40 protein-coding genes, 5 tRNA genes, 1 pseudogene and 3 riboswitches (1 of these 49 cut by a window edge) are annotated in these 57,671 nt (G+C 59.8%); of the genes and pseudogenes, 17 read left to right on the top strand and 29 right to left on the bottom strand.

Annotated elements, in window-relative coordinates:
- Positions 1-921 carry the 3' portion of a sodium/glutamate symporter gene (gene gltS, locus VF684_RS08270; RefSeq protein ID WP_005348115.1) on the top strand. The gene continues 279 nt to the left of window position 1, outside the view, so only the last 921 of its 1,200 coding nucleotides appear in the window; the start codon falls outside the window, past its left edge; it ends in the stop codon at positions 919-921.
- 224 nt (positions 922-1,145) lie between these two features.
- Here gltS and VF684_RS08275 read toward each other — a convergent pair whose 3' ends face one another.
- Positions 1,146-3,017 (bottom strand): methyl-accepting chemotaxis protein, encoded by a 1,872-nt coding sequence (locus tag VF684_RS08275; protein WP_139439966.1) that lies wholly within the window; start codon positions 3,015-3,017, stop codon positions 1,146-1,148.
- 256 nt (positions 3,018-3,273) lie between these two features.
- Between VF684_RS08275 and prfB the strand changes: the two genes are divergently transcribed.
- The 5 genes from prfB to VF684_RS08300 all read left to right on the top strand — a co-directional run bounded on the left by prfB (position 3,274) and on the right by VF684_RS08300 (position 10,434).
- Positions 3,274-4,372 (top strand): peptide chain release factor 2 gene (gene prfB, locus VF684_RS08280; RefSeq protein ID WP_100645262.1). Its coding sequence is split into 2 segments (ribosomal slippage): positions 3,274-3,348 and positions 3,350-4,372, totalling 1,098 coding nucleotides; the frame shifts between segments, so codons are not numbered across the junction.
- A gap of 16 nt (positions 4,373-4,388) precedes the next feature.
- Positions 4,389-5,924, top strand: a complete 1,536-nt coding sequence (gene lysS / locus VF684_RS08285; RefSeq protein ID WP_376899824.1) for a lysine--tRNA ligase — start codon at positions 4,389-4,391, stop codon at positions 5,922-5,924.
- Positions 5,925-6,135: 211 nt separating this feature from the next.
- Positions 6,136-7,926, top strand: coding sequence for an assimilatory sulfite reductase (NADPH) flavoprotein subunit (locus tag VF684_RS08290; RefSeq protein WP_162516094.1), 1,791 nt, complete (start codon positions 6,136-6,138; stop codon positions 7,924-7,926).
- A complete protein-coding gene (gene cysI / locus VF684_RS08295; protein ID WP_139730849.1) occupies positions 7,926-9,650 on the top strand; it encodes an assimilatory sulfite reductase (NADPH) hemoprotein subunit in 1,725 nt (574 codons plus the stop codon). Before VF684_RS08290 ends, cysI begins: the two co-directional genes overlap by 1 nt.
- The gene (locus VF684_RS08300; protein WP_139730848.1) at positions 9,640-10,434 is read left to right on the top strand and encodes a phosphoadenylyl-sulfate reductase; all 795 of its coding nucleotides are present in this window, start codon (positions 9,640-9,642) and stop codon (positions 10,432-10,434) included. The genes cysI and VF684_RS08300 overlap by 11 nt, the downstream gene beginning before the upstream one ends.
- Positions 10,435-10,513: 79 nt before the next feature.
- Here VF684_RS08300 and folA read toward each other — a convergent pair whose 3' ends face one another.
- The 5 genes from folA to VF684_RS08325 form a co-directional block, all read right to left on the bottom strand.
- On the bottom strand, positions 10,514-11,005 hold the full coding sequence (gene folA, locus VF684_RS08305) for a type 3 dihydrofolate reductase (protein ID WP_139730847.1): 492 nt from the start codon (positions 11,003-11,005) through the stop codon (positions 10,514-10,516).
- Positions 11,006-11,023: 18 nt separating this feature from the next.
- The gene (locus tag VF684_RS08310) at positions 11,024-11,491 is read right to left on the bottom strand and encodes a threonine/serine exporter family protein (RefSeq protein ID WP_026035076.1); all 468 of its coding nucleotides are present in this window, start codon (positions 11,489-11,491) and stop codon (positions 11,024-11,026) included.
- Positions 11,488-11,613 (bottom strand): hypothetical protein, encoded by a 126-nt coding sequence (locus VF684_RS08315; RefSeq protein WP_005335209.1) that lies wholly within the window; start codon positions 11,611-11,613, stop codon positions 11,488-11,490. The genes VF684_RS08310 and VF684_RS08315 overlap by 4 nt, the downstream gene beginning before the upstream one ends.
- Complete coding sequence (locus VF684_RS08320) at positions 11,610-12,407, bottom strand: threonine/serine exporter family protein (RefSeq protein ID WP_005348133.1); 798 nt, start codon at positions 12,405-12,407, stop codon at positions 11,610-11,612. Before VF684_RS08320 ends, VF684_RS08315 begins: the two co-directional genes overlap by 4 nt.
- A 235-nt stretch (positions 12,408-12,642) precedes the next feature.
- Positions 12,643-12,978 (bottom strand): DUF3135 domain-containing protein, encoded by a 336-nt coding sequence (locus VF684_RS08325; RefSeq protein ID WP_139730846.1) that lies wholly within the window; start codon positions 12,976-12,978, stop codon positions 12,643-12,645.
- A 393-nt stretch (positions 12,979-13,371) separates the two neighbouring features.
- On the opposite strand from VF684_RS08325, the gene mog reads away from it, so the two are divergent.
- The gene (gene mog, locus VF684_RS08330) at positions 13,372-13,902 is read left to right on the top strand and encodes a molybdopterin adenylyltransferase (protein ID WP_005354170.1); all 531 of its coding nucleotides are present in this window, start codon (positions 13,372-13,374) and stop codon (positions 13,900-13,902) included.
- 83 nt (positions 13,903-13,985) lie between these two features.
- Here mog and VF684_RS08335 read toward each other — a convergent pair whose 3' ends face one another.
- From VF684_RS08335 to trmB, 6 genes are all read right to left on the bottom strand, one after another.
- On the bottom strand, positions 13,986-14,387 hold the full coding sequence (locus VF684_RS08335; RefSeq protein WP_005335217.1) for a DUF2541 family protein: 402 nt from the start codon (positions 14,385-14,387) through the stop codon (positions 13,986-13,988).
- 167 nt (positions 14,388-14,554) lie between these two features.
- Positions 14,555-14,764, bottom strand: coding sequence for a YgdI/YgdR family lipoprotein (locus VF684_RS08340; RefSeq protein WP_005335219.1), 210 nt, complete (start codon positions 14,762-14,764; stop codon positions 14,555-14,557).
- Between the two features lie 203 nt (positions 14,765-14,967).
- Complete coding sequence (locus VF684_RS08345; protein WP_376899820.1) at positions 14,968-16,263, bottom strand: sulfurtransferase; 1,296 nt, start codon at positions 16,261-16,263, stop codon at positions 14,968-14,970.
- A gap of 29 nt (positions 16,264-16,292) precedes the next feature.
- Positions 16,293-17,213 carry a glutaminase B gene (glsB, locus tag VF684_RS08350; RefSeq protein WP_005348151.1) on the bottom strand — a complete coding sequence of 307 codons (921 nt, stop codon included), beginning with the start codon at positions 17,211-17,213 and terminating at the stop codon, positions 16,293-16,295.
- Positions 17,214-17,335: 122 nt separating this feature from the next.
- Positions 17,336-17,668 (bottom strand): YggL family protein, encoded by a 333-nt coding sequence (locus VF684_RS08355; protein WP_139409537.1) that lies wholly within the window; start codon positions 17,666-17,668, stop codon positions 17,336-17,338.
- A gap of 48 nt (positions 17,669-17,716) precedes the next feature.
- On the bottom strand, positions 17,717-18,430 hold the full coding sequence (trmB, locus tag VF684_RS08360; RefSeq protein ID WP_167556970.1) for a tRNA (guanosine(46)-N7)-methyltransferase TrmB: 714 nt from the start codon (positions 18,428-18,430) through the stop codon (positions 17,717-17,719).
- A 350-nt stretch (positions 18,431-18,780) separates the two neighbouring features.
- On the opposite strand from trmB, the gene VF684_RS08365 reads away from it, so the two are divergent.
- A complete protein-coding gene (locus VF684_RS08365; protein WP_376899818.1) occupies positions 18,781-19,962 on the top strand; it encodes an aminotransferase-like domain-containing protein in 1,182 nt (393 codons plus the stop codon).
- Positions 19,963-20,031: 69 nt separating this feature from the next.
- On the opposite strand, the gene VF684_RS08370 is transcribed toward VF684_RS08365, so the two are convergent.
- The gene (locus VF684_RS08370) at positions 20,032-21,561 is read right to left on the bottom strand and encodes an EAL domain-containing protein (RefSeq protein WP_376899816.1); all 1,530 of its coding nucleotides are present in this window, start codon (positions 21,559-21,561) and stop codon (positions 20,032-20,034) included.
- A gap of 253 nt (positions 21,562-21,814) precedes the next feature.
- Between VF684_RS08370 and VF684_RS08375 the strand changes: the two genes are divergently transcribed.
- Positions 21,815-22,720: a TIGR01777 family oxidoreductase gene (locus VF684_RS08375; protein WP_376899814.1), complete on the top strand. Its 906-nt coding sequence runs from the start codon at positions 21,815-21,817 to the stop codon at positions 22,718-22,720.
- Between the two features lie 126 nt (positions 22,721-22,846).
- Here VF684_RS08375 and VF684_RS08380 read toward each other — a convergent pair whose 3' ends face one another.
- Positions 22,847-25,294 (bottom strand): ABC transporter permease, encoded by a 2,448-nt coding sequence (locus VF684_RS08380; RefSeq protein WP_440174132.1) that lies wholly within the window; start codon positions 25,292-25,294, stop codon positions 22,847-22,849.
- 36 nt (positions 25,295-25,330) lie between these two features.
- Complete coding sequence (locus VF684_RS08385; RefSeq protein ID WP_376899810.1) at positions 25,331-26,026, bottom strand: ABC transporter ATP-binding protein; 696 nt, start codon at positions 26,024-26,026, stop codon at positions 25,331-25,333.
- Between the two features lie 56 nt (positions 26,027-26,082).
- Here VF684_RS08385 and VF684_RS08390 point away from each other — a divergent pair, with 56 nt between their 5' ends.
- Positions 26,083-26,694: an arylesterase gene (locus VF684_RS08390; RefSeq protein ID WP_376899808.1), complete on the top strand. Its 612-nt coding sequence runs from the start codon at positions 26,083-26,085 to the stop codon at positions 26,692-26,694.
- Positions 26,695-26,876: 182 nt separating this feature from the next.
- On the opposite strand, the gene VF684_RS08395 is transcribed toward VF684_RS08390, so the two are convergent.
- Together VF684_RS08395 and VF684_RS08400 are read right to left on the bottom strand one after the other, a co-directional pair.
- Complete coding sequence (locus VF684_RS08395; protein WP_005335238.1) at positions 26,877-27,821, bottom strand: chemotaxis protein CheV; 945 nt, start codon at positions 27,819-27,821, stop codon at positions 26,877-26,879.
- Between the two features lie 139 nt (positions 27,822-27,960).
- Positions 27,961-30,962, bottom strand: a pseudogene (locus VF684_RS08400) (glycosyl hydrolase family 18 protein).
- Between the two features lie 148 nt (positions 30,963-31,110).
- Positions 31,111-31,193: riboswitch (cyclic di-GMP riboswitch) on the bottom strand.
- 293 nt (positions 31,194-31,486) lie between these two features.
- Between VF684_RS08400 and VF684_RS08405 the strand changes: the two are divergent.
- Positions 31,487-33,670, top strand: a complete 2,184-nt coding sequence (locus VF684_RS08405) for an ExeM/NucH family extracellular endonuclease (protein WP_376899806.1) — start codon at positions 31,487-31,489, stop codon at positions 33,668-33,670.
- A gap of 171 nt (positions 33,671-33,841) precedes the next feature.
- Here the strand turns inward: VF684_RS08405 and VF684_RS08410 are convergent.
- The 8 genes from VF684_RS08410 to VF684_RS08445 all read right to left on the bottom strand — a co-directional run bounded on the left by VF684_RS08410 (position 33,842) and on the right by VF684_RS08445 (position 42,790).
- Positions 33,842-33,917, bottom strand: a tRNA-Ala gene (locus tag VF684_RS08410).
- Between the two features lie 34 nt (positions 33,918-33,951).
- Positions 33,952-34,027: transfer RNA gene (locus VF684_RS08415), tRNA-Ala, on the bottom strand.
- Positions 34,028-34,075: 48 nt separating this feature from the next.
- Positions 34,076-34,151: transfer RNA gene (locus tag VF684_RS08420), tRNA-Ala, on the bottom strand.
- A 65-nt stretch (positions 34,152-34,216) separates the two neighbouring features.
- Positions 34,217-34,292 (bottom strand) — tRNA-Ala (locus tag VF684_RS08425).
- 28 nt (positions 34,293-34,320) lie between these two features.
- A tRNA-Ala gene (locus VF684_RS08430) sits at positions 34,321-34,396 on the bottom strand.
- A gap of 740 nt (positions 34,397-35,136) precedes the next feature.
- Positions 35,137-37,053: a glycoside hydrolase family 19 protein gene (locus tag VF684_RS08435; protein WP_376899804.1), complete on the bottom strand. Its 1,917-nt coding sequence runs from the start codon at positions 37,051-37,053 to the stop codon at positions 35,137-35,139.
- Positions 37,054-37,132: 79 nt separating this feature from the next.
- Positions 37,133-40,114, bottom strand: a complete 2,982-nt coding sequence (locus VF684_RS08440) for a M66 family metalloprotease (protein ID WP_376899802.1) — start codon at positions 40,112-40,114, stop codon at positions 37,133-37,135.
- A 72-nt stretch (positions 40,115-40,186) separates the two neighbouring features.
- A complete protein-coding gene (locus tag VF684_RS08445; RefSeq protein WP_376899800.1) occupies positions 40,187-42,790 on the bottom strand; it encodes a glycosyl hydrolase family 18 protein in 2,604 nt (867 codons plus the stop codon).
- Between the two features lie 104 nt (positions 42,791-42,894).
- A riboswitch (cyclic di-GMP riboswitch) is annotated at positions 42,895-42,982 on the bottom strand.
- A 315-nt stretch (positions 42,983-43,297) separates the two neighbouring features.
- Between VF684_RS08445 and VF684_RS08450 the strand changes: the two genes are divergently transcribed.
- Entirely contained in the window at positions 43,298-43,465 is a 168-nt protein-coding gene (locus tag VF684_RS08450) for a hypothetical protein (RefSeq protein ID WP_234916379.1), read from the top strand.
- 136 nt (positions 43,466-43,601) lie between these two features.
- Here the strand turns inward: VF684_RS08450 and VF684_RS08455 are convergent, their stop codons facing one another.
- Positions 43,602-46,196: a glycosyl hydrolase family 18 protein gene (locus VF684_RS08455; protein ID WP_139730838.1), complete on the bottom strand. Its 2,595-nt coding sequence runs from the start codon at positions 46,194-46,196 to the stop codon at positions 43,602-43,604.
- A gap of 103 nt (positions 46,197-46,299) precedes the next feature.
- Positions 46,300-46,387: riboswitch (cyclic di-GMP riboswitch) on the bottom strand.
- Positions 46,388-46,621: 234 nt separating this feature from the next.
- The gene (locus VF684_RS08460) at positions 46,622-50,077 is read right to left on the bottom strand and encodes a hybrid sensor histidine kinase/response regulator (RefSeq protein ID WP_376899798.1); all 3,456 of its coding nucleotides are present in this window, start codon (positions 50,075-50,077) and stop codon (positions 46,622-46,624) included.
- A gap of 215 nt (positions 50,078-50,292) precedes the next feature.
- Between VF684_RS08460 and VF684_RS08465 the strand changes: the two genes are divergently transcribed.
- The 3 genes from VF684_RS08465 to VF684_RS08475 are packed head-to-tail and all read left to right on the top strand — an operon-like array spanning position 50,293 to position 52,292.
- The gene (locus VF684_RS08465) at positions 50,293-50,841 is read left to right on the top strand and encodes a DUF2975 domain-containing protein (protein ID WP_342401008.1); all 549 of its coding nucleotides are present in this window, start codon (positions 50,293-50,295) and stop codon (positions 50,839-50,841) included.
- 7 nt (positions 50,842-50,848) lie between these two features.
- Complete coding sequence (locus tag VF684_RS08470; protein ID WP_005348179.1) at positions 50,849-51,058, top strand: helix-turn-helix domain-containing protein; 210 nt, start codon at positions 50,849-50,851, stop codon at positions 51,056-51,058.
- Positions 51,059-51,065: 7 nt separating this feature from the next.
- Positions 51,066-52,292 (top strand): hypothetical protein, encoded by a 1,227-nt coding sequence (locus VF684_RS08475; RefSeq protein ID WP_376899796.1) that lies wholly within the window; start codon positions 51,066-51,068, stop codon positions 52,290-52,292.
- Positions 52,293-52,369: 77 nt separating this feature from the next.
- Here the strand turns inward: VF684_RS08475 and VF684_RS08480 are convergent, their stop codons facing one another.
- Together VF684_RS08480 and VF684_RS08485 are read right to left on the bottom strand one after the other, a co-directional pair.
- Positions 52,370-53,515 carry a 3-phenylpropionate MFS transporter gene (locus VF684_RS08480; protein ID WP_201998410.1) on the bottom strand — a complete coding sequence of 382 codons (1,146 nt, stop codon included), beginning with the start codon at positions 53,513-53,515 and terminating at the stop codon, positions 52,370-52,372.
- Positions 53,516-53,804: 289 nt separating this feature from the next.
- Positions 53,805-55,910 carry a TonB-dependent hemoglobin/transferrin/lactoferrin family receptor gene (locus VF684_RS08485; RefSeq protein WP_139442008.1) on the bottom strand — a complete coding sequence of 702 codons (2,106 nt, stop codon included), beginning with the start codon at positions 55,908-55,910 and terminating at the stop codon, positions 53,805-53,807.
- Between the two features lie 193 nt (positions 55,911-56,103).
- On the opposite strand from VF684_RS08485, the gene VF684_RS08490 reads away from it, so the two are divergent.
- Positions 56,104-57,075 carry a ChaN family lipoprotein gene (locus VF684_RS08490; RefSeq protein WP_139442007.1) on the top strand — a complete coding sequence of 324 codons (972 nt, stop codon included), beginning with the start codon at positions 56,104-56,106 and terminating at the stop codon, positions 57,073-57,075.
- A 25-nt stretch (positions 57,076-57,100) separates the two neighbouring features.
- Positions 57,101-57,655, top strand: a complete 555-nt coding sequence (locus VF684_RS08495) for a cysteine hydrolase family protein (protein ID WP_005335255.1) — start codon at positions 57,101-57,103, stop codon at positions 57,653-57,655.
- The last annotated feature ends 16 nt before the right edge of the window (positions 57,656-57,671 follow it).

The raw sequence follows: 57,671 nt of genomic DNA on the forward strand, positions 1-57,671 counted from the left end.
GTGGTTACCTTCCTGATGGTGGTCACCGGCCTGCTGCTGGTGCAGAACAGTCTGGGTGTCGGTCTGGCGACCCTGCTCGGTCTGGATCCCCACATGGGGCTGCTGGCAGGCTCCATCACTCTCTCCGGCGGCCATGGCACCGGGGCAGCCTGGAGCGCAACCTTCTCCGAGAAGTACGGCGTGCAATCCGCCGCTGAGCTCGCCATCGCCTGTGCCACCTTCGGTCTGGTGCTGGGCGGCCTGATCGGTGGCCCTGTCGCCCGCTATCTGGTGAAGAAAGTGCAGGTGCCCGGTGAGGAGCACAATCAGGATGAGGCCCCCCAGGGCTTCGAAATGCCCGACATGGAGCGCCCCCTCACCACTTTCAGCGTTATCGAAACGCTGGCATTGATCGCCATCAGCCTCAAGGGCGGCGAGCTGCTCTCCGCCTCGCTCAAAGGGGGCGCCTTCGAGCTGCCGATCTTTGTCTGCGTGCTGTTTGTCGGCGTGCTGCTGCGCAACGTCCTGACACTGCTGAACTGGCATGAGGTGAGCGATCGCGAGGTCTCCCTGCTGGGCAACGTCAGCTTGTCGCTGTTCCTCGCCATGGCGCTGATGAGCCTGAAACTGTGGGATCTGGCCAGCCTGGCCCTGCCAATCTTCATTTTGCTGGCCGCCCAGACAGTGGCAATGGCGCTCTACGCCATCTTCGTCACCTTCCGGGTGATGGGCAAAAATTACGATGCGGCCGTGCTGGCGGCAGGTCACTGCGGCTTTGGCCTGGGGGCCACCCCGACAGCCATCGCCAACATGCAGGCCATTACCCAGCGCTTCGGTCCCTCCCACCTGGCGTTTCTGGTGGTGCCCATGGTGGGCGCCTTCTTTATCGACATCATCAACGCCATGGTGATCAAGCTGTTTATGGCGATGCCATTCCTGTAATTCCCTTTCCGTCAGACGTATATGGTCAGAGCCCACCTTTCGGTGGGCTCTTTGCTTGCTCTCTACTCGCCAGCTGACGCAGGCAGAGCCGGGGCACGTATCCGCCACCAGGGTGACCCGCAAGCAACCCGAACTACCCGCACTCCCCCGAACAACAAAAAGCCCCGCACTCGACAGAGGGCGGGGCTTGTTTATCTCAGCCGGAACAGGCCGAGTGTTGCATCTTACAGGATAAAGGTCGACACCTGCTGGTTAAGGTCAGCTGCACGCCCTTTGAGGCTGTGGGCCTGATCCAGATCGCGCATGGCGGCGGCGGTGATCTCGTCACTCACATCCTTGATGGCGGTGGTGTTCTGGGTGATCTCGCCGGTCACCTGGGTCTGCTCCTCGGCGGCGGTGGCGATCTGACCCGCCATGTCGGAGATGAGGGAGATGGCGCTGGTGATCTCTTCCAGAGCGCGCACCGCCTGATCGGCATCCTGCACGCTGTTGTCCGCCAGCCCCTGACTGGTCTGCATCAGGCTCACCGCGCGGGCAGTGGTCTGTTGAAGGGTCTCGATGGTGGACTGGATCTGCTGCGTGGAGTCCTGAGTACGGCGCGACAGCACCCGCACCTCATCAGCCACCACCGCAAAACCACGACCCTGCTCACCAGCACGGGCCGCTTCAATGGCCGCGTTCAACGCCAGCAGGTTGGTCTGCTCGGCAATCCCCTGAATGGTGGAGAGAATGCTGGTGATCGCCTGCGCGTGACGGCTCAGCTCGCCGATCACCTCGGTCGCCTGCCCCACCTCTTCAGCCAGACCATTGATGGACTGGCGGGTCTTGTTGACCAGCATCTTGCCCTGCTCACTGCTCTGGGCAGATTGCTGGGCAGCGGCGGCGGTATTCTCGGCGTTGCCGGCGATCTCCATGGTAGCGCTCGCCATCTCGGTGACCGCCGTGGCGACCATGGTCACCTCCTGCTGCTGACGCTGCAGCTCGTCCACCGCGGCCTGGTTGGTCACCAGACTCCGCTCGGCATCGGCGTTCAGCTCGTTGGCCAGCTGACGGATATTGCCGATCAGCTGATGCTGGCTACCGACGAAACGGTTGAAGCTGTTGGCCAGTTGGCCCACTTCGTCGTTGGCGTCGATCTTGATGCGCTGGGTCAGATCGCCATTACCATCGGCAATACGGGCCAGTGCCTGGGAGACCTTGGTGAGCGGGCCAAGCAGCATGCTGACCAGCCAGGAGATAGCGAGGATGCTACCCACCAGCACCAGTAGCGCCATCCCCAGCTGGGTCATCAGCAGGGAGGAGAGCGGCGCTTCCAGCGCGGCCTTGTCCAGCACCAGCACCAGCTCCCAATCCGTGTCGGGGATATCAGCCGCCCACAGCAGCTTGTCGCGACCTTCGTTGTCGAAGTAGGCAGGAACCAGTTCCTTGCTCGACTTGCTCTGCTCGATCAGCGCGTTGGTCAGATCGTTGTCGATCTCGCTGGCCGGTTTCATCGCCTTGGCAGCATCCTTGTAGGCGATGATGGTGCCATCCTTGTGCATCATGATGGCGAAACCGTCGGCAGGCAGCTGCATCTTGGTCACGTCTTCCACCAGCGAGGCGATGGAGAGGTCACCACCGACAACCCCGCCAGAAACCGGCTGGGCCAGAGTGACCACCATGATGTTGTAAGCCACATCGAGATAGGGTTTGGTGACAATCAGGCCACCTTTGCTCATCGCCTCCTGATACCAGCCGCGGGAGCGCGGGTCGTAGCCATCGCGGTTGATGGAAGGATCGGAGTCATTCATCTTGCCGCTGCTCTCACCGAAATAGGTGAGCTGGAAACGGCCGGAAACTTGTGCCTGTTGCAAGGCATTGAGGGGTTCGGTACCGGCCTTGTTGCCGAGCGCCTGGATCACGTCGCGACGGGCGGCGAGCCAGTCGCTGACACGCTCGGCCTGCTGGGTACCCAACCGTTGCAACTGCTCCTGGCTGCCTTGCAGCAACAGGGATTTCTGGCTGCTATAGCTCTGCCAGGAGAGCAACAAAATCACCAACGAAAGGGCGATCACCACTGACAACAGTATCTTCTGCTTGAGTGACAGGTTTTTCATCATGTGTTCTTCTTATTGAGGTGAGGAGCGGGTTTTTCCCTAAATTGCACAACACTACACGTAGTCATTAGCGACCCGAATGGCCAAAACTGAACCTGAAAATGGGTCGGCGGGCGATATTTTCTACCGAGGTGGAGAAAAGTGCACCAGAAATTGACGACATGAGCCGCACAAGCCAAGGCAACCCTGTTTATTCCTTCCACAATTGGCTAGAATATCCCGTTTTTAAATCACATCGACCCTGAGAGTTTTCACGATGTTCGAAGTTAATCCCGTATTAAATAAACTTAAGGAGCTGTCTGAGCGGACCGAGCTTCTTAGGGGGTACCTTTGACTATGACGCCAAGAAAGAGCGTCTAGAAGAGGTCAACGCCGAGCTGGAACAGCCGGACGTATGGAATGAACCCGAGCGCGCACAGGCGCTGGGCAAAGAGCGCGTAGCGCTGGAAAACGTAGTCGGCACCATCGACACCCTGACCCAGGGCGTGGATGACGTCGAGATGCTGGTGAGCCTGGCCGTGGAAGGGGAAGACGAAGAGACCTTCAACGAAGCCATCGCCGAATCCGAACAGCTGGAAGCCAAGCTGGTGGATCTCGAGTTCCGCCGCATGTTCTCCGGCCAGCACGACGGCTCCGACTGCTATATCGATATTCAATCCGGCTCCGGTGGTACCGAAGCACAGGATTGGGCCAACATGGTACTGCGCATGTACCTGCGCTGGGGCGATGCCCACGGTTACAAGCCCGAGCTGATTGAATGCTCCGAAGGCGACGTGGCCGGTATCAAATCCGCCACCATCAAGTTCACCGGCGAATATGCGTTCGGCTGGCTGCGTACCGAAACCGGCGTACACCGTCTGGTTCGCAAGTCTCCGTTCGATTCCGGTGGCCGCCGTCACACCTCCTTCTGTTCTGTGTTCGTCTACCCCGAGATCGACGACGATATCGATATCGAGATCAACCCGGCGGATCTGCGGATCGACGTCTACCGTGCCTCCGGTGCCGGTGGTCAGCACGTTAACCGAACCGAATCCGCGGTACGTATTACCCACGTTCCGACCGGTGTCGTGGTACAGTGCCAGAACGACCGTTCCCAGCACAAAAACAAAGACCAGTGTATGAAGCAGCTGAAAGCCAAGCTCTACGAGCTGGAAATTCAGAAGCAGAACGCTGAGAAACAAGCCCTGGAAGAGACCAAGTCTGATATCGGTTGGGGCAGCCAGATCCGTTCCTATGTGCTGGATGACTCCCGTATCAAGGATCTGCGCACCGGCGTCGAAACCCGTAATACCCAATCGGTGCTCGACGGTGACTTGGACAAGTTTATCGAAGCCAGCCTGAAATCAGGTCTGTAAACAAGCAGGAATCACCATGTCTGAACAAACCATCACTCCGGAAGTCGACCAAACTCTCGAACTCAACAACGAGATGACCGAGCGTCGTTCCAAGCTGGCCGCCCTGCGCGCCCAGGGTAATCCTTTCCCCAACGACTTCCGTCGCGACAGCCTCTCTGGCGATCTGCACGCAGAGTTCGACGACAAAAGCGCCGAGGAGCTGACGAGCCTGGGTAAACGGGTGAAGATTGCCGGTCGCATCATGACCCGCCGGATCATGGGCAAGGCTTCTTTCGCCACCCTGCAGGACATGGCCGGCAAGATCCAGGTCTACGTCACCCGTGACGACCTGCCGGAAGGTTTCTACAACGAGCAGTTCAAGAAGTGGGATCTGGGCGACATCGTGGGTGTCGAAGGTACCCTGTTCAAGACCCAGACCGGTGAGCTCTCCGTTCACGTTTCCGATATCCGCCTGCTGACCAAGGCGCTGCGTCCGCTGCCCGAGAAGCACAAAGGCCTGACCGACCAGGAAGCTCGCTGCCGCCAGCGCTACCTGGATCTGATCGCCAACGAAGAGTCCCGCAAGACCTTCATGATCCGCACCCAGGTGGTTGCCGGTATCCGTAAATTCTTCAATGAAAAGCGCTTCATGGAAGTGGAAACCCCGATGATGCAAGTCATCCCGGGTGGTGCCTCCGCGCGTCCGTTCGTCACTCACCACAATGCGCTGGACATCGACATGTACCTGCGTATCGCTCCGGAGCTCTATCTGAAGCGTCTGGTGGTCGGTGGTTTCGAGCGTGTCTACGAGATCAACCGCAACTTCCGTAACGAAGGTATCTCGGTGCGTCACAACCCCGAGTTCACCATGATCGAGTTCTACATGGCCTACGCCGACTACATCGATCTGATGGACCTGACCGAAGAGCTGCTGCGCACCCTGGCGCAGGACATCCTGGGCGACACCAAGATCCGTTACGCCAAAGAGGGCGAAGAGGGCCTGACCATCGATTTCGGTCAGCCGTTCCAGCGCCTCACCATGGTCGAGTCCATCCTGAAGTTCAACCCGGATGTGACCCTAGACGATCTGACTACCCTCGAGAGCGCCAAGGCCGTTGCCAAGCGTCTGCACATCGAGCTGATGAAGGGTTGGGAGCTGGGCCACGTGATCACCGCGATCTTCGAAGAGACCGTGGAGCACATGCTGCTGCAACCGACCTTCATCACCGAGTACCCGGCTGCCGTTTCTCCGCTGGCTCGTCGCAACGACGTGAACCCGGACGTAACCGACCGCTTCGAATTCTTCATCGGTGGCCGCGAGCTGGCCAACGGCTTCTCCGAGCTGAACGATGCAGAAGACCAGGCCAAGCGCTTCCAGGATCAGGTTGATCAGAAAGAAGCAGGCGACGACGAAGCCATGTTCTACGACGCCGACTTTGTCACCGCACTGGAACACGGCCTGCCGCCGACTGCCGGTCAGGGCATCGGTATCGACCGTCTGGTAATGCTGTTCACCAACAGCCACACCATCCGTGACGTCATTCTGTTCCCGGCCCTGCGTCCGCAGAAATAAGGCCCACAGAAGTCAGCTAAATCCCTTGGGTCAATCCCGAGCGTGATAGCCAATAAACACGCCCCGCAACTGCGGGGCGTTTTTCTATCTCCTATACCGCAAAATCACTTTCAAAATTCAATAATGGAATAAAGAAGATATTTTTATTCTTTGTTGTTAGCCAACACGCCCTTTAATCTGGCCAAAAATCAGACCATGGAAGACCCGTGTGATGCAATTGAAGGATTCCCCATTCAACCTCTCCCCCCTCTCTGACGAGCAGCAACGTCAGTTGGGTCAGGTACTCTCGACCCTCAATACCCAGCAACTGGCCTGGGTGAGCGGATATCTCTACGGCCTCTCCCAGACCGGTCAGCAGAGCGTTGCAGCCAGCGCCGCCGTGGCTGCGCCCAGCGGCAGCCTGACCATTCTCTACGGCTCCCAGACCGGCAACGCCAAAGGGGTCGCCACTGCCATCAAGGCGCAGGCCGAGGCCCGCGGTCTACCGGTCACCCTAGCGTCGATGGCCGACTACAAACCCAAGCAGCTCAAGAAAGAGAGCCATCTGCTGGTGGTAGTGAGCACTTACGGGGAGGGTGAACCGCCGGAGAGCGCCGTCGATCTGTTCGAGCAGCTTAAAAAAGGCAAGATTGGCAAGCTGGACGGCCTCAAGTTCGCGGTGCTGGGGCTGGGTGACAGCTCCTACGAATTTTTCTGCCAGACCGGCAAAGATTTTGACAACTTCCTCGCCACCGCTGGAGCCGAGCGCATTTATGAACTCGCCAACCTCGATGTGGACTATCAGGATTCAGCCAAGTCGTGGGGCGAACAAGCGCTCAACGCCATTGCCACGACCCTCTCTACCGGAGCGGCCAGCAGCAGCGTGACCAGCGCGGTGCAGCAGGCGGTTGGCCACAGCCAGTACAGCAAGGAGAACCCCTTCCCTGCCCGCCTGTCGGTCAATCAGAAGATCACCGGCCGGGATTCCACCAAGGATATCCGCCATATCGAGATCAATCTGGCCGACTCCGGCCTCACCTATCAGCCGGGGGATGCCCTCGGTGTCTGGTTCGACAATGACGCCGACCTGGTGGGGGAAGTGCTGGCCCTGACCGGCCTCTCTGGTGATGAAGCCACAGCCCACGGCACCTTGCGTACCGCACTGACCGGTCACTTCGAACTGACCCGGCTGCACGGCGGCTTTATCACAGGACTCGCTGACATATCGGAGAACGCAGCGCTGAAAGACTTGGCTGGCGACAAGGCCCAGGTCAATGCACTGGTCGCCTCTGCCCAAGTGGTGGATGTACTGAAACGCTTCCCGACCGAGCTCACGGCCGAGCAGCTGGCCAGCCTGCTGCGACCCCTCACCCCGCGCCTCTACTCCATCGCCTCCGCCCAGAGCGAAGTGGAAGAGGAGGTACACCTGACCGTCGGCGTGGTGCGTTACCCGCAGGAAGATGGCACTGTGCGCTCTGGCGCCGCCTCCTCCTATCTGGCGGATCGGCTCATTGAGGATGGTGAGGTGCGGGTGTTTGTCGAGCACAACGACAACTTCCGCTTGCCGCAAAACCCCGATACCCCCGTCATCATGGTGGGCCCGGGAACCGGCATCGCCCCGTTCCGCGCCTTTATGCAGGAGCGGGAAGCTCAGGGCGCGGAAGGCAAGAACTGGCTCTTCTTCGGCAACCCCCACTTTACCCAGGATTTCCTCTATCAGGTGGAGTGGCAGCGTTATGTGAAATCGGGGCTGCTGTCGAAGATCTCGCTAGCCTTCAGCCGGGATCAGGCCAACAAGATCTATGTGCAGGACCGCCTGCGCGAGGCAGGGCTTGAGCTCTACCAGTGGCTGGAAGCAGGCGCTCACTTCTATGTGTGTGGTGACGCCAACAAGATGGCCAAGGATGTACAGGAGGCCCTGCTGGAAGTGATTGCCGAACACGGTCACAAGAGCCGTGAGGAAGCAGAAGAGTATTTGAGCGAATTGCGTCGTGCCAAACGTTATCAAAGGGATGTCTATTGATGAGCAAACAACCTCTTTCTCACCCAAAAGCGGGACCGGTCGAAGGGCCGCTGGCCGACAACGAGCGCCTCAAGCGCGAGAGTAACTTCCTGCGTGGCACCATTGAGCAAGATCTGCAGGATCCGCTCACCGGCGGCTTCAACGGCGACAACTTCCAGCTGATCCGCTTTCACGGCATGTACCAGCAGGATGACCGCGACATCCGCCCGGAGCGCGCCGCCCAGAAGCTGGAGCCGCTGCACAACGTCATGCTGCGTGCCCGCCTGCCGGGTGGGATCATCACCCCGGCCCAGTGGCAGATCATCGACAAGTTCGCCGAAGAGCACAGCCTCTACGGCAGCATCCGCCTGACCACCCGTCAGACCTTCCAGTTCCACGGGGTATTGAAGCGCGACATCAAGCTGATGCACCAGACCCTCAACAGCACCGGCATCGATTCCATCGCCACCGCCGGCGATGTGAACCGCAACGTGCTCTGCACCAGCAACCCGGTGGAGTCCGAGCTGCATCAGGAGGCCTACGAGTGGGCCAAGAAGATCTCCGAACACCTGCTACCCAAGACCCGCGCCTACGTGGAGATCTGGCTGGACGGCGAGAAGCTGGGAGGTGACGAAGAGCCGATCCTGGGTTCCAACTACCTGCCGCGCAAATTCAAGACCACTGTGGTGATCCCGCCTCACAACGACGTGGACATCCACGCCAACGATCTCAACTTCGTGGCCATTGCCGAAGGTGGCAAACTGGTTGGCTTCAACGTGCTGGTGGGCGGGGGCCTCGCCATGACCCACGGCGATACCAGCACCTATCCGCGCAAGGCGAGCGATTTTGGCTTTATTCCGCTCTCTCACGTGCTGGAGGTGGCGGCCGCCGTGGTCAGCACCCAGCGCGACTGGGGTAACCGGGTAAACCGCAAGAACGCCAAGACCAAGTACACCCTCGAGCGCGTCGGCGTCGAAGCCTTCAAGGCCGAGGTAGAGGGCCGCGCCGGCATCCAGTTCGGGCCGGTTCGTCCCTATGAGTTCACCAGCCGTGGCGATCGCTTCGGTTGGGTCGAGGGGATCGACGGCAAGCACCACCTCACCCTGTTTATCGAGAATGGCCGCCTGCTTGACTTCCCGGGCAAGCCGCTCAAAACCGGCATGCTGGAGATCGCCAAGGTGCATCAGGGGGATTTTCGCCTGACCGCCAACCAGAACCTGATCATCGCAGGGGTGCCTGCCAGCGAGAAAGCCCGCATCGAAGGGCTGGCGCGCCAATACGGCTTGCTGGATGATGGCGTGAGCGAGCAGCGCAAGCAGTCCATGGCTTGTGTGGCCCTGCCCACCTGCCCGCTGGCGATGGCCGAGGCCGAGCGCATGCTGCCAGCGTTTGTCACCGACATCGAGGGCTTGCTCACCAAACATGGGCTGGCGGATGACGCCATCATCTTCCGGGTCACCGGTTGCCCCAACGGCTGCGGCCGCGCCATGCTGGCGGAAGTAGGTCTGGTGGGCAAGGCGCCCGGCCGCTACAACCTCCATCTGGGGGGCAATCTGGAGGGGACCCGCATTCCGCGCCTCTATCAGGAGAACATCACCGAGCCGCAGATCCTGGCCGAACTGGACGCGCTGATCGGCCGCTGGGCCACCGAGCGCAATCAGGGTGAGTGCTTCGGCGACTTCGTGATCCGGGTTGGGGTAATTGCCCCCGTTATCGATTCTGCGAGGGACTTCTATGCCGCTTAATCTGCCGCTTAATGTCACTGAAGATGGCCGCCTTGACCTGCAGGCATTGCTGGCCCTCGGCCGTGAGGAGCAAGTCGAGGCACTGGTGCCCCTCAACCGGGAGCTGGATACCATGAGTGCCCCCGAGCGGGTGCGCTGGGCCCTGGCCAATCTGCCGGGGGAGCATGTGCTCTCATCCAGCTTCGGCATTCAGGCGGCACTGATGCTCCATCTGGTAAGCCGCGAGCGGGCCGACGTGCCGGTAGTGCTGACCGATACCGGTTATCTCTTCCCCGAGACCTACCGTTTCATCGACGAGCTGACCGAGCACCTCGCGCTCAACTTGAAGATCTACCGGGCCGAGCTCAGCCCTGCCTGGCAGGAGGCTCGCTTCGGTCTCCTGTGGGAGCAGGGGGTGGAGGGGATCACCCGCTACAACCAGCTCAACAAGGTGGCGCCGATGGACCGCGCCCTGCGTGAGCTGGGGGCCCAGACCTGGTTCTCCGGCCTGCGCCGGGAGCAGTCCGGCAGCCGTGGCAAGCTGCCGGTGTTGGGCATCCAGCGCGGCCGCTTCAAGTTCCTGCCGGTGATCGACTGGAGCAACAAGGATGTCTTCTACTACTTCAAGGAGTTCGACCTCCCCTACCACCCGCTGTGGGAGCAGGGTTATCTCTCGGTGGGCGATATCCACACCACCGCCAAGTGGGAGCCGGGCATGAGCGAGGAGCAGACCCGCTTCTTCGGCCTCAAGCGCGAGTGCGGTTTGCACGAGGAAAATGGCGAGAACGACGGCTCAGGCATCTAATCCCGTCTTGAAAACCCAACAGAACAACAAGGGCATCCGAAGATGCCCTTGTTGTTATTTGCCCATTAGCATTTGTCCGTCAGCGGCGCTGCCAGGTCTCGAAGCTATAGGGGTGCGGGTTCTTCTCATCGGCAGGGTGGCTCTCGCACTCAATCCGTTGCCACTGGCCATCATCAAAAGCAGGGAAACGGGTATCTCCCTCCGCCGCCAGATCGATTTGCGTCAGATAGAGGCAATCCGCACTCGGCAACATCTCGGCATAGAGATGACCACCACCGATCACCATCAACTCCTCCACCAAGCTGCCTGCCAACAGAGCCAGCGCCGCCTCGACGGAGCCCACCACCTCAATGCCCTCGACCTGATAGTCGGGATTGCGGCTGATCACCAGATTGCGCCGTCCGGGCAGCGGTCGACCAATAGATTCGAAGGTCTTGCGCCCCATCAATACCGGTTTACCGAGGGTGACACGCTTGAAGTGAGCCAGATCGGCAGGCAGATGCCAGGGCATCTGGTTGTCCTTGCCGATCACCCTGTCGTGGGCCATGGCGGCAATCATGGAAATCTTCATGGGGCCTCTCACCGTCTGTCAGATTATGGGGCGGTTACGGTACACGACCAGAGAGGGGATCGCCAAACCGAAACTGAGGGCACCGACGATAAAGAGCGCCTTGAGGCCGTTCTCCACCGCACTCTGGATCAACTCCATGGTCACGCCGTTGATATTGAGCTCTACCACCGCAATCATGGTTTTGAACGCATAACTGCCCGGGATCATCGGAATAATGGAAGCAACGCTGAACACCGGACGCGGTGCCAGCAGACGGCGCGACCAGTAGACGCAGACAAAGCCGACCGTGGTCGCCGCCGCCAGCGTCGCCCACTCGATGGGCATGCCGTAGTGGATCAGCAGGGTACGCAAGCTGTGGGCCAGCGCGCCGCCCATGGCGCAATATTTCAGCATCCGTGGTGGCACGTTGAACAGCATGGCAAACCCCACCGCCGGGATGGAGGACCAGAAGGCATCCTTGGCCAGTAGCCAGAGCAAATCCATCATACTTTCCACCCCCAGATCCCCGTGACCGACATGGCGAGAATGATGCCGGTATTGATCCGTGCACTGATGGTGAGCAGGGCAACCCCATTCCCGCTGGCCGATACAGAGTCGACAGCCTTCATACCTTCCACCCCCAGATCCCGGTGACCGACATGGCCAAAATGATACCTATGGCGGCGCTGATGGTCAGCAGGGTCGCAGTCCCCCAGCGGGCCAGCCCCATGTTGAAGTAGCCCTTCACCATGTCGGAGACCGCATTGATCAGCGGAAAGCCCGGCACCAGCAGCAGCACGCTGGCCGCCATGGCGAGATAGGGCTGGTCACCCCAGTTAAAAAAGGTGGCGCTGGAGGAGAGCAAGGTGGCAATAAAGCCGGTGGCGGCAAAGTTGATGAGCGGGCTATGGTGATGGCGGGCCATCAGTTGGCGCACCCGCATCGCCACGGCAGACGAGAAACAGGTCACCAGGAAGATGGGCCAGTCACCGCCAAACAGCAGGCTAAAGGCACCACAGGAGAGCCCCACCATGGGGACCACCAGCCAGGGGTGATAGTGAAAGGGGACGATGGCTTCGAGGCGCTGGCGCACTTCACGGGCACCGATCAGCTCTTTCTCCGCCATGATGCAGATCCGCTGGATCTCGCACACCACCTGCATGTTGATGCCATGTTCACGCACCCGCCGGGTAGTGGTAACACAGCCCCCCTGATAGAGACTGGTGAGCACGATGGCACTGGAAGAGATGGCCATTTCGACACTCTCCAGCCCCAGCGCCATCCCCAGCCGCACCGTGGTCTGCTCGATGATCCGGCTCTCCGCCCCGAACTGGGCCAACATCTGACCCACCTTGACGATAATGCGGGTGATCTCTGTCTGTTGCTCCCGCGACAACACCCGTCTTGGTGTGATACTTCTCATAATCCCTTCGAGTCGTAGCAATAAAAATTTCGGCCATATTAGCCTAACTTTTACTGTTATTCATCCACCCCTATCACAACCTGACTAATTAGTTATTACAAGAAGGAGAAAATAGATTACATCACAAATACATTACGACTAACATTAAAAACCATAACAATCAGATCGCCAGCAATTCCATTTATCATGGTCTCACCGATTTGGCTGAAATATCAACCAAAGGGGTTATTGCAGATTATTTGCGACGTCGATAGTCCGCCAGATGGATTATTTTACCACTGCCATCGCTTTCAGGCGGAGGGTCCCCCTCTTCTCTAAACTGGCTCATTTCGCTGCGCATCAAATAAAAAGATTCCCGCATCATGTTGGTAATCCGGATACAGCTATCAAGATTGTTTTTCGCCAGCCGGCGCTGACCATCAATCTTGAACTGCAACCCGCGCAGACGGCGCCGCTGATCGGGGCTCGCACGGGCCATCAACTGATCGATCTGCTGCTCCAGAATCGCATCCAGCCGGGAAGGCTCACTCGAAGCCAAATCCTTCAGGGTGTCAAAATCAGGCAACTCCATATGCCCTCCTTGGCGACTATTGCTGGCAACACACTGCGGTACCACACCATCACGTCCCAGCCATATAAACCTGTATATACGACGCAGCTAAAAAGGGTTCAATCCATCCACTGGCGACTAAACCGGACAATGGTCACTACGAGGGTGTCTATCTATTTTAATTGTGTTTGGAAACAAGCGATTGTTTTTAATTCAGGCGAGATAAAACACTTATACATTTTAGGTTGTGATTTTCTGTTTTTTATTGCAAATAAAAATCCGGGTGGCCTTATTTTGCTTCATTCGACACTTTATTCTTCCCTCACCGACCCGCGTCATCTCCTGACGGTTTAACATATCTCACTGATTATGTTATTTTAATTGCCACTTTTATCGGACATTCAAGAGCAGACCATGAGCAAGGCAAAAATCGGTATCGTCACCGTCAGCGATCGCGCCAGCGCGGGCATCTATGAAGACCTCTCCGGCAAGGCCATCATCGACACCCTGAACGCCTATCTGACCTCGGAGTGGGAACCTGTCTATCAGGTGATCCCCGATGAGCAGGATCAGATTGAAGCGACCCTGATCCGGCTGGCGGATGAGGAGCAGTGCTGTCTCATCGTCACCACAGGCGGCACCGGCCCGGCCAAGCGGGATGTCACGCCGGAAGCGACCGAGGCGGTATGTGACCGCATGATGCCGGGCTTTGGCGAGCTGATGCGGGCCGAATCCCTCAAATTTGTGCCGACCGCCATTCTTTCGCGCCAGACTGCCGGGCTGCGCGACGATACCCTGATCGTCAATCTGCCGGGCAAGCCCAAATCAATCCGCGAATGTCTGGATGCAGTCTTCCCCGCCATCCCCTACTGTATCGATTTGATGGAAGGGCCGTATCTTGAGTGCGATGAAACCGTCATCAAGCCATTTCGGCCGAAAAAATAGCGAACCCGACCATAAAAAATAATGGCGAGCCACGGCTCGCCATTATTTTTAACTCATCTGTCTGCGCAGAAAAACCGCATCAATTATTTGCGGCCGAATACTTTTACGCCCGCTTTGCTGCGCTCTGAATTACCGTACACTTCGATTTTTTTCACACAGCGACGCGAGCCCAGTGATTTCCACTCGGTCTCTTTATCACTGCTCATTTCCCGATCGAAACGAATGGTCTTGGTACGATCACCACCATAGGTCACCACCACCCGATCCAGGGTCAAATCACGCTCCGCCTTCACCTTGATATATTTGGTCTGACGGCAAACCACCAAAGGAATTGTCGCACCATGATCACCGGCTCCCAGCAAAATAGTCCGCCCCAGCGTGAACTGATCGTCACCGGCATGGCTGGCTGACGCCACCACCAGCAAGGCACCACCCAGCAAGCTGCGTGCAGAAAAACGGGAATTCCAGATAGACATCAAGGACATAACACCTCCAATAAAAAATGGAGTGTGATGATAAGGGTTAAACCATAACGGAAGCTGTATCAAAGCTGAATTTGCTGCGAATGTGCGGGGATAAACAGAGAAAACAGCGCGACTTTTCGGCGAAAAGAGAAGAGCCGCAGATAGCGGCCCTTGCAGCAAGAGAGCGCTTAGCGCTCCATGATTTGGGTCACGTCATCTTTCTTGATCATGACCTCGCGCCCTTCATGATCGTAATAGCGATACATGCCGGTGCTCTCGTCCAGCTTGGGTTTGCTCTCTGTGGTGATCATCTTGCCATCCTTGGTGCTCATGATGTATTGGGAGCTGCATGCCACCAGCCCCAGGGCGCACACCAGGATCATCATCAGTTTTTTCATTGCGGCCTCTTCTGCGATCATCCTCACCACGAGGATGTTTCTTGAAGCCTAGTTCAATCGCACGGCACGGGATGGTGCGATGAGCAAAGCGGGATCGCCGTCAATAATCAGCGACTTAGCCTCGCTGTCTGGCCGGGTGGCGAGCGCAATGAAAAAGGCCGGACATCTCTGTCCGGCCTCTTCTTTTCAGCGCAAGAGCGCAATCATGACTTGGCAGGCTGACGCTCACCGGTCACTGTCGGGTTCTTGGGATCTGAACTCCACTCGTACCAACCGCCGTCGTAGACGCTGATCCGTTTCCAGTCCATCAGCCAGGCGTAGAAGAAGGCCTCGGAGGCGCGCCAGCCGGTACCGCAGTAAAACGCAGCCTGATGGGTTGGCTCGATATTCCACTGCTCCCACATGGCGAGGATCTCGCGGGCCGGCTTCATGGTGCCGTCCGGGTTGTGGAAGTCGCTCATGCTGTTGGCATCCACCCCACCATGACCCCACTTGGCCCCCGGGATATCGCCCTTCGGCTTGATGTAGCTATAACCTGAGGTGTTGCCGACAAACTCGTCCCAGGTGCGCACGCTGACCAGTGCGCTATCGGGCTGCTTGAGCAGCTCTTTCGCCTGACCTAGCGTGGTGTAGTACTCGGGGTGAGCGGGAATGGTCACGCCAAACTCCTTCACCGGCTCATATTTGTTGGGCAGACCCGTTTCGGTGCGCAGGTGCTGGATAAACCAGGCATCCAGACCACCGTCCAGCAGGCGCACATCTTCCACCCCCGCATACATCATCAGGTGCGCGGCACGGGCAGCAGCCATGGTGTTGCGACCATAGAGGATGACGGTGGTGTCGTGACGGATGCCGTTATCCAGCAGCAGCTTCTTGAGCGCTTCGTCAGAGACCTTGTTCCACAGCGGCTCCTCTTCGAGGCTGTTGGTATCGATATAACCGGCCCCCGGGATGTGGCTGATGAGGTAGGCCTTGGGTGAACCCCAATCCACTTCAAACAGCTTCCAGTCACCCTTGGGCGCCGCGGCAACCGGCTTGCCCTCTTGCAGATCCGCCAACCAGCGCGGATAGACCAGCTGCTGCCAGCGTGCCAGCGACTCGCGCGGTGCGGCTTGCCACCCTTGCAGCTCGAACAGCTGCTTGATCCCCTGCTTGCGCAGCAGACGGGCCACCTCGGCCACTTCGCGGGACGCACCATAGAGGGCAACCGGACGATCGGCCTTCAGTCCCTTGATCTCGAGCGCCTTTGGCCACTCTTCATCGCTGTATTTCCACTCGGCAGAGAGATTCTCGGCGCCCGCCACATGGCCGCCCTGCTTCTCCCCTTCCATCGGCCACCCCTGATAGAAGTAGCTGGCGCGGGTATCCAGGATGACAGCCTGTTTGGCCTTGGCATCGGCCAGCGAGAGCGGTGGCAACTCCCCTGCCACGGCGGGCAGGGCACACCAGAGCAGTAAGGTCGCCAGCGCGGCCTGCAGGAAGCGAAGATGTCGTTTCATGGTGATTTCTCGATTCATAGTGAACAAGGTTAAAAAATGGAGCGACCCAGCCGCTCGGCCAGCAGCTCCAGCGCCGCCGTGCCCGCCAGCGAGTTACCGGCTTTGTTGAGCTCGGGCGACCAGACACAGACGCAGAGCTCGCCCGGGATCAGGGCGATGATACCGCCGCCGACACCCGATTTGCCCGGCATGCCGACCCGATAGGCAAAATCGCCCGCCTCGTCATAGAGGCCGCAGGTGGCGAGCAGGGCGTTGACCTGCTTGGTGGTACGGGCGGGCAGCAGCGGCACGCTCTCACCCAGTGGCACACCACGGTTGGCCAGATAGATGAATGCCCGCGCCAGATCGACGCAGCTCATGCGAATGGCACAGGCATTGAAGTAGCTTTGCAGCACCTTGTCCACTTCGTTTTCGAAGTTGCCATAGGCCTTCATCAGATAGGCGATGGCGGCGTTGCGGGCAGAGTGCTGATATTCGGAGCGGGCGACCACCTGATCCGCCATGATGGCCGGATTGCCGGAAAGACGGCGCACCAGCTCGAGGGTACGCTGACGCGGCGCAGTGAGGCGGGTCTCCAGCAGATCGCTCACTACCAGCGCCCCGGCATTGATAAAGGGGTTGCGGGGGATCCCCTGCTCGAACTCGAGCTGAACCAGCGAGTTGAAGGGCTGGCCAGAGGGCTCCTTGCCAACCCGGGCCCAGATCTCCTCCTCCTGATAGAGAGTGAGTGCCAGGGTCAGGCTCAGGGCCTTGGAGATACTCTGGATGGAGAAGGGTTCAAAAGCGTCACCGGCGGTGAACAGCTCCCCCTCGACGGTACAGACTGCGATACCCAGCCGATCGGCCGGTACCTGAGCCAGTGCCGGAATGTAGTCGGCCACCTTGCCTTGTCCCAGCAACGGGCGCACCTCTTCAAGGATGCTGGCCAGTAATTCGGATGACAACACCATAAGCAATAAGCGATTCCATGACTAAAACAGCGGTGGAGATCCCATCCCCACTGACAAAAATCCCGCCAGCGGCGGGATTTTTCAGTTACCCACAACAAGGCGCCAGATGCGGCAGCCTTGTATCAGGCCGGTTCACCGTACCAGAGGTCGAACAGCTCGGTAACGACCACGGCTTCCATCCCCTTGCCTTCCAGCCAGGATTTGACGGCAGCGCGGTCTTCTTCGGTACACTTGCCCAGTTGCTGGGTGCAGATCATCCCTTCCCAGGCCAGGTGACCGGAGCCGGCAAAAGCCAGTTTGCGGGGCTCGATCACTTCATCGATCATCGCATCGACTACCGCATCGATGGTCTCTTCGGCAGTGCCGACCGGGAAGTTGAAACTGATGTCGAAACCCATTTCCTGGAATTCATCGACGCGCAGTTTCTTGCGCAGGCGGCGGCTACGATTGGCCATGATAGCTCCTCAAGTTAGTTGATACGCTAGGTGTGTTGACGTGCCAGCTCAGCTGACACGCTTGAAAATCAGATCCCAAACCCCGTGCCCCAGACGATGGCCACGTTGCTCGAATTTGGTCAGCGGGCGCCAGTCAGGGCGCGGCACCCAGTTGCCGGTAGCAGAGGTGTTCTCGTAACCCTCGGCTACGCTCATCACTTCCAGCATGTGCTCGGCATAGTTTTCCCAGTCGGTCGCCATGTGGAACACGCCACCGATGGCCAGCTTCTGGCGAATGTCCTGGGCAAACGCCGGCTGGACGATGCGGCGCTTGTGGTGACGGCTCTTGTGCCAGGGGTCCGGGAAGAAGAGCTGCAGGCAGGAGAGTGAACCGTTCGGGATCATGTGCTCCAGCACCTCGACCGCATCGTGGCAGATCACCTTCAGATTGGTGACCCCCGCTTCCTGAGCGGTACCCAGACAGGCGCCCACGCCCGGGGAGTGCACTTCGATGCCGATGAAGTTCTTCTCGGGGGCATTCTTGGCCATCTCGACCAGAGAGGCGCCCATGCCAAAGCCGATCTCCAGCACCACAGGTGCTTCACGGCCAAACAGTGCGACCAGATCGAGTTGCTTTGGCTCAAAATCGATGCCCATGACCGGCCAGAGCTCTTCCAGGGCCTTCTCCTGCCCTTTGGTCAGGCGGCCTTCGCGACGGACAAAGCTGCGGATCTTGCGCATGAACTTGCCGTCTTCGTTAAATACATCTTGGGTCACAGGCATAATGGTCTCGTTATTTCATCAATCCGGGTAATACATCTGGTGTCCAATCCCGCCAGGGGATCGCTTGCGGCCCGCTATTTCATCGCACCGCAAAAACAGGGGAGCGAATTATCCCAAGATGGGCCCAAGGCGCAAGTGTTTCGAGCAACAAATATTCCAGCCAGCCGATCCCCTGCCCCCTTACTGGCATCACTACTCCGACTAACCGTCCAATATAATCCGCAGTAGAGCCAATCCAGCCCTTTTTTAGCGATTTTTGTGACAATCATTGCCTCATTTCTGAAATCTGATACAAACGGATAACCTGGCGGTCGAATGGAGCGACCGCCCACATGCCGAGAGAATTGCCTATGCAGCCGTTTTTTGCCCAGCGCTTCGAGAAGGTCGAGCCTTCCTTTATCCGTGAAATCCTCAAAGTTGCCGCCAATCCAGAGATCATCTCCTTCGCCGGCGGCCTGCCCAATCCTCACCTGTTTCCGGTCAAGGCGATCGATCAGGCTTGTCAGGATGTGCTGCGCGAACAGGGGGCTGCCGCCCTGCAATATGCGGCGACCGAAGGGTATGCGCCGCTGCGCCAGTACATTGCCGACCGCTATCTGGCACGCCACGGCATGCAGGTCAATCCGGACAACATCCTCATCACCAGCGGCTCCCAGCAGGCGCTGGATCTGCTGGGCAAGGTGCTGATCGACGAGGGGCAGGATCTCATCATCGAAGAGCCGGGCTATCTGGGCGCCATTCAGGCCTTCTCTGTCTATCAACCGAATTTCAAGCCAATCACCCTCGGCGAAGCCGGGCTGGATCTGGCAGCGCTGGATGCGCTGCTGGCAAGTGGCTCCAATGCCAAGCTGCTCTACGGCGTCCCCAACTTCCAGAACCCGAGTGGCATCTCCTACAGCCGTGCCAACCGCGAGGCGCTGGCTGAGCGACTGGTGCGCCACGAGCTCCTGATGGTGGAAGATGATCCCTACGGCGAGCTGCGCTTCGAGGGGGAACATCTGCCCCCGATTGCCAAGCTGGCGCCGAACAATACCGTGCTGCTCGGCTCCTTCTCCAAAACCGTGGTGCCCGCCTTCCGTCTGGGCTGGATGCTGGTGCCGGACTGGCTGCGCAAGAAGGTGACCATCGCCAAGCAGGCGACCGACCTGCACAGCAACGCCTTCAGCCAGCAGGTTCTGCACCGCTTCCTGACCGACAACTCCCTCGACGCTCACTTGGAGAAGATCAAGGAGGTCTATGGTCGCCAGCGTGCCGCCATGGAGGCTGCACTGGCCCGTCACTGCCCGCCCGGCGTCAGCTACACCAGACCGGAAGGGGGCATGTTCCTCTGGCTGACTCTGCCAGCCCACATCAGCGCCATGGCGCTGTTTGACGAGGCGATCAAGGAGAAAGTGGCCTTCGTACCCGGCGCCCCCTTCTACGTGCGCCCCGAGATCAAGAACACCCTGCGCCTGAGCTTCTCCTGCGTCGATGAAGCGACCATTGAAGAGGGGGTCAAACGCTTGGCCCGCGCCCTCCAGCGCATGCTCTGATCGCCCAAGCCAAACCGTATCAACAAAAAACCAGCGATCGCTGGTTTTTTATGCTCCCCATTAAACCGTTCAGCCAAATAGGGTCTTGCAAAACTGCTTCATCGGAATGGGACGGCTGTAACGATACCCTTGCAGATAGTCAACGTGGCGAGCCCGCAGGTAGTCCGCCTGCGACTGCTTCTCGACCCCCTCCGCGATCAGGATCAATTCAAGTCGCTTCGCCAGATCAATCACGTTTTCAACGATATGGCTGGAGAGTGCATCCGTGCCGATCATCTCCACAAAGCTCCGGTCAATCTTGAGTGCATCGACCTGAAACTGTTGCAGATAGGTGAGACTGGAGTGACCGGTGCCAAAGTCATCGATAGAGATCAAGACGCCCAGTTTGCGCAGTTCGGCAAACATCTGAGCGGTTGTCTCATCAGCCACCAGCAGTTCACGCTCGGTCAGCTCCAGCCCCAAATCAACGGGATTGTCTTTAAATGCGTCAAGAAACGCCTTGCAGTCAGCCAACAGGTCAAGGTCCTGAAAGTGCTTGGCGCTGATATTGAAGCAAAAATGGAACTTTGCCGGCAACTTGCGGGCATAAGGGGAGAAGTGATCGCGCACCTGCGCCATCAACAGGCTGGTCATGGGCACGATCAACCCGCTATCTTCCGCCAGCGGAATAAAGCGATCCGGCGAGATCATCCCCTGCTTGGGATGCTGCCAGCGCATCAGCACCTCACAGCCACGCCACTGCTCATCCTCACCGGAGACCACCGGCTGCAGATAGGGGATAAACTCCTCCTCGATCAACGCCCGCTTGAGCTCTTCCGCTGGTGAGCTGCTACGCCCCATCAGCCTGAAGGTGCCGAATCCAATCAGCAGCGCCAGCAACGGAGAGAGGAACAAGGTATATCTGGAGTAGCGCCATGCGTGGCTCCAGTAGTCATGCACCGTGACCCGGGTGACGACCTGATAGGGGAAATCGGCCGAAGCGAGGGCAATATAACCTTCTTCTGTCGGAGAGGGCGCCGCCCCGACCTGACCTGAGCCAAACAGTGCCCTCTGCCCCACCACCAGAGCCATCGGGGAGTTCTTGCTGGAGATCTCGAGGGTATTGCGCAGGTAGTAGCCATCTACACCGATCAGCACACTCCCCTTGTCCGTTTCATGACGCAGCACGATCAAGGGGCGATCCGGTGTGACCTCATTGCCTGGCAACAGTTGCAGCCTGCCATCCACATAACTGTCAGGATTGAAGGGGCCATCGTAGTCACCATAGAGCGAGGTGCAGTAGATGTGGCTGCCGACAGCCAGATTGGCGGAACGGACATCGGGCACCGTGGCCACCTGTTCGCGCAGCAGTTGTGCCGCCTCCTTGCACGAGTGACCTAGCATCCCCTCCACATTGATGGCCGCCTGCCGGGCATGGCCGATGGAACGATCAAACATCATACGGGCATGCTGCAACCGTGAATCGGCATCACGCTCTATCTCCGTCACCGTCTGCCAGATAACGGCAATAACCCCCAGCAGCAGGATCCCGCCCCCCATCAGCAGCGCTACCAGAATCCTCGAGTAAAGCTGGCGAAGTTTCAAACGACGAAATGGCATGGCGGCCTCTTTGATGCTCGGATGATGGGTGACAGCCTCGTTGGACAGGCGAAAAGGGTCGCCATAATAGCGATTGATCAACAAATCTCCACCCAACAAAAATCAATCAATTCAAACTATTGTTCAACAATATGTCGTAAGAAGAGGATAGAGTTAAAACCAGTCGAGTGAATAAAACATGCCAAACTCGTCCACTTGTTGCAGGAGGACGACGCCATTAGAGTAGAGCAAACGGCAGCAGGAGCGTGCAGCGATGAAGATTCTTATTACCGGAGGGACCGGCTTTATCGGCCGCAAGCTGGTTGCCCATCTCAAGGTCAATCACGAGGTCGTGGTATTGAGCAGGCAGGGGAGCCGCGCTTACTCCCTGCTCGGCCACGATATCAAGGTATTGGATAACCTCGACCGGCTTGATGACCTCAATGACGTGGATGCGGTGATCAATCTGGCCGGTGAACCCATCGCCGCCGGACGCTGGAGCGAGTCGCGCAAACAGCTGCTCTGCGATAGCCGCTGGCTGTTGACCGAGCAGCTGGTGGATCTCATCAAGCTATCCAGCACGCCGCCCAAGGTGCTGATCAACGCCTCCGCCATCGGCTGGTATGGCAGACAGGGCACCGAAACCCTCGACGAGCAGTGTCGCTCCCCCAACGACGAATTCACCCACCAGCTCTGCCAACAGTGGGAGACCCTGGCGCAGGAGGCCCAGAGCCGCCAAACCCGGGTCTGTATCGTGCGGATCGGGCTGGTGCTTGGCATGGATGGTGGCGCCCTGCCCAAAATGCTCCCCCCATACCGACTCGGACTCGGCGGCCCCATGGGATCGGGCAGCCAGATGATGAGCTGGATCCATGTGCAGGATCTGGTGCGCGCCATGCTGTTCTTGCTGGATCACGAAGAGTGCAGCGGCATCTTCAACGGCACTGCGCCCCATCCGGTCAGCAACCGGGAGTTCAGCCAGACCCTGGCTGCGACGCTACACCGCCCGCATATCTTCTTCGTCCCGGCGCCGCTGTTGCAACTGGTGATGGGGGAGGCGGCAGATCTGCTGCTGACCGGACAAAAGGTGATACCAACAAGACTGCAACAGGCCGGTTTTCACTTCAGCTATCCCGAGCTGCCGAGCGCCCTCACCAATCTTCTGCGTGAGCCCCGCTAACTCACACCCGCTCGCGGCGTCCGCTCGTCAGCGCCCCACATAGCAAGCAGCCCGGCCAATGGCCGGGCTGCTTGTTTATTGTGGCTGCACTATTGCACTCAGTGGCATCGGCTCGCACTGGCAGGATTACAACAGTCCCTGACCCAGCCCCCGCAGCCGATCGCTCAAGGTGCCAGCCAGCAGCTGACGCTGCATCCCCTGCCCCGCCAGCGTCACCAGCAGTGCCCCCAGCGTCGGCAGGCCGAGCCAGATGGCCCAGTGGAACTGCCACTGCCCCTCGAACCACCACCACTGCAGGCCAAAAGAGCAGAGCTCCACCACCATGGCGGCACAGAGCCCCGCCAGCGCACCACTGGCCACCAGCTCCCAACGCAGCATCTTTTTCAGCAGGTCGCTGCTGGCCCCCAGGGTGCGCATCAACAGCAGCTCGCGCCGACGCTGGGCCATGCTGGCCTGGGTCTGGGTCAGCAGCACCAGCAGCGCGGCCACTGTCACCAGCCCCAGCATCAGCGCCAGCGCCCTACTCACCTGCTCCGAGACCTGAGTGAGCCGCGCAATCAGGTCATCCACATCGATAAGACTCACCGTGGGGTGACGGCGGATCAACTCCACCTCGGCAGTGCGCCCCGCCTCGGGCAATCGATAACTACCAAGCCAGGTACGGGAGAAGGATGCCAGCAGATCCTCGGAGAAGATCATGTAGAAGTTGGGGCGCATGTTGTCCCACTTGATGCTGCGCAAACTGGTGACCCTGGCACCGAAGCTGCGCACCTCGATGGTAAAGGCGAGCATGTCCCCCAGCTTGATATCGAGTCGCTTGGCCAACTCGCTATCCACCGACACCTCGCCGGGCCCGGCGAGCCATTTCCCGGCCACCAGCTTGTTGTCGATGGGCAGGGTTGCCGTGGTAGTGAAGTTGAGCTCACGATCGACCCCCTCGCGGCCACTGCTGGCCCCCTCGCCCACCGCCTCACCGGCGATATGGGTCAGCCTGCCACGCACCATGGGATAGAAATCGGAAGTGGTGGCCCCGGCTGCCGCCAGCTCGCTCAGGATCCCCTCCCGCTCGTTCTCGGCCACATTGACCAGAAAACGGTTGGGCGCATCGACGGGAAGACGTGCCGAAAACTCATCCAGCAGATCGACCCGGGCCGCCCAGAGCAAGCCAAAGAGCATCAATGCCAGCGCAAAGCCCGCCAGCTGAAACAGGCCGCTGCTGCGCTCGCGCGACAGGTGGGCCAGCGCCAGCCGCAAGGCATGAGGCCCGCTCACTCTCGCTCCCAGCCGCAACATCAGCGCCGCCAGCAGGGCCAGCAGCCCCATCAGCAAGCCCATGCCACCCACCAGCCCCAGCGCCAGCCGTACATCGGCGGTAAAGCCCCAGACCAGCGCAAACAGCCCGAACAGGCCGACCGGCAGGGCCAGCCAGGGGGGAATCCCCGCCTCCAGCTCCCGGCGCAATACCCGCAGCGGCGGCACCTTCAGCAGCCGCAAGAAGGGCACAAAAGCGAGCAGCAGGGTGATAAAGAGCGCCACTGCCACGCCCAGCGCAAAGGGGCGCCAGGAGGGGGGCGGCAGATCCGGCGGCAGCAGATCCCCCAGCAGTTGCAAGGTGATCCACTGCATGGCTGTGCCCGCCACCAGACCCAGCAACGCACCAATCAGCGTCAGCGACAGCAGCAGGGTTCCCATCAGTTGCCAGAGCGAGCGACGGGATGCCCCCAGGGTCTTGAGCAGCGCCACCATATTGGTCTGGCGCTCGGCAAAGTGGCGCACCGCAATCCCCATCGCCAACGCCCCCAGCAACACCCCGCTTAGCGAGGCAAGCCGGAAGAAACGTTCGGCATTGGCCAGCGAGCGGCCCACCTGGGATTCGCTGTCATCCGGTTTGATCCACTTCTGTCCGGCCTGCAACTGCGGCAGCAGCCACTGTTCGTAACGGGCCAGCGATTCCCGTGGCCCCTTGAACAGATAGCGCCACTGCTGGCGACTGCCCGGCAACAGGGCGCCGGTCGCCTCGATATCGGCACTGTGGATCAGCGCACGCGGCGCCAGCAGGAAGGGGCTGAAGCCCTGATCCGGCTCCTCGCCAAGCAGGCCTGCCACCTTGAGCACCGTATTGCCTACCTCAAGCTCATCCCCCGTTTTGGCCTTGAGCAGCTGCATCACCCGGGCGGAGAGCCAGATCTCGCCGGGAGCCGGGGCGCGGGCAGGTTCCAGAGTGAGTTTGCCATAGAAGGGAAAACCATCGGGCACCGCCCGAATGGAGGCAAGCTGCAACGCATCACCGTGAAACAGCATGCTGTTGAAGCTGACGGTGGTCTGCACCGCCAAGCCATCCTGTTTAGCCCGGGCTAGCCAGCCATCCGGCAGGGCGGCGGCGGTGCGCAGCACCCGATCCGCTCCGATAAAGTCGCGGCCCGACGCCTTGAGTCCGGCATCGAGCCGATCCGCCACCAATGCCACACTCAAGACGCACGCCACGCTCAGGGCCAGCGCCAGCACAAACCAGCGCAGCTCGCCGCTGAAACCTTCCCGGCGCAGCAGTCGCCATCCCAATCGCCACTGCATCATCCCTTGCATCTCCCGCTTGACCCGCAGCTCACCCCGTTACACCACATCATGGGCCACCTCGCGATCCAGCCGACCCGCCGTCATGACCACTTGCCGCTGACAGCGTTCGGCAAGCTGATGGTCATGGGTCACTACCACCAGGGTGGTGCCGTGCTTGTGATTGAGTTCAAACAGCAGCTCGATCACTTTCTCACCGGTCTTGCTGTCGAGGTTGCCGGTCGGCTCGTCCGCCAGCAGCAGACTGGGACGGGTCATAAAGGCACGAGCGATGGCCACCCGCTGCTGCTCACCGCCGGAGAGCCGTGGCGGCAGATGGTTCAACCGCTCGCCAAGTCCGACCGCAGCTAGCAGCTCGCGGGCTCTTGGTTCGCAATCCCGTTCACCGCGCAGCTCGGCGGGCAGCATCACATTCTCCAGCGCCGTCATGGTCGGGAGCAGCAGGAACGACTGGAACACAAAACCGATCTGCTCGGCGCGCAACCGGGCCCGCCCCTCCTCATCCAGCTCGCCCAGGGATTTGCCGAGGATCTCGATATCCCCCTGACTCGGCAGATCGAGCCCGGCCAGCAGCCCCAGCAGGGTGGACTTGCCGGAGCCGGAGGCGCCGACCAGCGCCACCGTCTCGCCGCTATTGACTTGCAGATCGATCCCTTCAAGGATGGTGAGGCTTTCCTGGCCGAGGCGAACCGATTTGCCGAGGCCCTTGACGACAATAATGGGGGTTGAACTCATGCTCTGTATCCTTTGTTCCAATCCCTTGATGACAATCCATAGCGGGAGTTGAATTGATGGTGCGTATTCTGTTTGCCTTGTTGGTTGGCCTCGGCAGCCTGCTCTCGTCGGCTCAGGCCCAGACCCTGCTGGTGCTGGGAGACAGCCTGAGCGCCGGCTATCAGATGCAGGTTGAGCAGAGCTGGCCTGCCCTGCTCAACCAGAAATGGCAGGAGGAGGGGGGGAAACACACTCTGCTCAATGCCAGCATCAGCGGTGAAACGACCCAGGGGGCGCTGGCCCGTCTGCCCGCTCTGCTGAAGGAGCACAAGCCGGACTGGCTGCTGATCGAACTGGGGGGCAACGATGGCCTGCGTGGCTTCGCACCGACCATTACCCGCCAGAATCTGGCCAGCATGATCGCGCTCGCCAAGGAGCAGCAGACCCGTGTGGTGTTGACCCAAATCCAGCTGCCCCGCAACTACGGTGCCCGCTATCTGCGCCAGTTCGAACAGATCTTTCCCGAGTTGGCCCAGGCTAACGATCTGCCACTGCTGCCCTTCTTTATGGATGATATTGCGCTGTGCCCTGAACTTATGATGAACGATGGCATTCATCCCACCCCGGCGGCCCAGCCCCAAATCCGCGATAAAGTCGCCCGCTTTATGGAGCCGCTGCTCAGCCAATAAGCCCGCCGTCTATCACCAATATCCCATAACAAAATATCCCGCCAAAATCGGATGTTTTGAATGGTCGACGATCTCTGCGTGGCACCTTGATTCAACCAATCCATCGCCAATACCCAATAACAACACATCCCGCCGAAGCGGGATGTGTTGTTATTGATTTAGCATAACCGGCAGGCAACTTCTCAGCTTTCCAGCACCTGACGCAGCCGCTCCTGGGCCACCCCCACCAGCAAGTCGGGCTGGAACTTGGAGATAAAGCGGTCACACCCCACCTTCTTGACCATGGCTTCGTTGAAGTTGCCGCTCAGGGAGGTGTTGAGGGTGATAAAGAGGTCAGACATGCGCGGATCGCTGCGCACCTCGTGGGTCAGGCGGTAGCCGTCCATCTCCGGCATTTCGGCATCGGTGATCATCAGCAGGATCTCGTCGGTCACCTTCTTGCCAGCATCGCACCACCCCTTGAGCAGGGTCAGCGCCTGCAAACCATCCTGACACTCGATCACCTCAAGCCCAAGCTGGCCCAGGGTCTCGCGCACCAGATTGCGGGCGGTGCTGGAGTCATCGACGATCAGCACTTTGCGGCCATGCATCTCGGGCAGGATCTCCCGATCCAGCACCTCTTCGGAGATGCGGATGTCATAGGTGATGATCTCCGCCAGCACCTTCTCCACATCGATGATCTCGACGATCTGATCCACTCCATCTTCGGGAATGCGGGTGATGGCGGTGAGGTAGTTGGCACGCCCAGCGGAGCGCGGTGGCGGCAGGATATCCTTCCAGGTCATGTTGACGATATTGGCCACCTGCCCCACCAGAAAGCCCTGAATGGTGCGGTTGTACTCGGTAATGATGAGGTTGGATTCACTGTCGATGGGCATGGGGCGCATACCGATGGCGCTACGCAGGTTGATCACCGGGATCGAGGTACCGCGGATATTGGCTACCCCGCTGATATTGTGATGGGAGCCCGGCATCTTGCTCAGATGGGGCAACTTGACCACTTCCCGTACCTTGAAGACGTTGATGGCGAACATCTGACGGGTGCCGAGACGAAACATCAACAACTCGAGGCGGTTTTCACCCACCAGTTGAGTTCGTTGATCAACGGAATCCAATATACTCGCCATACGCTGATATCCATCTGATTATTAATCGACTCTATTATAGAGGCTGCCCGCCAGGAAAGGCAGGCGCATTTTCAACCAGAGCGACCAACCAGACAAAAAAAGTGAGGCCGAAGCCTCACTTATCTCATTGATTTTAAAATCAATAGCTACAGACAGACTTCCAGCTACCATCGGTTGCCTTGGGCTCGCTGCTGGTCCACCAGTTTGCTTGCCACACTACCTTGTTATGGGTAATGCGATCTCCGCCATTGGCATGATCCCCCTGTGGCCAGCTCGGATAGGCCTTGTAGGCCGCCGGATTGACGTTCTGGCTGCTGCAGCTGGTACCCGGGTTCTCGCCGCCACCCGAGCCCAGCACGGCCTCCGGCAGGGTCGGGAACTCGGCCTTGAGACCAATGGTCTGGCTGCCGCTGATGATGCGCATACCGCTCGGCACGCCAGCGGCGGGCAGGTAGTAGGTCATGGCGACTTCAATCTCGGCCCCCGGTGCCAGAGTCTGCCATCCCGGCAGGTTCATGGCGACCTTGTGGAAGTCCTTCTCATTGGCAATGCCTTCCGAGTTGTCGTTGCCACCGCTCTCCACCACTTTCAGGCCCATGCCACTCTGATCCGTGATGGTGTCAGAGGTTGAGGTGGGCACCAGAAACTCGATGCGCGCGCCGCCCGGAATGGTCTGGGTCGACTTGTTGACCAGCTTGAGTTTCGGGTTGATCGGATAGTTGGAGTCCCCTTCCTTGAAGCCGGAGAGGCTGAGCTGGATGTCGAGCTGGGCGCTCGGCGCGGCCAGATCGTTTTGCTTGGTGTTGTACGGAGTTGCCTTGGCAAACTTCTCATAAGCCAGGGTGGTCAGAGTACTGCCCATGCCGTACTCGTTCTTGGCCGGATCGAAGGCGTAATCACCCGCCATCTCCCAGAACATCACGCCACCCAGACCGCGCTTGATGATGTAGTCGAGCTTGTGGCCCATGGACTCTTCATCTTCGGTTGAGAGGAACACCTTCTTCTCTTCGTTCCACAGCCAGGGCGCGTGGGCCTTGTCATCGTAGTAACGCACATACTTGCCCTGCATCACGTGAGCCGGATTGTTGGGATCCAGACCCCAGGCAGTGCCATAACTCGGCAGCGTGGTGATGCCGAGGCTGGCTGCATGCTCCAGGTTTTTGGCATGCCACATGGGCACGGCGCCACCGCCGATCTCTTTGCCGTTCTTGTCGAGATCATGCCAGATGTTGTCGATGCCGACCGCCCCGTTGCCGCACGGAATGGTGCTGCCACCTGTGCCCGGCTGGCACTCGTTCTGGCTCGGCAGGGCTGCCTTGCCACCCAGCCCATGACTGCCACCGTTCACCCCCTGCCAACCGCGGGTGTAATAGGGCACGCCAACGTTGATCTTGCCAGCCGCCAGCGCACCGCGGAAGTAGTGGGCAGACTAGGCCGCGTTGAGGTAACCAATACCGCCAAACTGGGTCTGGGTATAGACGCCCCAATGGGAGAGCTCGGGGTCGGCATTGTTGTCGAACAGGGCAGCGTTGTGACCGACAAAGTGGTTCCAGGCGCCGTGGAAGTCATAGGTCATCAGGTTGACGTAATCGAGGTACTGGGTGACCTGGAAGTTCTCCATCCCGCGCAGCAGATAGGCAGAAGCCGGTGAGGCGATGGTCAGCATATACTTGCGGCCATCTTCGTTACCGGCGTTGTCGAGCCGCGCCCGCAAGGTCTTCATCAGCACCTCGTAATTGGCAAACAGCTTGGCCCGGCACTGGTTGGAGAGCGGGAAATCGTTGGGGTTGCCCGCATCCTTCATCGAGGTGGGGTATTCGTAGTCGATATCGACCCCATCAAAACCGTACTGGCGGATAAAGCTCACCGCCGAGTCAGCCAGGGTGTTGATACCGGCAGTATTGACCGAGCAGTCACCCTTGGTAGTGGCGGTGTAGAAGCCGCGGGTATCGGCCCAGCCGCCGACCGAGATAAGGGTCTTCACGTCTGGATACTGCTTCTTGTACTTCGACAGCAAGTTGAAGTGGCCCTTGTAGGCGAATTCAGGATCCATCTCGGCACCCGGCACGCCATCCCAGGTCATCTTGGTGGCTGCATCGTCCACCTTGATGGTGTGGCTCTGCTCATCCACCGCCGCGAAGGCGTAGTTGATGTGGGTGATCTTGTTCCATGGAATATCGCTCACCAGATAGGCGGGCAGGCCGTTCTTGCCGGTGCGCCAGGAGGTGAAGTAGCCGATGACCCGGCGGGCATGATCATCCCCCATGCACTCGTAGCCATCCGGGCGGTAGATCTGGCGGATATCGCAGGAGAGGTTGCCACCGGATGGTGGCAGCGCGGCCTCCTCGACAGTGACGTTCACTGCCGCCGACTCACCGCTCAGATTGCTCTTGTCAGTGGCCACCAGCTTGAGGGCGGCACTGCCTTTGGCATCCGGTGTCCAGTTCACCTGCCAGGGGGCAGTGGTATCTTCGCCCACCTTCTTGCCGTCGACATAGAGCTCTACTTTGGCCACATCGTTGTTGGCATCGGTGACGTTGCCGCTCACCGCCACACTGCGACCCAGCGTCACCTTGGCTCCATTGGCCGGGCTGCTGATGCTCGCCTTGGGCGCCTCTGGCGCCACCACTGCGGCGACGTTGAAGCTCGAATCCGCTTCGCTCAGTACCTTGCCATCTTTATCCAGCGCGCGAGCTTTGAGGGTATGGCCCCCCACTCCGGCGGCGCTCCAACTGGCACTCCATGGCGAGGCGCTCGCCGTGGCGACCAGCGTGCCGTCGACAAGATATTCCACCCGGGCCAAGGCCGTCACTGGGCCACTCAGGGTCACTGCCAGCGCCACGCTGGCTCCTTCGTTGAAGCTGGCACCGGCAGCCGGTGAGCTGACTGCCACGCCGAGCGCAGGAGGCGGCACCTCGCCACCATAGGGCTTCCAGGCATCAGCCCAGCCCAGACCACACCGACACCCGGCTCATAGTGATAGGGGGATGCCCCGCACCAGCCTGAATAGGGAAATTCTTTGCACTCGTAGAGGGCACCGACGTTGCTGACGATATCGCCAGCCTTGTAGGCAGTACCGGATTTATAGGCGGGATAAGCGGCCTGAGCCCAGGCGGGCGCAGCCGCAAGGGCGACCAGCATGGCAAGCCTGCTGGGTCTGAAGAGCTGTTGCATATTGTTATCTTCCTTGTTTTGTCTTGGCTTGGTCACCAAGGCAAAGAACAATCGCAACCTGCATGATGGGCGCAGACAACTGGCAATGGACCTGCCACAAAAACAACCCCTCACCCAGGGAAACCCCGCTATCTGGATCCACGATCGAGACCGGAAGCATTGCGCCCCGACATCACTGCCGGTTTGCCCTTTACCTGGGTTCCGTGAGGAACGAACCCAGTATAGGAAGGCGACAAGATCCCCTCAATCTTTATTCTCAAAGAGAATTATCCCCTGCCACAAAAGCGTCATGACCACAGGGTTAGAATTGATTGAATTATCAAAAAAATCATACTGTTACTGGGATCATAAAAACGCTTTTCCTCATCTTCCCAGATTCGTTTAATGTGCGTTGGCTCACTGGTATGACATGCCAGAAATGTGACAATGCGCGCCCTTGGTCAACGAGCCAAGGCTATGGAATCACTGGCAAAAATAAAAAAGGAACACCTATGAAAGGTACTCGTACCCTGCTGTCGCTGGCCGTGGGGCTGGCACTTGCATCCTCAGGCGCCCATGCGGCATTTGTCTGCCCGTCCGATCCGGCTCAACTCACCCCCATCCCGACCATTCAGGGCACAGGCTCCGCCAGCGCGCTGGCTACCCAGACTGTGACCGACAAGAACGGTAACGTGACCGGCAAAATCAGCCCGGGCACCTTCAACGTTCGCGGTATCGTGACGACGCTGGGCCAAAGCCTGACCAAGGGGTTCTATCTGACCGACCCGGTGGGCGATGGCAATCCGGCCACCTCTGATGGCATCTTTGTCTATCTGAACGACAAGGACTTCGCGACCAAATATAAAGACATCAAACCGGGGGCTGAACTCTGCCTCGAAGCCAAGGTCGAGGAGTATTACGGCGGCACCCAGCTCAAACCCACCTTCGAATCCAGCAAAGCCCGCCTGCAAGTCACCGCACAAGGGCTGAATGTGCCGACCAGCGTATTGCAGGTCAATGAAGGGGAGACGCTGGCGCAAGCGCTCAATCGCCACGAAGGGATGCGGGTACGTCTCGACAGCAGCAGTGACCTGCACCTGACCCGCAACTATGGCTTCGACTACAAGGTCTATCGCAACAACGTAGAGTTGGCCCACAAAACCCCGCTGATCAAACCGACCCAACTTCATGTTGCCAGCAGTGCGGACGCTGTCGCACTGGCCACCAAAAATGGCAGCAACCGTCTGGTAGTTGAGTCTGATTACAAAGCACCGGATGGCGTACTGCCCTGGTTCCCGAGCTGGGATGCCGATCAGGGTTATCTGCGCATCGGTGATCAACTGACCGGGCTGGAGGGGGTGATCGTATACAACAAAGATGCCTTCCGTCTGGTGGTACCGAGCGATATCACCCTGACTGCCGGTGCCCTGCTACGCAGCCCTGAAGAGGATCGTCAAGACGCGCCGGCTCGCCTCGCTGGCAGCGATCTGCGGATCGGCAGCTTCAACGTGCTCAACTACTTCACCAGCCACTCCAGCATTGGCGGCGCACTCAATATCCTGTGCAAGGATCAGGCGGATGCCGATAACGCCAAAGGTTGCAACCGGGGTGCCAAGAGCCAGCCCGAGTTCGAGAAGCAGCGCACCAAGATCGTCAATGCCATTACCGCAATGGATGCCGATCTGCTTGGCCTGATGGAGATGGAGAACAACGGCTTCGAGGATAACTCGGCCCTCCACAATCTGGTGACCCGCCTCAACGAACAGCAGAAGGATGCGAGCAAACACTACGCCTATGTGCGTCTGCCGGTCACTGCCCTTACCGATGGCAAGTTCTTCGGCGGAGACGCCATCATGGTGGCGATGATCTACCGTCCTGCCCTGCTCACCCCCAGCGGAGATGCCAGCGTCATCAAGCTGCCGGAGCAGCGCTACACCACTGGTGGTGTGGCCAAGACAGCCGGTCAGCGCGACTCGCTGGTTCAGACCTTCACCCTAGCCAAGAGCAAGGAGCCGTTGACGCTGGTGGTCAACCACCTCAAATCCAAGGGGTCAGGCTGCTACGAAAATGGCGATGGCAAGACAGAACCGGCCGATCTGCAGGGCAAGTGCACCGAGTTTCGGGTCTCTGCCGCCAAGGTGCTGGGTGAAGCGGTCAGCAAACTGCCGGGCCAGGTGCTGCTGGTTGGCGACTTCAACTCCTACGCCAAGGAAGATCCGATCCGGGTTCTGACCGACTACAACCCGGCCACCAGCGAGCGGAAGATCGTATCGGCCTCTCACACCTTTATCGGTGATCAGTCCTATGAACAGCTCGGTCGCGAAGTGACTCGCAGCTACGGCCTGATCGATCTCAACGTCAAATTCAACAAGGAGAAAGCCATCTCCTACAGCTACGACGGGGAGCTGGGCACCCTGGACTATGCCCTCGCCAACCCGGCGCTGGCCAGCAAGGTAGCAGGTGTCGCCGACTGGCACATCAACTCCTTCGAGAGCTCCCTGTTCGAATACGGCAGCCAGTACACCGGCACATTGCTCAAGTCTGACAACCCCTTCAGTGCCTCCGACCATGATCCCATCATCGTCGACCTGAGACTGGAGAGCGATGCCACCAAACCGGACACCTCCTCAGGCGGCGGTGCACTGGGACTCGGCCTGCTGGCCCTGTTGCCACTGGCCTGGCGACGTCGCCGTTAACCACTGGCGTATCTGAATAGTGCAAGCAAAGCCCGCGAGTCTCGCGGGCTTTTTCATTCAGGTCATTGGATTTACAAATGAAAGGCGCGGACGTATGGAGAAAATAAATGATGGAGAAAACAAAAAGGCCACCGCGGTGCGGTGGCCTTTGTATTTCTTGTAACAAGAATTTGGTGGAGCTACGCGGGATCGAACCGCGGACCTCTTGCATGCCATGCAAGCGCTCTCCCAGCTGAGCTATAACCCCGATTTGTGTGAATGACCGGCAGTCACTCTGAATTTGGTGGAGCTACGCGGGATCGAACCGCGGACCTCTTGCATGCCATGCAAGCGCTCTCCCAGCTGAGCTATAACCCCAAATTCGGCACTGAATGAATGGTTCTGGCGGCCATTCATCCTAAATGATGGTGGAGCTACGCGGGATCGAACCGCGGACCTCTTGCATGCCATGCAAGCGCTCTCCCAGCTGAGCTATAACCCCACAAAGGTCGGCCTGGGTGATACACACCACACTGCCCTGGGTATTCAGTACAACAATCAGGAATCTGGTGGAGCTACGCGGGATCGAACCGCGGACCTCTTGCATGCCATGCAAGCGCTCTCCCAGCTGAGCTATAACCCCTTTGATTCCAGATTGTTCGAGGATAATTTGGTGGAGCTACGCGGGATCGAACCGCGGACCTCTTGCATGCCATGCAAGCGCTCTCCCAGCTGAGCTATAACCCCAACTCACCTCGGCGCTGACGAAGTTATCTCCGGCAACGGAGGCGCATGATAGGCATCACCCGCTTTGCTGTCAACCCTAAAATAACCGCGACTGATTCGTTTAGTCAAAATTGCAGCAGTTCGCTGTTTTTACCAGCAAGGCGCGTGCTATCTCTCTGTTTTATGTCACAAATCGGCTCAAGCAGCTATACAGGAGAGGCCGTGCAGCAAGCCTCTTTCCCCGTGCAACGCCCCCGCTCTCAGGCCTCTTTTGCTGGCTGATCATCAGCTTCTCCCCCGTCACTTCGGGAAAGCCTTTCCATAAAGGGCATTGCATTTGAAAACCCTTTCCATGATTTTTGTAAATTTACAACACAGAAAGTTGATCTGGCTCACAAATGACCATAGGATCAAACCGTGACCCAGGTCACACATCATAACCATAAATGACAGAGCGATGAGGTAAACCATGTTTGAGAATCTGGCAGTCCTGTTCCACCTGCGCGGTGCAACTACCAAGAACGGCGTTGTAGAGAAAGATGCCTATGCCCCCTCCACCCGTGAATACTACTTCCGCTACGGCAAGTAATTGCTGAAAGCCTTTCACGGAAAATGTAATAAAAAAACAACACACATCATCACACAGCCCTTTCGAGGCGCTGTCCTGTCCGGGCCAGATGTTCCACGGCCAAACCTGAACTCCACCAAACAAGAATGGGGCCCGCAGGCCCCATCTTTTATTGCTTCGGCTTAATGCCGGATCACAGCTTGATCCAGGCATCACTCCACGCGGTTCCCTTGCCCGGCTCATAGGCCCAGGCGGCACCGGCACACCAGCCGGTGTAGGGGTGCGGTTTGCACTCGTAGCTGGCACTGCCGTTGCTGACCCGCTCGCCCGCCTTGTAGGGAGTCCCCTCTTTATAGGCCGGATAGTCAGGCGGCGTTACCCCCCCCTCCTCCCCTTTCACCAGCAGGCTATGGGTAGTGCTGCGGCTCAGATTACCTTCATCAGTGACCGTCAGTTTGATATCCAGTTTGGTATCGCTGGCCGGCTTGGGCAGGGTCAACTCCAGAGTGACCTGATCCAGAGCCGGGGCAGAGGCACCAGCTGGGATTGTCCAGGCATAAGTCAGCGGCTTGCCTTCCGGATCGCTGGAGTGCTGGCCGGAAAGGGTCACCTTGCTGCCACCTTCGGCCTGCGCCGGGCCAGTGATATTGGCCACTGGCGGCAGGTTGGTGCCACCGCCGTTATCCTCGATCACCACCTCCGGATAGAAGTGCTGAACGCAGCGACTGTAATCCCCCTCCTTGAAGGCGCTGAAGCGGGTCTGGTAGCCCACCAGCTTGCACGCATAACTCTTGCCGCCGTTGGGGTTCTCTGCCACATAGCTCCAGTCCTGCTCCCAATAGATGGGCAAGGCACCGGCGCCCTTGTCGTCAAACACCTTCATATTCTTGCAACCCAGCACTTCGTCGGATGGCACCGCCACTCCGAGGTAGTTGGCAAACTCGCGGTAGTAGTTGATGCGGTTCTGGGACTGGGCGTGCTCGACCGGGCCGCCGCACTCCACCCCGCCATTGATGATCTGGGTGGTGACCCCGAAGCCCGGCACCAGACCGTTCTGCTTGTCATGGTCATTCGGCTGCCAGGTGCCATCGATGACATGGAGCATGGAGGGCTTGGGCGGCTGCGGATAGGTATAGAAGAACACCGCACTGGCGAGGTTCAGCCAGGTGTCGGCAACCAGATCGGGGCGGTCTAGCAGGGTGCGCACCGTGCCGAACATCGCCTCGGAGAAGGGGCCATAGTTGTAGTTGTAGGAGAGCTGCTTGGCACCGCGGCCAAAGTAGCTCTTGAACTCGCCATTGTCGAACGTACCGCACGGCCACTGCTGACCCTGCCACACATCGGGACGGCACTCGGCGTTGTAACCGCCGCGCATGGTCTCATTCCATCCCATCTCGCGCACGTAGACCAGTGCCTGACGCCACTCGGCTTCCGGGCGCCAGTTTTCATGGCCACCGGTCTCCTGGGCGAAGTGGGCGAACATGGTCGCCAGGGTCTTGCGGCAGATAGCATCGGCATCGCGGCCATCGCTGTAGTCGCTGCACAGGGCCGGGAACTTGGCCGCCGCTTGCAGCAGGCCACGATAGGTGTACTCGGGGGCGCGTAGCGGGAACAGGTAGTTGAACTGGCTCTCGCTCAGCAGGCTTTCGACCCGCTTGACGTTGCCCGGGTTGTCGGCACGACCCGGCTGCACCGCCTCGACCACCAGATTGTCACGGGTAGCGATGGAGGCCTTGACCGCTTCCATCGCCGGGAAGTCGGTCAGCGCCTTCTCTTTGGCATCAAGCTCGGCCTGGCTCATATAGACAGGGGTAGTGCTGCCATCCGGTGGGGTAGGTGTCGGCGGATTGGGCTTGTCATCGCCGCCGGTGTCCGGTGGGGTCACTTCCCCTTCGCCGACAAGCTTCCACGGAGTATCCCACTCATTGGCGGCCGCCATGCCCGGAGTCTGACCCGGGTTGACCCACCACTTGGCCTCGAAAACCTGGCCGTTGTAATTGACCTGGCTACCGCCCGGATAGGATTTGTTGATGTCGTATACCTCGGCCGCCCACAGGTGGCCGCTCAGCATCATGCCGGCAAGCAGAAGGGTGATGCGGTTTTTTTTCATTATTGTTGCTCTCTATGGTTTTGTGGCAAAAAGCGGAGCCCGCCTGAACAGGCTCCGCCATCTTCATCATGGACTCAACCTAGGGGCAGCTTGCCGCCCCGACATCCAGCCAGACATCGTGCTTGCCCGGCTCGTTGCCTTGAGTCCACCACTTGGCCTTCCACTGACGGCCGTTGTGGTTGGTCAGCTCCCCGCCGTTGTAGGCAACGGTCGCGCTCCAGCCCAGCTCAACCTGACTCGCCAGCGCCCACTGATCGGCGGCGCGGCCCGGTTCATTGCCCTGAGTCCAGTACTTGGCACGCCATACCAGCTGGTTGTGACTCACCTTGTCACCGCCGTTGTAGACCTTGCTGGCCTGCCATGCGGGAACATTCGCCGCTTCCGGATCTGTGGTGTTGCAAGAGCCGTCGACCACGGGCTCCAGCGTCAGCACGATGCGCCCTTCGCTCTGATGTACCCCGTCCGAGACGCTCACACTCAGCTCATGCTGCTCGCTGGTGGTGACAACTGGCGGTAACAGACGCAGGTTGGCACTGGTCTCGCCGTCCGCCTGCCAGCCAGCTGGGAAGTGCCAGCGGTAGCTGAGTGCATCCCCCTCGGGATCGCTCGCCTCAGCAGTGATGGTCAGCCACTCACCGCCGATGCCGCCAAGCTGCGCCGGTACGGTCACCACAGGAGGCTGGTTCTCAACCACGCCCTGCTCCAGCGGCCGCCCGTTGACGGTAAAGGAGAGGGTCTGCTGCGGTGGCAACAAGCTCTGCTGTACCAGCGTCTGGCCACGGCACTGGATGGTGGCGCGACCGGGCTCGCTGGCGGTAGGCAGGTTGATGTGGAACTTGTTCATGACGCTGCTGGCCGCCCGGTGATTGGCCAGCCTGAAGCGCTGCAGACCATCGCGAGTCTCCACCTGCAACTGGCAGTCACTGCCGGACAGGGTGTTGCTGTCATCCGGGTAGGTGAAGCCGTAGGCGCCGTGCAGCGCCGGATAGATGTAGCTGGGCAGACTCCCCTGCGGGTCGTAATAGCCCACCAGGGTGGTCACCGGCACGCCGAACTGCTCGGGCTTGCGCGCAACCTTGGTATCGATGGGGGAGACCTCCACCCAGCTCTGGCCATCCGAGGTGAAGCTCTTCTTGAAGCCCCTGCTCACCAGGATATCCTTGCCGTTGATAAAGAGGTGGCTGTTGTAACCGGCCCCGTGATCGATGGTCAGACTGCGCCCCCGATTGTCCGCAGAGGCAACCGGCACCCGGATATCGCGGGTCCAGCGACCATCCCACATGGCTACCCTGACCAAGCCGTAGTCCGCCAGCAGGGCGCTTAGCCCGGCCTCGCTCAGGGCATCCATGGGGGCATCGACCTTCTCGATCCCCTCGATTGTGTGCTGATAGGGCTCCATTCTGGCCGTCGCACTGTTCCACTTGCTAAAGCCGGTGGCCGAGTTGGCATCGAACACCGCTTTGCTCTCCAGAAAACGCTGGATGATGGCGGCGGAATTGGGGGTATAGAGGGTGAAACGGTTGGCGCCAGAGAGGGGGCTGCCACCCGCCATTGCATCGTAGCCAAACTTGCGGCCATCGAACGGTGGCTGGCACTGGCCATCCAGACAGGCATCCTCATTGGTGCGGGTCGGCGAGAAGTTGGGGATGAAACGGTGTTTGTCACTGTCCCAGCCCCAGCTGGAGTTGAGCTGATCGGCACTGCGGTGAACCGAGCCACGGAAGCCATCCACATAGTGGCCAAGGCCAAAGTTATGGCCCACTTCGTGGCTGAACTCGTTGCCCAGCGAATCATCCAGCGTGACGATGCCACCGCCGCCGGAACCACCGTGCACCTGAACCCCATTGGCATACTTGCCGCGGCTGTTGTGCGCCGTCAGCTGGGCCACCACAAAGGGATGGCTCCCCTCCCCTTCACCGGCACTGCTGTTGATGCCGTAGTTGGCATTGTCGATGCCGTGGGAGATAAGCTCCTTGCCGATGCGCTGGCGCATGGTGCCGCCATGCCAACCCCCCTCGCTCGGGTCAAAATCGGTCAGCAGGGTGCCGTTGGGCAGCATCACCTCAGGCAGGGAGAGCGGCGCATACTGACTGACGATCAACCGGCTGGCCGGGATGGTCTGGAAGTATTCGCGATGGGCCTCCTTGTCATTGGCAAAGGCAAAGCGATCCCTTGGCGTGGTGAGCATGCCGATGTCGATGGTGTGCAGCAGCAGCTCGCCGGGGGCACCGACTTTGATATCACGCAGTTCACCACTGAGGTTGCCCTGCCGAACGGAGAGGCTCAGTCCGGGCTGGATCCACTCTGCGGGCAGCTCGCCACTCCAGGTATCCGGGGCATAGGTGATGCGGTTGTTCTCCAGCTCCCCCTCACGGAACCACTGCCCCTTGGCAAACTTGAACTGCAGGCTCTGGCCACGGGAGATCGTCACCTGCCGCTCGCCATAGAAGATCGTCGAGTTGTAGCCTGCGCTGGAACGCAAGCGCACCATCTTACCCTCCAGCTCCGGGCTCACGGGCAGGTAGATATCCCGAACCCAGCGGCCGTCGGCAGTCTGGATCTCCACCAGCGCGCGACCAGTCAGCCGCTCCTTGAGGAAGGCGCCGCTCTTGTCGCTCAGTTTGGCCAAATCAGCACTGCTGCTGATGATGGCAGTGCTGCCGCTCTCCGGTACGAAGCTCACTCCGCCTTCGGGAACCCCCGCGAGGTGGTAGACCGTCTCGGGCAGCGCCGACGGCGGTGACAAGGTCAGGGTGCCAAGCAGCGTGCCGCTGCCGTCGCGGGCCTCCACTGTCATGGGGGTCACCCCGTCGGCCTGGAGCGGTTGCACCAGCAGCAGGCTCTTGCGCAGGCTGGTCAGGATGGGTTGGCGATCCCCCTCCTTGGGATGGGACGGCAGGATCTGGCTCTGGGCAAACTGCACTCTGACAGCCAGACTACCCGCCAGATCGCTTTGTGGTGTCGTGTCATTAAATATCAGGGGGGCGCTGCCAGCAGACAAAGGGGCTGCCGCCAGCGTTGCCATAATGAGGCCGGCTATCGGGGTCATGTATGTAGTCATTTATTTTCTCGTGTTGATGGCTACCGGGAAGGAGGGGCATGTCGCCATGCCCCTGTCATCAAGCGGGAGGTATTACTTGCAGCTGGCGGCGCCGATATCCTGCCAGACCGCAGCCTTGCCGGGCTCATCACCGCGAGTCCAGTACTGGGCCTTCCACTGGCGACCATTGTGGTTGGTCAGGTCACCGCTGTTGTAGGCGACATTGGCATCCCACCCCAGTTGCACCTTGCTCACCAGCGTCCACTGATCGGCAGTGCGGCTCGGTTCGTTGCCCTGAGTCCAGTACTTGGCTTGCCATACCAGCTGGTTGTGGCTCACCTTGTCACCGCCGTTGTAGACCTTGCTCGCCTGCCAGGCAGGCCAGTTGGCGGCATCCGGATCGGTGGCCGAGCAACCGCCACCACCGCTGACCGGCTTGACCGTCAGACGGGTGGCGGCACTGGTATCCAGCGCGCCGTCGGAGACGGTGAGGCTCAGTTCATAGGCGGTATCGCTGGTGACGTTCGGACCGGTGACCACCAGAGTGGCACTGTTCTGACCGCTGGCGGTGAGGCTGGCAGGTACCGTCCACTGATAGGTGAGCGGATCGCCGTTCGGGTCAGATGCGGTCGCCTTGAGGGTCACCTGCTTGCCGGACTCCACGGAAGCGGTAGCCGGCAGGCTCACCAGTGGCGGCAGGTTGGGCTGCGGCGCCTTGTTGGTGACCACCACCTGATCGCGGGCAGTGAGGTTGTGGTCGTCGGTCACTGCCAGCTCGAACACCAGATTGATGTCGGCGGACACCGCATCGAGTACAACCCGGGCCTTGGCCTGAGTAGCATCCAGCAGGGCCGCCTGCGGGCCGGAGACCTGCTTCCAGCTATAGGTGAGGGCGCCATTTTCCGGGTCGTGGGACGCGGAGCCGTTCAGCGTCACCTCGGTCGGGCCGGTGACACTCAGATCGCTGCCCGCATTGGCTACCGGCGGCTTGTTGGCTGGCGGAGTGACCCCTTCACCGTGACCGAGGCCTTCATGCATGGCGTTAAGGATGTCGCCGTTGTCGGCATCGATCTCCCAGGAGAAGAGCCCGCCCAGCTTGTTGGCCAGCACGTATTGGCCTTTCGCCTTAACCGAGCGCTCGTCGTCATAGGTGATCAGCTCGCCGGTGGAGGGCTTGAACAGGGTGGCCGCTTCGGCAGTCTCGTCGTAGTTGTACTCCCAGCCCGCCCCCATATGGCTGTTGACGATGTGGCGATAATCCAGCACGCCATCTTCCCAGGTGCCCTTGATCTTGCCGGTGGCGGTGCCGGTGAAGGGATCGTTGCCCTGATATCCGCTCACCCCTTTCCAGCCGCGACCGTAGGCGGCGGCACCGATCACCAGCTTCTCGGAGTCGACCCCTTGCGCCAGCAACTGCTGCACCGCTGCATCAGTGTTGTAGCGCTTGTTGGCCGAGCCGTTGGTGGCCTGATAGAGGTTGGCCTGATGACCCAGGGAGGTATTGCTCCAGGCACCGTTGTAGTCGTAACTCATCACGAAGAGGTGGTCCATGTACTGCTGGGCAGCCTTGTAATCCACATCCTCAATCTTGTCGTAACCGGCACCGATGGCAGAGGTGAGCTGATAGGTGCGACCGGTCTCGGCCTCCAGCTCGTCGAGCATGGCGCGCAGATCCTTCATGATCAGCACATAGGTTTCACCATCTTTGGTCTTGTCCCCCAGATTGGGGTTGGCGCCATCGCCACCCGGGAACTCATAGTCGATATCGACACCGTCGAAGAACTTCCAGGTCTGCAGGAACTCTTTGACCGAGGCGACGAACACATCACGCTTGGCCTTGTCATGCATGAAGAAGAAGGGGTCGGAGAGGGTCCAGCCACCGACGGAGGGGAGGATCTTCAGGTCCGGATAGGCCTGTTTGAGGGCCATCAGATTACCGAAGTTGCCCTTGTAGGGCTCATCCCAGGCGACCAGTGACCCCTGCACTTTTTGCAGCGCGGCCCAGGGATCGTGAATGGCGACCTGGAAATCCTTGCGCCCGGCACAGGCACGTTGCAGCGCCTGGAAGCTGCCGGCAATCTCTTTGAGGCTGTCGTTGAGGCCATCACCGCCACAGATCGGGGTGAAGCCATAGAGGATATGGGTCAGGTTCTGGGCCGGCAACTTGTCCACGGTGAAGTTGCGATCATAGACCCCCCACTCCACATAGTAGGTACCGACCACCTTGCCGGACTTGTTGACATAGGGTTTGTTATTCTCCTGCAGGGCAGGCTTGAGCGGTGCGAGGTGGCTGCCATCGGTATCGGCGACCACGATCTCCTTGGCATCAGACAGGGTGCAGCCATCGCCGTTGCACAGCGCGACCTGCATCTGATAGCGGCCACCCTTGTGCACCTTGAAGGTGGCAGTACCGGCGGCGGAAGAGGGACCGGACCAGACTTCCTTGCCATCCAGCAGCACCTTGGCACTCTGGCCGATATCGCCGTTCCAGAGATTCCAGGTGACGGTCACATCGGCGCCATCCTTCACCTTGACCAGCTCGTTATAAGCGGTCGCGGACTGGCTGACTTCGACGATGGCAAACTTGGTGGGGCCCCAACCGATGGCGGGTTTGCCGGGAGCTGCCGCATAAGCGGCGGAGGAGGCGAGCAGGGTGCCGACCATCATGGCCAGCAGTGCAGGTTTTGGACTTAGCATATTGCTTTCCTTTTCGTTTCGTTATGGGAAAAACGAAAGGGCAACGCAACACGACAGGTGACACAAAAACGGCCACCCCTTGGCAAAGGCAGCCTGCATTCTACTGTGGTGGCCCCGCTATCCTAGGTCGTCTTGACCCTTAGACCGGAAGCTTTGCGTCCCGACTTTTCAATCGGTTTGCCCTTGTCACAACGTTATTTCTGGCGATAAATAATCGCCGATTGACTGTAGGGTAATTCTGATAAGTAAGCAAATCGGACCATTGCCAGCCCACCGGTTACCAACCCCGACAATTACCCACTTTCAAGAAATTAATGTTTAAAAAACAGCCGGATATGCAGACATAATCTCATCACCTCCAACCAGATACCTCACACCATTTTTTTGATCTGCATCACACCAAATTGAGAAAAATCAATGAGTAAGAACAATATGCGACAAAAGACCCATCTGTATCGCAACTAATGAATTTATAATCGCCGCTTTGCATGGCCAGCAGGTGTCTTCATGCCCAGCGAATTGCCCTCACGCACCCGGTTATCCAGATACGACAAATTTGTTCGTTTGACGATTTATGCCTTGCCACTGGCCGGGATGATCTGGCTTATCAACAGCCTCAATGGCTGGCAAAGGGCAGCGTGCGGCACAGATGCCAGCTATCGGGGAGAGCATTAATCACTAGGCAAGAGTGAGCACTTTGCAGGGACACGAGAGAAGCTGAGTGGGGAAACCGGTTGGCAGGCCCGCCAAGATTTGGCTAAGCGGGGAGAAAAACGGGGCATGACCGGCATGCCCCGCCACCATTCAATGCTTATTTACAGCTGGCGGCCCCCACATCCTGCCAGACGTCGTGTTTGCCGGGCTCATTGCCCTTGGTCCAGTACTGCGCCTTCCACTGACGGCCGTTATGGGTGGTGAGCTCGCCACCGTTGTAGGCCACATTGGCATCCCAACCCAGTTGCACCTTGCTCACCAGCAGCCACTGATCCGCGGTGCGGCTAGGCTCGTTGCCCTGGGTCCAGTACTTGGCCTGCCACACCAGCTGATTGTGGCTCACCTTGTCGCCGCTGTTATAGGTGCTTGCCGCTTTCCAGACTGGCCAGTTGGCCGCATCCGGATCGGTCGCCGTGCAACCACCGCCGCTGCTGGCCGGTTTGACCGTCAGACGGGTTGCCGCACTGGCATCCAGCCCGCCGTCGGAGACGGTGACGCTGAGGTCATAGCCCGTGTCGCTGGTGACGTTCGGGCCGGTGACCACCAGAGTGGCGCTGTTCTGACCCGTTGCGGTGATGCCTGCCGGCACGCTCCACTGATAAGTCAACGGATCACCGTTCGGATCGGAGGCGGTCGCCTTGATGGTCACCTGCTTGCCCGCCTCCACAGAGGCCATAGCAGGTACACTCACCACCGGCGCCAGATTGGCCTGCGGCGCCTTGTTGGTGACAACAACCTGATCCTTGGCACTCAACTGCTGGTCATCGGTCACTGTCAGCTCGAACACCAGATTGATGTCGGCAGTCACGGCATCCAGCACCACGCGAGCTTTGGCCTGAGTGGCATCAAGCAAGCCAACCTGCGGCCCGGAGATCTGCTTCCAGCTATAACTGAGAGCGCTATTTTCCGGATCGTGGGAGGCCGAACCATCCAGCGTCACCTCGGTCGGACCGGTCACCTTGAGGTCATTGCCGGCATTGGCCAATGGCGGCTTGTTGGCCGGTGGCGTGACGCCACTGCCGTGACCCAACCCCTCGTGCATGGCGTTGAGGATGTCGCCGTTGTCGGCATCGATCTCCCAGGAGAAGAGGCCACCGAGCTTGTTGGCCAGCACATACTGCCCCTTGGCCTTGACCGAGCGCTCGTTGTCATAGGTGATGAGATCGCCGGTCGCCGCCTTGAACAGATAGGGCGCCTCGGCCACTTCGTCGTAGCCCTTCTCCCAGCCCGCCCCCATCCGGTTGTTGACGATGTCGCGGTAATCCACCACCCCGTCCTCCCAGGTGCCTTTCACCTTGCCGGTCGCCTTGCCGGTGAAGGGGTTGTTGCCCTGATAACCGCTTACCCCGGTCCAGCCACGACCATACATGGCGGCACCGACCACCAGCTTGCCCGGTTCAACCCCCTGCGCCAGCAGCTGATTGACCGCCTTGTCGGTGGTGTACTTGGTATCGGGATCCCAGCTCGCCGCATAAAGGTTGGTCTGGTGACCGAGCTCGGTGTTGCTCCAGGCACCGTTGTAGTCGTAGGTCATCATGAAGATGTGGTCCATGTAGGGCTGGGCCGCCTTGTAGTCCACATCCTGGATCTTGTCGCCCCCCGCGCCAATGGCCGAGGTGAGCTCATACTGGCGACCGGTCTCGGCCTCCAGCTCGTCGAGCATGGCCCGCAGCTCCTTCATCAGGGCCACATAGGTGGCACCATCACTCGGGCTACCCAGTTTCGGGTTGGCCCCCTGTCCGCCCGGGTACTCCCAGTCGATGTCCACACCGTCGAAGAACTTCCAGGTCTGCAGGAACTCTTTCACCGAGCCGACAAACACGTCACGCTTGGTTTTGTCACCGAGGAAATAGAAGGGGTCGGAGAGGGTCCAACCGCCGACCGAGGGGAGGATCTTGAGGTTCGGATAGGCCTGCTTGAGCGCCATCAGAGCGCCAAAGTTGCCCTTGTAGGGCTCATCATGGGCGGTGAGGTTGCCTTGCGGCATCTGGATGGCGGCCCAGGGATCGTGCATCGCCACCTTGAAGTCGGCGCGACCGGCACACGCCCGTTGCAGCGCCTGGAAGCTCCCTTCGATCTCCTTGAGGCTGTCGTTGAGGCCATCCCCGCCGCAGATGGGGGTGAAGCCATAGAGGATATGGGTCAGGTTCTGGGCCGGGATCTTGTCAACCGTAAACTTGCGGCCATAGACCCCCCACTCCACATAGTAAGTCCCCACCACCTTGCCCGACTTGTTGGCGTAGGGCCTGTTGTACTCCTGCAGCGGCGCCTTGAGTGGCGCCAGATGGCTGCCGTCGGTATCGGCGACCACGATATCCTTGGCATCAGAGAGAGTACAGCCATCGGCGTTGCACAGCGCCACCTGCATCTGGTAGCGCCCCCCTTTCTTCACCTTGAATTTGGCGCTGCCCGCCGCGGCCGAGGGGCCGGACCACACCTCCTGACCATTGAGCAGTACCTTGGCTCTCTGGCCCAGATCGCCGCTCCAGAGGTTCCAGTTCACCTCCACATCGGCGGCATCCTTTACCTTGACCAGATTGTTGTAGGCAGTGGCCGCCTGATCGACTTCAACGATGGAAAACTTGGTGGGGCCCCATCCGATGGTCGGCTTGCCGGGCGCCGCAGCATAAGAGGACGAGGCGCAGCACAGACCGACCGCAAGGGCCAGCATGGTAGGCTTTGGACTTAGCATTTTTTATATTTCCCTATTTCGTTATATTGGCAACGAAAAGGGCTACGCCCTGACAGGTAACGCAGACGGCAGTGCGGCCTCTTGGCAAAGGTGCACAACAACCTGTGGTGGCCCCGCTATCTCAAGTACGGCTCATCCCTGGACCGGAAGCTTTGCGTCCCGATCTTGCGATCGGTTTGCCCTTCGGTTACTTCATTTGCGATGCAAAAAATCGCCTCCCGACTATAGAGTGAGCCAATCCGATCTGCCACTGTCGGCGTTCACCGACAGTGGCAAGCCAATACTGTAACTGGCGACCATTGCGCAGGAAGATGAAGAGATCTTCGCCAATAAATCTCTGTTTTCGGCATTCATCCATGACCAGGGGCCACGGGCTCATTGCGCGGTTTTGTGAGCCGGTTCACGGCTAGCAGCCCCAGCTGCGGCTAGCGCAGCAGCAGACTGTTCATCAGGGCCCGCAGTTTGAGTGGTTTGACCGGTTTGCTGATGTAGCCATACCCCCGCTCGCGGATCTGCGCCTGCAGCTCGCTCTTGCGATCGGCACTGATGATGATGCCTCCCAGATCGTCGCCACACACTCGTTGCAGGGCAGCGAGCGCCTCCAACCCGGTCTTGCCGTCGTCGAGGTGGTAGTCAGAGAGCACCAGTCTCGGCACAAACCCTTGTGCCACCAGCTCCTCGGCTTCGGCCAGATCGACGGCGCAGCGCACCTCGCAGCCCCAACGGCCGAGCAGGGTGCTCATGGCGGTCAGAATGTCCCGCTCGTTGTCGATACAGAGCACGGCTACACCTTCCAGCTGGCTGTCACGCACCACCGGCGCCGCCAGCTGATGAGCCGTGACCGGCCGGGTCGCCAGATTGAGGGTCACCGCAAAGACCGATCCCTTGCCCGGCCAGCTCTGCAAAGTGAGCTGATGACCGAGCACCTGCGAGATGCCGCGGGCGATGGCAAGCCCCAGACCCAGCCCCTGCTCCTTGGCGGTGCGGGAGTGATCGAGGCGGGAGAACTCGTCGAAGATCGCCTCCTGCTTGTCTTGCGGGATGCCGGGGCCGTTGTCCCATACCTCGATGCGGATCTTCTCCCCCATCCGACGGCAACCAAGCAGCACCCTGCCCCTCGGGTTGTAGCGAAACGCATTGGTGAGGAAGTTTTGCAGCACCCGGCGCAGCAGCCGCACATCGCTGTGCACCGCGTGCTTGCTCTCCACCACCGAGAAGTGGATCCCCCCCGCCTGCGCCAGCACGCCAAACTCCGCCTTGAGGTTGTCAAGCAGATCGCGCAGGGCAAAGTCGAGCTTCTTGGCCTTGAACTTGCCCGCTTCGAGCCGCGAGATATCGAGCAGATCGGTGATGAGATCCTCGGTCGCCCCCAGCGCATCATCGATATGGCGGGCGATGCGGGCCTGCTCGCCAGCATCGGGCAACATCTCCAGCAGGGAGGAGGTAAACAGCTTGGCCGCATTGAGGGGCTGGGTCAGATCGTGGCTGACCGCCGCCAGAAAACGGCTCTTGGATTGATTGGCCCGCTCCACCTGCTGGTTCACCAGCAGCAGCTGGCGGTTGAGTTCGGAGAGCTCACGGGTACGCTCGGCCACCCGCGCCTCCAGATGTTCGTTCGCTTCGCGCAGCACCCGCTCGGCATCGCGAAACGGCGTGATGTCGGTAAAGGTCATGACGAAACCACCGGCGGGCATGGGGTTGCCCTGCATCTCGATCACCCGCCCGTCCGGGCGCTCCCGCGCCGAGATATGGGCGCTGCCGCGCTTCATAAAGGCGACCCGCCGCGCCACGTGATCCTCGATATCACCGGGGCCACAGAGCCCCTGCTGGGCGTTGTAGCGGATGATCTCTTCAATAGGACGCCCTGCCTGAATAAGCCCCGGCGGATAGTGGAACAGCTCGATGTAACGGCGGTTCCAGGCCACCAGCCGAAGCTCCCTGTCCACCACCGAAATCCCCTGCCCGATATGCTCGATCGCCCCCTGCAGCAGGCCGCGGTTGAAGCGAAACACGTCGGAGGCTTCATCGACTATGGTGGCGATCTCCTCGAGCTGCATGTTGCGCCCCTGCAGGGCAGAGGCGAGCACCAGCCGTGCCGATGAGGTGCCAAATACCCCCGCCAGCAGCCGCTCGGTGTGGGCAATCAGCTCGGCCGAGGCCTGCATCTGCGGAGCAAGGGTGCCGCCCCGCTCACCGGCGAAACGACCAAAGGCGCGTTTGACCCGGCTTGAGCCGACAAAGCGGGCCGCCAGCATCTCCAGCTCCTTGACCGAGACCCGCGCCTGATAGAGGGCGGCGGTATCGCGGCTCGGCTTGCCGACAAAGTTGGCCGCCTGCAGCCGCTCGCTCACCGCAGGGCGCGACAGCAGCGAGCCTGCCACATAGCCGAGCAGGTTGAAGAGCAGGCTCAGGAAGATGCACCAGGCTCCGAGACTCAGCTCGCGAAACGCGGGCCAGTCCGGCGGCGCCAGCAGCTCGGCCAGCGGTGAACCGGCAAGCAGCCCGCTCTCCACCAGCAGGGTCACGAACCAGAGGCTCACCCCGAGGCTCAACCCAAGATAGACCCCCTTGCGATTGCCGTGACGCCAGTAGAGACCGAGCAGCAGGGCCGGCGCAAACTGGGCCACCGCGCCAAAGGAGAGATAGCCGATGCGCGACAGACTGGTGAGATCGCCGAGCCAGAGGTAAAGCCCCCAGGCCGCCAGCAAGATCAGCAGGATGGCGCCACGGCGCACCTGCAACAGCAGCCGTACCAGCCGCTCGTCGCGTCCCTGCCGCCAGAAGCGGCGCAGCAGCACCGGCAGCACCAGATCGTTGCTCACCATGATCGCCAGCGCGATGGTACAGACGATCACCATGCCGGTGGCAGCCGAGGTGCCGCCGAGAAACGCCAGCATCGCCATGCCATCGAACCCGAGTGCCATCGGCAGACTGATCACATAGGTGTCGGAGGCCATATCGGCCCCCACCCACTGCTTGCCCGCCAGTGCCAGCGGCCAGATAAAGAGCCCCATCACGAACAGGTAGAGCGGGAAGATCCAGCGCGCCCAGTGCAGATCCTGCCCCTGATTGTTCTCCACCACAGTCACATGAAACTGGCGCGGCAGGCAGATAACGGCGCACATCGCCAACACCGTGTAGATGGCAAGCTCCAGCAGGTTACCGGGGCTCACCGCCACCACCTGCGCAAAAAAGTCGCGGGTCACCTGTTCGTGAGCTTCGCCCGGTTTGCTCAGGATCAGCCAGAGGGCAAAGCCCCCCACCGCGATAAAGGCCAGCAATTTGACCACTGACTCGAAGGCAATGGCCACCACCATCCCCCTGTGGTGCTCGGTGGCATCGAGATGGCGGGTGCCGAACAGGATGCTGAACAGCGCCAGCAGCAGAGTGACCCCGAGCGCCAGCTCACTGGTATTGCTGGTCGGGCTGATGCCGCCGCTGTTGACCATCAGCAGATCCAGCCCGGTGACGATGGCTTTAAGCTGCAACACCAGATAGGGGAGGATCCCCATGATGGCGATAAGGGCGATCACCATGGCGAGCCGCTGGGATTTGCCGTAACGGGCGGCGATAAAGTCGGCGATGGAGGTGATGTGCTCGCGCTTGGCCACCAGAATAAGGCGGGCCAGCAGCCGCCAGCCAAACAGAAAGACCAGCATGGGGCCAAGGTAGATGGGCACCGGCGACCAGGGCGATTCACTCGCCTGCCCCACGGTGCCGAAGAAGGTCCAGGAGGTGCAGTAGACCGCCAGCGACAGGCTGTAGAGCAGCGGTTGCCCCTTGAGACGGTGCCGTTTGTGCTTGTCTGCCACGAAGGCGATCAGAAACAGCAGCCCCAGATAGGTGAGCGACAATCCGATCAGCAGCCATCCCTGGTGCATCGATAACTCCTTGTCCATGTTGAGTTTTTGTATACAGCCTCGCCAGTCTAGAGAGGCAGCAGCCAAAAGTCATCCCCTTCGGAGAGATTGAAATTATCGTTTTTCAATAAGTTTTATCTTGACTGTATATCGTAAAACAATAAATATTGCCGATGTGAATATTGATAAACGATAAACTTTACCTTTCAGATAAAACCATCACAGTGAGGAATGAGATGATCTCCAACAAACTCGAACGCTCGAGCATGCTGATCGAATGGCTGCTACTGCTGGCACTGCTGGCGACTCCTTTGATCACCTTGCTGGAGGTGTGGACCCCCTTCGGTGGCGCCGATTTGCTTCAGGAGAAGCTCAACACCATCTTGAGCCGCCCCGGCATCAATCCTGCCGACTATACCCTTCACTTCTCCACCCGGCTGCTCGGCACCCTGGTGCAGCTGTTGCCGGATCTGGTCTTTATGATGATGCTCTGGCAACTGCGCCAGCTGTTTCGTGGCTACCGCGCCGGTCTGCTCTTCACCTTCGAGCAGATCCGCCGCTATCGGCAGATCGGACTGCTGCTCTGTACAACCTTCCTGGTCGAATTGATCCTGACCCCCTTGCTGGATACGGTGCTCACCATGAGAGGCCCGGAAGTACTCGGTACCATAGCGCTGAGTACCTCCGATTTCCGGGTACTGCTGGCGGGACTGATCGTATTGGCGCTGGCACTGGTCATGCGCGAGGCCAAACTGCTGGCCGATGAACAGCAACTGACGGTGTGAGGAACGTATGCCCATTATCATCCGCCTCGATGCCCTGCTGGCAGAGCGCAAAATGACCGCCCGCGAGCTGGCCCAGCGCATCGACATCACCGAGGCCAACCTCTCGATCCTCAAGAATGGCCACGCCAAGGCGGTGCGCTTCTCCACCCTGGAGGCCATCTGCCGTGAACTCAATTGCCAGCCCGGCGATCTGCTGGGCTACGAGCAGGAGCGCTAACCTTCTTATGAGTCGTCATATCACCCTGTTTGCCCTGTGGCTGCTGCCGCTGTGGGCCTGCGCTGGCAATGACGCGAACGGCCCCCGCTACCTTATCGAGCAGGGCGCCAGCGCCAATGTGCTGCAAGTGCTCCTCACCATGCAGGGCAAACCTCCCTTTACCCTGCTCCCCGCTCGTCAGTTGCCGGGCAGTGCCACGCCGGTTTCCCCCGCGCTGGTCTGCCTTGCAGACAACCAGCCGGTTGCCCTCAACCAGCCCTTCTCCTGCAAAGAGGTTGGCTGGCAAATCACGCTCACACCCGCTCCGGCACTGGGTGCAGATGCCTCGGCCCAACAGTCGCTTTTGTTCGCACCCAATCAGTGGCTATTGACCGAGTGGGGTAACTTTGTGCGCCAGATGGGAAGTCGCCAAGGAAGGGTTTGTCTGCCGGATGGCAGCTGCCAACCACTGCCGGACGTCAACCAGCCACCGCTGATCCTGCCATTTGGTCTGCAAACTGTGCCCGTCACCAAGCCGGATCCGCGGCTGGTGCTGAGCCATGACGAGACCGCCAACCAGCTCGATCTGCCGGCCTTGCAGCAACAACTGAATGAGATCATCGACTATCTGGCCTTTCAGCTCGACGTGGCCCCGCCCACTCACCCGTGGCAACTGGTGTGGCTGGGGCGAGATGTGGCGACCCGCTCCCTTGGCGGCGCAGCCGGGGATCCGGTGTTTGTCGCCAACTACCCCACCGAGGCTGGAAAACCAACGCCACAGGCCCCCTTGCGCCTGCTGCGCACCTCGGCCCACGAGGCGGTACATATCCTCAGCGCTCGCCGCGCAACTCCACAGCCCACCTGGATCAACGAGAGCCTCGCCGAATACCTTGCCATCAAAGCGCTGCGCCGCTTTCGGCTGCATCAGGTCACGGCGGTCAACGAGCTGGCCGAGCGGGGCAAACAGCTGCCCCATAGCGAGAGTGGTCTCTATCGGGCGGCTCGCGAGGTGCTGGCGGGCGATCGCTCCTACTACCCGCTCTTTTACGTCAAGGGGAGCGCCTTCTGGGAAGCGCTGGAGCGGGAGTTGCAACACAATGACGTGACGCTGGCGCAACTGCTGCCCCAACTGGGCTGGCTGCCGGATGGCCGCTTTGATGCTGCATCCAATGAGCTGCTTGCCGGCACCATCGGCTCGGATACCTGGCGCCGCCTCAGCCGCCTCAGCCGCCTCTATCTTGGCGAGCAGCAGTAACGCCGCAAACCGCAGCAACGAAAAAGGGAGAGCCGTGGCTCTCCCTTTTGTTAGGTGATGATTCAAATAAACAAATATCAGGCTGGAGCCCTCTCCTGCGCAGAGGGGCGCAGCCGCAGGAAGAAGACCGGCAAGACCACCAGCACCATCAGGAAGAAGATGCCGCCGCCGAGAGGCTCGAACAGCACGCCGCAAAGTGCCATCAGGGCCGCCACCGTCATGCCGAGGCCAAGGGCCGCATAGAGCGCCTGAGTCGGGATCAACTGCTCGGCCGGTAGCTGACGGGTCATAAAGCGCACCGCCCCCAGATGGCTCATACCGAACGTCACCGAGTGGAGCAACTGCCCCAGTACCAGCACCCACAACTCGGTCGAGGCACCCAGCAATACCCAGCGCACCACACAACCGATGGCACCGGCGATAAAGAGACTCTGGGCGCCAAAGCGTTGCAGGAAACGCTTGTCGGCGGCAAACATACAGATCTCCGCCACCACTCCGAGCGCCCAGAGATAGCCGATGATGGTGCCGCTATATCCTTGTGCCTTCCAGTAGATGGCGCTGAAACCGTAATAAGCGGCGTGGCTCCCCTGCAGCAGCGCTGTCAGCAACAGGAAGCGGCGCACCGACGCGCTGCGCAGGGTTGCCAGCAAGGACGCCTTGGCCCGCTCGCCCTGACTATCCTGTGGCGCCGGATAAAGCGGCAGCCAGCTGAGCAGCAGCATCAGCACCAGCCCCGCCACCATGGTGTGCAAAATCCAGTCACTACCGAAGTTGCCCACCAACGCCCCCACCAAGGTCGAGGCGACAATAAAGGCAAAGGAGCCGCACAGCCGCACCTTGCCGTAATCGAGGTGCGCCTGCACCACCATGCGGGTCGCCAGCGCCTCCCCCACTGGCATCAGGGTCGGATAGATAAAGTTCGCCAGCAGGGTCAAGCTCACCAGCCACCAGAGGTTATGACTGAGGTAGAAACCGAGAAAGGCCAGCAGACTGAGCAGAGAGAGCAACCGGGTAACCGGCAGCAGATGGCCCGCCCCCTTGATCTGCCCCATCACCATCAGGTTGCCAGCAAAGCGGATCGCCATCCCCGCCCCCAGCAGGAGACCAATCATCTCGGCGCTGACGCCCCCCCCCTCCAGCCAGAGCGACCAGAACGGCAAGTAAGCGCCGTAGACAAAATAGAAGGCGCCGAAAAAGAGCGCTAACCAGGAGAACGCGGGCATAGATCCTCTGCAACCGGATGACGGGAGCAGAATGATAACCCATCCTCCCCCGCAGATCCCGATGGAAACCCTGCGCAGAAAACGAAAAAACTTCAATAAAATTGAACTATTACCGAAGAGGTGGGGTCTACCTGGTAACACCTCCTCCTGGTTAGTGTTGCAATCCTTCCACCCGCCCATGGCGGGTTTCTTTTTTAGGCAAACATTTGCTCTGCTCCATCATCACAACATGGCTGCGACAAAAAAGGGGCCGAAGCCCCTTTGATCATCTGCGTCTGTTGTTTGCTCTTTAGAATACGTATTTGACCCGTGCACTCAGGTTGCGGCCCGGTTCGGTCATCATGCTGTTATCGGAGCCCTCGGCACGACCGGCGATGCGCTCGTAGCTGGTGTACTCCTTGTCAAACAGGTTGAAGACCCCGACGTTGAGCTGCAGGTCGGTCATCGGGTTGAACTGGGCGTACATATCTACCACACCCCAACCGGCGCTCTTCACGTAATCGTTGCCTTTGCTGTCTTTACGGACTTTGTCCATGTCGTCAGCAAAGCGCAGCGCGGTGTTGAAGTTCCATTGGGACTGTTCCAGACGCACACCGACGGAGCCGTTGAGCGGGCTCAGGCTGTTGATGTAGTTGCCATCCCCATCCTTGCCTTCGATGTAGGCGAGGTTGCCCCATACATTGACGATGTCGTTAAGCCAGTAATCCGCCTTGGCTTCGACCCCTTTGGTGGTCGCCTTGCTCAGGTTCTGGTACTGGTAGACGGCTGTGCGCCCCTCTTTGCCCACTTCCACCATCTCGATGAAGTCTTCGAACTTGTTGTAGAAGCTGGCTACTTCATAGCTGAAGCCGTTGCTGCTGCCACGCACACCGAGATCGATGCCGTCGCTGCTCTCCGGATTGAGGTTCGGGTTGGGCTCGATGCGATAGCCGTACGCCTGATGGTTCAGGGTGGAGAAGGCGCTGTCATACATGGGGGCCTTGAAACCGTGGCTGTACTGGGCGAACAGGTTGGCCGCCTCGTGGGCCTTGAACACCAGACCCAGCTTGGGTGACAACTCCCCTTCGGAGAACTTGTGCAGCTTGTCGCCTGTGTAGGCCGGATCGTTGTCCGGGGTCATCCGGTAGTAGTCATAACGGGCCCCCGGGGTCAGTACCCAGCGCTCGCCAAACTTGATCTCGTCAAAGGCCCACAGGGCGCTGCGCTCGCTGGTGGTAGCCGGGAAACTCAGCTCGTTGTAGCCGACAAAATCACCGGGAGTCGTCGGCCCCTTGTAACGGGTACGTTCGTTGTCGGTGTGCTCGTATTCAGCCCCCCAGGCCAGGCGGTGGTTGGCGACCGCCTTGTGGAACTGCAGCTGGGCGCCGATGTTCTTCTGATCGAACACGTTGTGATCCAGCGAGTTTTTGGTCACATAGGGGTTACCGGGGCTGACCGGATACTTGGATGAGGCGTACTGATCCAGCGTCTGCTTGGTGCGGGCGAAGTAAACCTTGCTATCCATCCGATCAGCCCAGCCTTGATTCAGCGCGATGCCGTGATCCAGCACCACAGAGAGGTTGTCGGTCTGCTTGTCGGTGATGGGCTGATCAAAGACGCGGGCAGTACCGGTACCGACCTTGTTGAGCTTGACCGCATCCGGCTCCTCGCCATCGGTCAGGTAGTCGACGGTCAGCTTGAGGAACTGCTCATCGGAGAGGTTCCACTTGCTCTTGAGCAGCAGGGCGTGGGTACCGATATCGAAGTCGTTCTTGGTGGAGTCGAAATTCTGGGTCACACCGCCATCGCGCCAGGTGTAGCGCAGCAGGTTCTCCACTTCACCAGTGCGCAGGGCGCCGGTAAAGCCCGCCATCTTCTGGTGGCTGCTGGAGGCGTAACCGCTGGTCACGTCCAGATAACTATCCTTGCCCTTGAGGAAATCGCTGGCATCCTTGGTGGTGATGGCAATCACGCCACCCAGCGCATCGGAGCCGTAGGCCGCAGAAGCGGGCCCCTTGGCCACTTCTACCTGCTTGATCATGTCGGTATCGAAGTAGCTCTGACCGACACCGCCCTTGCTGTAGGCATCGTTCTGGCGCACACCGTCGCGCACCACCTTGACCCGGTTTTCACCCATGCCGCGGATGATGAAGGTCTGGGCATCACCCTGACCGCCGAGCACAGTCACACCGGGTTCGTAGCGGAACAGGTCGGCGACATTGGTGACAACCTGCTCTTCAATCTGCTTGGCGGTGATCACCGAGATGGGGCCGGAGACATCTTCCAGTTTTTGCTCCATCCGTGAGCCGCTGACGACCACGACTTCATCCGCCTTCTGGGTGGCAGCAAAGACCTGGGAAGAGAGACCGGCTGCCACGGCGAGGGCAACCAGAGAGAGTGCGTTATGATGGGTCACAGCGAATCCTTATTGAGAACTGTTATCAAACAGGCCGCATATTACCCGGCTCTCGACAAAGATCAACAAGAAACGAAATCATTCTCATTTGTTTTGAACCAAATTGGTTTTACACTGTCGCCCTGTGTTGCCCTTATTCTCTATTAGCCCCCCGAGATGCACCGGCATCCGGGTATATCAGCCGTGAGATCCCATGATTAGACGACTTCCCCTGCTCGCCCTGCCGCTGCTACTGGCAGCCTGTGCCACCCCCACCCAACCGACCCAGTCATCACAGTTGCAGACGCTCTATGACTACCGGCTAAGCAGCGAGGGAGACGCAGACCTGACGCTGAAGCAAGCAATCGCGCGCATTGCCGACGCCGACATCATTCTGGTGGGTGAGCTGCACAGCCATCCCGCCGTGCATCTGTTGCAATCGCGCCTGCTGAGCGGGCTTTACACCGCTGGCCAGCAGCACGGGCGGCCATTGGCCCTCTCCATGGAGCAGTTCAGCCGCGCCGATCAGAAGACGTTGGATGCCTATCTGGCGAATCAGATTGGTGAAGCGGCCTTGATCCGCGAAGGCAACGCCTGGCCCAACTATCCGAGCGACTACCGCCCGCTGGTAGAGTTTGCCAAGGCTCACCGGATGCCGGTGATCGCCGCCAACGCCCCCAAGCCGCTGGTGAGCTGTGTCGGTCAGGAGGGGGCTGAGTGGCTCGACAAACTGCCAGCCACACGTCGCAGCCAGCTGGCCCGCCAGCTGACGCTGGGGGATGACCCCTATCGCCAGAAATTTATGGCCTCCATGCACCACGGCGATGCCGACAGCAACGCCCGCCGCTTCGCCGCCCAGACCAGTTGGGATGACACCATGGCCGAGAGCATGGTGGATTATCTCGCCAAGCACCCGGGCCAGCAGATCATGCATATCGCCGGCAATTTCCACGTCGAGGGGGGGCTTGGGCTCGCCAGTCGCATCGCCAGCCGCAATCCTGCCCTCAAGGTGGCGCTGGTCGTGCCCCGCACAGATGAGACCTCTGTTGCAGATCCCGCAGCCGATGTGCAGGTAACCATCATGCCGCTGCCTAAGCGCTGGCAAAACAGTGACGAGATGAAGCAAGATATGGGCGCGCTGCATCAATCCCGCAGTCGTGACTGCAGCCAGTGGCTGCAACCCTAATCTTCAAGGAAACGGCGGGTAAAATATGGATGTGTTACTGATCATCGATGTGCAGCAAGGCTTGTTCAACGAGCCCCGTTACCGCCAGGAGCAGGTGCTGGCCAATATCAACCGGGCTGCGGCCCATGTCAGGCAGCAACAGGGACGGGTCATCTATATCCAGCATGACTCGCCCCCCGGCACCGAACTGGAACCGGGCACCCCGGGTTGGCAGTTGCACAGTGCGCTGCAACCGGCCAAGGGAGATAGCCGGGTGCGCAAGACGGCCTGTGACAGCTTTCTCGACACAGAGCTCGCCTTCCTGCTGGCCGAGCAGCCGGTCGATCGACTGATCCTCTGTGGCTGCGCCACCGATTTTTGCGTCGATACCACGGTGCGCAGTGCGGCCTCCCATGGGTACGAGGTGCTGGTATTGAGCGATGGTCACACCACCGCCGATCGCCCCCACCTGAGCGCGGCCCAGATCACCGAGCACCATCACTGGATGTGGCGCCACCTCAGCCTGCCGGAGGGACGCAGTGTGACCCTGCTCACCACCGACGAGCTGCTGGCAGTAACACCCGCCCTGCAGCCGTGCTAATCTGCGAGCCTCGCTT

Source organism: Aeromonas sp. Lyrl_2 (genome assembly GCF_051948815.1).
Lineage (GTDB): Bacteria > Pseudomonadota > Gammaproteobacteria > Enterobacterales > Aeromonadaceae > Aeromonas > Aeromonas veronii.

Coding starts and splice junctions, on each gene's coding strand:
- VF684_RS08480 (WP_201998410.1), bottom strand. CDS start 53,515: ATGCCCGCGTTCTCCTGGTTAGCGCTCTTTTTCGGCGCCTTCTATTTT.
- VF684_RS08290 (WP_162516094.1), top strand. CDS start 6,136: ATGCAATTGAAGGATTCCCCATTCAACCTCTCCCCCCTCTCTGACGAG.
- VF684_RS08300 (WP_139730848.1), top strand. CDS start 9,640: ATGCCGCTTAATCTGCCGCTTAATGTCACTGAAGATGGCCGCCTTGAC.
- VF684_RS08455 (WP_139730838.1), bottom strand. CDS start 46,196: ATGCTAAGTCCAAAGCCTACCATGCTGGCCCTTGCGGTCGGTCTGTGC.
- VF684_RS08370 (WP_376899816.1), bottom strand. CDS start 21,561: ATGCCATTTCGTCGTTTGAAACTTCGCCAGCTTTACTCGAGGATTCTG.
- VF684_RS08355 (WP_139409537.1), bottom strand. CDS start 17,668: ATGGCCAATCGTAGCCGCCGCCTGCGCAAGAAACTGCGCGTCGATGAA.
- VF684_RS08435 (WP_376899804.1), bottom strand. CDS start 37,053: ATGAAAAAAAACCGCATCACCCTTCTGCTTGCCGGCATGATGCTGAGC.
- VF684_RS08345 (WP_376899820.1), bottom strand. CDS start 16,263: ATGAAACGACATCTTCGCTTCCTGCAGGCCGCGCTGGCGACCTTACTG.
- VF684_RS08460 (WP_376899798.1), bottom strand. CDS start 50,077: ATGCACCAGGGATGGCTGCTGATCGGATTGTCGCTCACCTATCTGGGG.
- VF684_RS08440 (WP_376899802.1), bottom strand. CDS start 40,114: ATGACTACATACATGACCCCGATAGCCGGCCTCATTATGGCAACGCTG.
- VF684_RS08320 (WP_005348133.1), bottom strand. CDS start 12,407: ATGAGAAGTATCACACCAAGACGGGTGTTGTCGCGGGAGCAACAGACA.
- lysS (WP_376899824.1), top strand. CDS start 4,389: ATGTCTGAACAAACCATCACTCCGGAAGTCGACCAAACTCTCGAACTC.
- VF684_RS08335 (WP_005335217.1), bottom strand. CDS start 14,387: ATGTCCTTGATGTCTATCTGGAATTCCCGTTTTTCTGCACGCAGCTTG.
- cysI (WP_139730849.1), top strand. CDS start 7,926: ATGAGCAAACAACCTCTTTCTCACCCAAAAGCGGGACCGGTCGAAGGG.
- VF684_RS08375 (WP_376899814.1), top strand. CDS start 21,815: ATGAAGATTCTTATTACCGGAGGGACCGGCTTTATCGGCCGCAAGCTG.
- folA (WP_139730847.1), bottom strand. CDS start 11,005: ATGAAGATTTCCATGATTGCCGCCATGGCCCACGACAGGGTGATCGGC.
- VF684_RS08470 (WP_005348179.1), top strand. CDS start 50,849: ATGCCCATTATCATCCGCCTCGATGCCCTGCTGGCAGAGCGCAAAATG.
- VF684_RS08390 (WP_376899808.1), top strand. CDS start 26,083: ATGGTGCGTATTCTGTTTGCCTTGTTGGTTGGCCTCGGCAGCCTGCTC.
- VF684_RS08325 (WP_139730846.1), bottom strand. CDS start 12,978: ATGGAGTTGCCTGATTTTGACACCCTGAAGGATTTGGCTTCGAGTGAG.
- VF684_RS08340 (WP_005335219.1), bottom strand. CDS start 14,764: ATGAAAAAACTGATGATGATCCTGGTGTGCGCCCTGGGGCTGGTGGCA.
- VF684_RS08275 (WP_139439966.1), bottom strand. CDS start 3,017: ATGAAAAACCTGTCACTCAAGCAGAAGATACTGTTGTCAGTGGTGATC.
- VF684_RS08395 (WP_005335238.1), bottom strand. CDS start 27,821: ATGGCGAGTATATTGGATTCCGTTGATCAACGAACTCAACTGGTGGGT.
- glsB (WP_005348151.1), bottom strand. CDS start 17,213: ATGGTGTTGTCATCCGAATTACTGGCCAGCATCCTTGAAGAGGTGCGC.
- trmB (WP_167556970.1), bottom strand. CDS start 18,430: ATGCCTGTGACCCAAGATGTATTTAACGAAGACGGCAAGTTCATGCGC.
- VF684_RS08380 (WP_440174132.1), bottom strand. CDS start 25,294: ATGATGCAGTGGCGATTGGGATGGCGACTGCTGCGCCGGGAAGGTTTC.
- VF684_RS08445 (WP_376899800.1), bottom strand. CDS start 42,790: ATGCTAAGTCCAAAACCTGCACTGCTGGCCATGATGGTCGGCACCCTG.
- VF684_RS08365 (WP_376899818.1), top strand. CDS start 18,781: ATGCAGCCGTTTTTTGCCCAGCGCTTCGAGAAGGTCGAGCCTTCCTTT.
- VF684_RS08465 (WP_342401008.1), top strand. CDS start 50,293: ATGATCTCCAACAAACTCGAACGCTCGAGCATGCTGATCGAATGGCTG.
- VF684_RS08475 (WP_376899796.1), top strand. CDS start 51,066: ATGAGTCGTCATATCACCCTGTTTGCCCTGTGGCTGCTGCCGCTGTGG.
- VF684_RS08315 (WP_005335209.1), bottom strand. CDS start 11,613: ATGAAGGCTGTCGACTCTGTATCGGCCAGCGGGAATGGGGTTGCCCTG.
- VF684_RS08405 (WP_376899806.1), top strand. CDS start 31,487: ATGAAAGGTACTCGTACCCTGCTGTCGCTGGCCGTGGGGCTGGCACTT.
- VF684_RS08450 (WP_234916379.1), top strand. CDS start 43,298: ATGCCCAGCGAATTGCCCTCACGCACCCGGTTATCCAGATACGACAAA.
- mog (WP_005354170.1), top strand. CDS start 13,372: ATGAGCAAGGCAAAAATCGGTATCGTCACCGTCAGCGATCGCGCCAGC.
- VF684_RS08310 (WP_026035076.1), bottom strand. CDS start 11,491: ATGATGGATTTGCTCTGGCTACTGGCCAAGGATGCCTTCTGGTCCTCC.
- VF684_RS08490 (WP_139442007.1), top strand. CDS start 56,104: ATGATTAGACGACTTCCCCTGCTCGCCCTGCCGCTGCTACTGGCAGCC.
- VF684_RS08385 (WP_376899810.1), bottom strand. CDS start 26,026: ATGAGTTCAACCCCCATTATTGTCGTCAAGGGCCTCGGCAAATCGGTT.
- VF684_RS08495 (WP_005335255.1), top strand. CDS start 57,101: ATGGATGTGTTACTGATCATCGATGTGCAGCAAGGCTTGTTCAACGAG.